This is a genomic window from Tepidanaerobacter sp. GT38 (genome assembly GCF_021991635.1).
GTDB lineage: Bacteria > Bacillota > Thermosediminibacteria > Thermosediminibacterales > Tepidanaerobacteraceae > DTU063.
This window is the reverse complement of the sequence record NZ_JAFFJA010000003.1, coordinates 1-57,671: the sequence shown is the minus strand read 5'-3', so window position 1 is coordinate 57,671 and position 57,671 is coordinate 1. Positions and strand designations below refer to the sequence as shown.

Genomic DNA, 57,671 nt, shown 5'->3' with positions numbered 1-57,671 from the left:
TCATACTTTAAATTTATTCACTAACATTGCCAGATTTTCTGCAAGTTTTGCCAGCTCCTGAGCCGATGAAGATATGCTTTCCATAGTTGCTGTTTGTTCTTCTGTAGATGCTGATACTTCTTGTGTTCCTGCAGCTGTTTCTTGAGATATGCTGGATATATCCTGGACCATGCGCACTATGTTATCTATATGGCTGTATTGTTCAGAAAGCACATTAGAAATATTTTGTGAACGCTGTGCCACCATTTCTATTTCGGCCATTAATGTATCGATTTGTGTGTTTATGTCTAGAATTAGCTCTTGGCCTTCTTCAACTTCCTTAATACTTTCTGCCATGGAATTTACTGCAACTCGGCTGTTGGCTTGTATGTCCTTGACTATTTTGGATATCTGTTTTGCAGCTTCTCCAGATTGTTCAGCAAGTTTTCTTACTTCATCGGCTACTACTGCAAATCCTCGACCATGTTCACCGGCACGGGCGGCTTCAATGGAAGCGTTGAGGGCGAGTAGATTTGTTTGATCTACGATTTCACCTATGATACCGGTGATTTTGCCAATTTCACTGAGTTTGTCGTCTAATTGTGCCAATATGCTGTTGGAGTTGTCAACAGATGTTCGTATTACATCCATTTTATCTCTGGACTGTCTGATATTCTGCTGGCTTTCCTTTGCTCGCTCATTCATGAGCTGAGCTGAATTAGCTGTGGAACTTGCATTTTCTTCTACTTTTCCATTTGCAATGACCAGCTGATCTACGACTTGAGCGATTTCCTCTAATTTTTTAGCCTGGTCATTTGCACCTTGAGCGATTTGTTCGATAGCCTGAGCTACCTGCTGAGCTGAAAGGGTGCTCTGTTCGGAACCAGATGCCAATTCCTCAGCTGAGGCCGACAGGTTTTCTGTAGCATGAACGACTTCTTGTACCAGTTGCCTCAAATTAGACGTCATAGTATTAAATGATGCTGCCAGTGCACCAACCTCTGTCTTGTCTTTTAATTCTACTACACTTGTCAAATCATTGTTTGCTACCTTTTCTGTAGCTTCAAGCAGTTTGCGTAATGGCTTTATAGTGATTTGACCTAGGAACATACTTAAAGCAAAACTTACAACAGCGACAATTAAGGCAATGCTTAAGAATGTTTTGGTAATCGCGTCAACAGAGCTAAATGCCTCTGCCACAGGTTGCTGTACAAATATTCCCCAGCCTAAAAGATTATAACGACCGAAGGCCACAAATTGTTCTTTGCCATCTGCATCCTTATATGTTGTAAAGTCCTTTTCACCGCTTAGGGCCTTCTTAACAAAATCAAAATTGGAATAGTTTTCCTGAGATTTAACTATCTTATAATCCTTATGTGCTATTACACGCCCGCTTTTGTCAGTGATAAATGCAAAACCTTCTTCACCAACTTCCAAATTCATTACCGTTCGTGTTAAACTTACGAGGGATATATCTGCGCTTATGACTCCGATAGGTTCTCCTGTATCGGATAAAATAATATTAGAAATAGAAATAATAGAGTTGCCAGACATAGGATCAACACGCACATTAGAAATATAACTTCCCTTTGCTTCTAAAGCACCTATATACCAATCTTCTTTACTAACGTCATAATCATCAGAAAAGCTAGCAAAAGGTACGGCGAAAACACCGTGTTCTTCAATATTTGCAACATATATGCGAAGAATTTGGGGGTTTTGTTGAACTACATCATATAAGAACGGAGATATATCATCTTTTTGCAAAGACCTAAGAGTTTTCGTATTCGCTACAAAAGCTATAAGGTTTTTGTTTTGCTCTATAAAAATATCAATGTTATCGTTTAAGTTATCCACAATTATGCTTGCCTTATCATGGATTTCATGAGTTACCGAATTTGCGGTAATTTGGTTGACTATAATACCCATAACTATAAGGGGTATAATTGCCATGAGCACAAAAAAAGCTGCTAAACGTGTTTTTAAGCTATTATTAATGCCTATACTTTTTTTATTTTTTGATAACTTAGGTTGCTTTTTTGGAAACTTGAGCTTTGGCAATTTAAAATTTACCTTCACATATAAAACCTCCATCCTTAAAAATTTAAAAAAACAAAAAGCCCTTCTGGGCATTAAAATGTGCAGCCTGGCAACCATAGTTTTTTAATATAAAAACTTTAGGCCCATAGCTTTGCGTCCGCCCCTTTCGAGGAGTTTGCCAAGAATACGTTATTTTATTTTAGTAAGATATTACCAGCTTTTAATATAATTATATCTAATTATCCAGTAATATACAAGAATAAAATCGACAAAAATTGGATTTTTTCTACACAAATGTTAAAATTAAAAAAGGTATTTTAACAAAAATGGGGGGGGAATCAAATGGCTCGTAAAATCAACACAGAATTAAAGACAGGTAGCATACATGAGGTAATAATAGAAAAAATGGCCCATGAAGGCCAGGGAATTAGTAAAATTAGCGGGAAGACTGTTTTTGTTGAAAATGCAATAATTGGAGAAAAATGTCTCATTGAAATAGTAAAATCAAAAAAAGATTATGCCATTGGCAAAGTTAAAAAAATCATTGAATCTTCTCCTTACAGGACAAATCCAATATGTGATAGTGCCAGCCAATGTGGTGGTTGTAGTCTTTTGCACATGTCATATGAAGGGCAGCTCATGTTTAAGACCGAGAAAGTTAAAGACAGTTTAAAAAGGATAGGGCATATAGATACATTAGTTTACGATACTTTGGGAATGGAAAGGCCATGGCATTATCGAAACAAAACACAGCACCCTGTCGGCATGCATGGAAACTATATTGTGATTGGATTTTATGAAAAAGGAACTCATAATATTGTAGAGACAAAAGATTGTTTACTACAGCACCCAATAGTTAATGAGGTGCTTTCTACTGTCAAGACTTGGATGGTGCAATATGACATACCGGCGTATGATGAAACAGCGCACAGGGGCCTTGTACGCCATGTGGTAACCAGAGTTGGTTATAGGACAGGAGAAGTTATGGTTATAGTGGTGGCTAATGGAAGGGAACTTCCTTTTGCAAGCAGTTTGATAGATAAACTTGCAAATAATATACCACCTTTAAAAAGCGTTGTACTAAACGTTAATACAAAAAAGACAAATGTAATTTTAGGCAGTGAAAACATTCCATTATACGGTAGGCCATATATATACGATTACATAGGTGATATCAAGTATAGAATATCGCCACTATCTTTTTTTCAAATAAATCCCGTACAAGTTAAAGTTTTGTACAATAAAGCCGTGGAATATGCTCAACTTACCGGAAGCGAAACGGTAATAGATTTATACTGCGGGATAGGAACAATAACACTTTTTTTGGCAAAAAAGGCCAAAAAGGTTTACGGTATAGAAGTAGTGCCTGAAGCTATTTCTGATGCTATTTACAATGCCGAGATTAACGGTATAGATAATGTAGAATTTATCCAGGGAACTGCTGAAACCATTATGCCTGAAATGGCAGCAAGGGAAATTAGGCCTGATGTAATAGTAGTAGATCCTCCGCGAAGAGGCTGCGATCAAAAGACCCTTGATGCTATGGTGAAAACTTCACCTGAAAGGATTGTGTATGTTTCATGCAATCCTGCAACTCTTGCGAGAGATTTGCGCTATCTTGAAGATAGAGGATATAAAACTGAGAAAGTTCAGCCAGTAGATATGTTTCCACAATCACATCATGTTGAGTGCGTAGTATTGATGTCAAGGGTTGAGAAATAAAAACCTGAAAAGCTTGTAAATAAAGGGTTCCAGACATTTAGTTTTTCTCGAGGCCGATCTGCTGGATGTGGCAATGTCAGGAAACCCTTATTTTTATTGTTTGCGGGAACATATCAACTACCCTGAAAATTTATAGTTGAGTTACCAGATTAGATAACACCCTTTTTTACAGGGGGTTGAGGATACAGGATGGATGTAAATCAAATAAAAACTTATCAATAACTTATATCAATGCGATATATTATAAAAGTCGGTTCATATCTTCATCAAACTCTTTACGTCTTAAATCCCTGTTAAAGAAATGGAATCCCCAAATCCTGTAATTATTGTCGTCTGCAAATTTAACTATAGGAATCGCATTTGACTCAAGTTGCAATAAAAAATCTTCTTTCCAACTATCATTTTTGACAAGGTGGGTACCTTTCGGCTCAATAAATATCTGTAGTTGCTCATACCCATTAACTTTAGGCGAATGTAAAAATAATAGATAATCTGGTTCGAAGCGTTCACCACCATCAAAAGAATATATTGCTAATTGACGTTCATTTCGTATTAGATAAACTTTATCATACTTAGCTTTTAGTTTATCGACATACTGCTTAAAATACGCAATAAATGCTTTTTCTTCCGATGTTCCATAGTTATCTTCAAACACAAACCAATCTTCTTTAGATAAATCAAGCTTCCAGGCCATAGGAACAGTATTATCGTTTTGTGAAACACCTAAGCCTCCATCGGTAGGATTAGTATAATTTACCCGCTTATCTTTAAATACCTCTCGAATATATTTTGCCATGAATGTTTTAGAACCTTCATAAGTTTCTTCAATATTAGAGATTGAAGTAGCTATTTTTTTCAAAACATTGACGCAAGCCACATAAAGGATAGCAGGTGAAGGATCCTCATATCTTGATGTAATATCTATTTTTACATTTCCAAGATACTTATCGTCAAAGATAAATTGGTTAATAGATTTTAATTGTGGGAAATAGCTTTTTAGTCTATTGAACTTAAACACATCATACTTACGAAGAGCTCGATGTACAATCGAATAATTAATCCTCGCTATTTCAGCAAAAGATGTATGTTTAGTGTATGTTGTTACCGAACTCTCTTTTGTTCCTTCTTCGCCTAACATTAATGTATCCTCAGCTGCTCGTCCAGTTGCAATAGTAACATCATATGTATGATTGCGTATAGTAGGTGAAAGACCGGTAACCTCTGATCTGCTTTTTATTAGTCTTTCATTATAGAATACATATCCTTGCTGATAAAGCGGATCTGCCTTAAACTCATCCTTTAATTTATATGTTCTAGTGACTGTGTTTTCCATATCGATACCAATCTCTTTTAGCGCCCTATATAATTCGGCAATATAACGAGATTCGTTTTGACAATGATAATATAGTTCCTCACAGATGCGAAGGGGGTGATCCAAATCTTTATCGAATTTTCGCTGATATTTATTCTGCCATTCTTCCAACTTAAACGGATAATACCTTGCTCCTCGTCCTATAAGCTGTGCTTCTGCTATTGTCGTTTTCCCGGGAATGCCATTCTTGGCATCTCGAGTTTCATAAAGACGTACAATGTCAAACAAATTTAGTACATCCCAACCTTCATCTAGTTTTCTTACTTCAAAAATTGCTCGGTAAGGATTATTAGCATCTTCAAGCGAATTGACAATTATTTGATTCTTTTCGGCCTCAGCATCTTCGTTAACTGAAAGACACTTATCCTCCCCAAAAGCTTCTTTTAGTTCTTGTGCTAATTGCTCAAAGGTTATTCCGTTTTTTTCAAAATACGAATAAACCTTTTTCATAGTATCTATTTCCGTAATATCTGCCAGTCGTTCTAGTACTGAACCATTCAGATTTTTTATGGTATCAATAAACTCTTTCATAAACGCTTTGCTTTCAGCAATAGTCTTAGCCTTAAATAGAACGACTGGTTTACATCTTATGCGAAAATCTTCGAATATTTTTAAGCGGTATTGACTTAATACTATCGCCTGTAATGCTCGTTCCATAATTGATATGTCAGAACGCATAGTACGTATTTCCTTTGAGTATCCATCGTCTCTAAATTTTTTTAGAGGATAATCGAATATTATTTTGTTCTCATACTCGCGTTTTATATTTTCGTTTGCAAGGTCACATGTTGCAGTAAATTCGAGTAATACATTTTGATTGTTCATTTCAAAAATACTCTTAACTGTACTTTCCCAGCTCCTATAATTTTCAATTTCTTCTTTGTTGCCGCGGCGAGTATCAACATTGAGATGGTGGGCTTCGTCCGATATAAGAACTATTTTATTATCACGAAAATCATCTATAGAAACAGAGTTTTCTTTGACAAACCATATATCTGAATGAAGCCCTTGTATAGTTGTAAAGCAAATATTTATCGCATTCGGATCGCTTGCTTGGAAGTTATTAACTTCACGAATTTTAACTTTTTCTCCATCAATATTAATTTCATCAGCAAAAAGATACTTCGATGAAGTACGATTTAAGAAATTTTCTTTTGTTTTTTGTACTATATTAGATAGATTTACAAAAAATAGAAAATTTCTATATCCCTGTTTAAAAAGATATAGCATAAGTCCTGCCATAATTAGCGTTTTTCCACTACCGGTTGCCATATGAAAAAGTGTCTGTGTTGGCTTTCTACAAAGTGCTTCATTTTCAAAATATGTTATAAAATTACAAAAAGCATCTTTTTGATACGGGCGTAATTCAAAAGATGGATTCAGATTATCAGGAATGTATTTTGGTAATTCTTTGTATGCTCCAAAATTCTTTGCTTGTTCGATTTGCTCGTATAGGTACACTATTATACCCCCTCGTAAAAGCTTTTTGTAAATGCCTTGTCAGCGTCTGAAATATTATAATCTTCATCATCAATATCACAGTAATTAACGTAAAGTTGATTTTTATCTAGCAACTCCACAAATAAACGCTTTTTTTCTTCAAATGAGAGAGATTTAAAATCCTCTGCTTCAGGATTAATGTCTTTAGGATTTACATAACAGCTTATAAAACCGGTCTTTTTTATTTCACGCCAAATATCAGCAAGCTCTTTATCATTTTCAGCGATTTGTATGCGATCAACATATTTTTGATTTAGTTTTGCAAGCTCGCAATACACGAAAGAGCCTCCACCTTGCCAGTTAACATCTTTGGATATTCCGCCTTGTTCTCCTTCAATGACTTTTTTTAGCCTTCCTACTGTAATAGTATCTATGTAGTCCATTTGTTCTACACCTATATAGCGTCTGCCCATTTTGTGTGCGACCGCAGCAGTCGTACCGGAGCCTAAATGAAAATCGAGCACTATATCATTTTCTTTTGTTGATACCTCAATAATAGCTTTTATTAAATTCTCAGGTTTTGCGTAACTAAATTCTTCACGTCCGAACATAGCGTCAATTTCGTTATTACCATCTTTGTTTTTTGCATCGCCAAACAATACTTTAAGAAAATCTTGTATTTGAAAATCTGAAATTACCGCGGATAGTTTTCCTGCTGCATCATCTTCGCTTTTAAATTTACGCATATATGGTTTGGTTATGTTGAGGAAATCGTAATCCCCCGGAAAAACAATTGCCCCTTTTTGATAGTAATAATCAAAGGTATCTTTCGTAATACACCAAGTCCTTTTTTCACTTGGCGGATATTCTTCTCCTGTTTTTGGATTTACAATGGTAAAATAGGAATTTGCTCTCTCGCTTGCTGTAGTTTGTTTGGTTAAATCCGCAAGTCGCCATGGTTGACCGGGGTAATCATCAGTAATATAATACTTTCGCTCGACAGTTCTACCAACAGGGGTATTTTTATCATCAACATTGGTGTAACAAAGTAACCAGTCAAAATCTTGTGAAAAGTTAAAAGGAACATCTGACTTTCCATGTCTGGTTCTTCGGGGAATAGTACCAATAAAATGTTCTTTTCCGAAAATATCGTCTGCAAGCACTTTCAAATAATGCATTCCATCTTCACCTATACTTATCCAAATAGTTCCGCCCTTGGCGAGCAGTCTTTTGGCAATTTCAAGACGATTTTTCATAAAGACTAACCATGTTGAAAAGCTGAAATTGGTATTATATTTAAATGAGTCATCTTCTTTGCGTTCATTAAAATAGTAAGGTGGGTCGATATAAATACACTGTATTTTGCCTTCATATCTTTTCAATAATGAAGCAATAGCAAGAAGATTGTTACCTTTAATTATAAGGTTATCGGTATCTTTAAACTCTGTAATCGATTCTTCTCCGTCAGCAGTATAACGTTTTGCATTTGTGAACACCTTAGGATAAAGAAGCCTGTCCACTTCATCCGGTGCAAGTGTTTCATTATAGAATATCTCATCACGCTTTTGATCTTCTTTCGTTTGTCCTCCTTCAAGAACGCAATCTTTATAAGGGAAAACGAGTACAACATCCTTTGAGGTAGATATGTACTCATCCCGGCTATTTACAAGACCAATTTTATTTTTATAACGAGTATATGAGTCAGGCAAGAATTGCCTATTATTGATAACCCAACCGAAGCCGACTTTATCAAAAACGAGAACACCTTCAACGTCGGCAAAAAAGCGCTTTTTTGTTTCTTCGTTAGATAAAAGCAATTTAATGAGTTTTGAATCCATTTGCATTGCTGCCTCGTATACGGAATTGCGAAGCAATTCCCCGTTATCAGTAAAAAAACGTTGATCCTGTTTTAGTACTTCAAGAACAGTATTAAAAAATTGATTATACATCTTTATAACCTCACTTTAAAAATTTTATTAATTTATGTTTTTTCATAATAATTCAATTAGCGTCATTGTTGCTTAACTATTAAGTAAAAGCTGTTGCTACCTATTCATCTGGCTCAATCTCCATAATATCGGAAATATCACACTTTAATGCCTTGCAAATCTTCACAAGCACATCGGTCGTAACATTTTCGTTTTTACCCAGTTTTGCCATAGAAGATGTACTAATACCAGCCGCTTCTCTTAAATCTTTCTTTTTCATATCTTTATCAATTAAGAGTTTCCATAGTTTTTTATAGCTTACGGCCATAATTGTCACCTCGCTCGTTATAAAGAATACCACAAAGTAGGCTAAAACACAATAAAAATTTAAGTTCGCATATTTTTATTGTGTTCTACGCAATTTATGTTATAATTTACATAAGGAAATATATGGTCTAAATCATGAAATGTTATTACGGAGGTACGGTATGGCAAGTGTCAGCTCGTTCAGAGATGTTATTGCAAATATGTATTACAATGAACTCTTTGACGAGTTGTCCGAGTATATTGAGGACAACCCGGATAAGCTGGAATCCAACTCATACCGTGTGCAATCACCGGATGAAGCGGCTTTATCCGATTTTGACATTATAACGATTGACATAACCGACTCGCCAGGTAACAGTATTTTATTTGACGTAATTGTTTCTGCCGAAGTTGAAATTGCAGAAACAGTACGAAGGAATCGCGAGACTGATGGTATAGAACAATGGTTCCGTATCTCCTGCAGAGCTGACCTTGATGACGGAATTCAGAATTTTCAAATCAAGTCTGTTTCAATATACAACAAGTACAGAGAGAGCAAATTAGGCAGACTGTCTGAGTATTTAGTGCTAATTATAGAAAAGGAACAGTTTGACGATGTTGCTACTGAATTTCTGAATGAGTTTTGCCCGGAGGCATTGAGTACTCCTATGCCCATTCCAGTTGATGAAGTAGTGAAAAGAATGGGGCTTAAGGTTAAGGAAATCCAGCTAACAAAGCATTTCACTATATTCGGTCAAATAGTTTTTGGAGATTGTACGATAGAATATTACGACAGAAATGAAAGAACATATAAGCCTTTGGAAGTTTCAAGAGGAACAATTCTCGTGGATCCTAATGTGTATTTCATGCGAAACGTAGGGTGCATGAACAATACCATTATCCATGAGTGTGTCCACTGGTATAAGCATAGAAAATACCATGAATTAGTTAAGACATATAACAGTGATGCTTTGCTCATAAGCTGCAGAGTAAATGAAACAACTAAATACAAAAAGCAATGGACGCCAGAAGACTGGATGGAATGGCATGCTAACGGAATTGCACCACGAATCCTTATGCCTAGCTCAATGACCATTAAAAAGATTGAGGAGCTAATTAAAAAGAATGAGCTCCTTTTTGGTACTTACGACAGGCTAAATATAATGGAAAATGTCGTGTATGAATTAGCTGACTTCTTCCAGGTGTCAAGGATAGCGGCCAAAATAAGGATGCTTGACCTTGGATATAAGGAAGTTGAAGGTGTATATACCTACGTAGATGACCATTTTATCAGCAATTATTCATTTAAGGCAGACTCATTACATAAGAATCAAACATACAGTATTAGCCTAAGTGATTCCTTTTTTGAATACTATGCAAATCCGGAATTCGCAAAGATTATAGACAGCGGTAATTTTATTTATGTTGACGGTCATTACGTTATTAACGACTCCAAATACATTAAAAGGTTAGAAAATGGAAGCATTGATCTTACAGACTATGCAAAACTGCATGTAGATGAATGCTGCCTTCTGTTTGATTTAAAATTAAATAAAGCCTCCAAAATGGACATTGTAGTATACCTCGATTCTATAATGTTCCGTAAAGCTACACCTGATTATAACAGAGTGCCGACATTTAATCCGGACAAGCATAATATGGAGGTATTTAATCGTTCAGAAGAGCTAAAGAAGTTTCACGAAGAATTCGTCGAAGAAGGTCAGCATTTGAGCCGTACAACCCAGACATTTTCCCAAGCGGTATATGGACATATCAAAAGGAAAGGCTACAATAAGGTTGTTTTTATAGAAAAGACTTTGCTTTCAGGAAAAACATATGACAGAATAAAAAATAATGAACTTAACAATCCAACTTTAGAAACCGTTGTTGCAATCTGCATCGGATTGGAGCTTAGCCCTACATACAGTGAAGAGATATTAAGGCTTGCCGGATATACTCTCAATAACACTCCACAGCAATTGGCGTATAAAAAGCTTATCCATTCGTATAGAGGGCATTCAATATATGAATGCAATGAAGTTTTGGAAGCCTTGGGACTTTCCCCTCTTTGTGCAAAGGCATATAAAGAAATGATAAGTTAAGAAGTTGTTGGACTTCTGAAGTCCAACTTTTTATATTTTAAACCGGCTATTATAATGAGTTTTTAAGCCATTATGCAAAAAAGGCGCAAAAACCTTACTGCATAATGGCTATTTTTTGCCCAAAACATGGACTTTAGATGTCCAGACATGCTTTTGCATTTTAGGTAGCATTGAGTCAGAGAGTTGGCCAACCCTCAAAATTGAAGGATGGAGGATATAAGATGCAAGACTCTATGAACAATGCAAAAACGCTGTCAATAATTTCAATGCCCATAAAGGGCAGACCATATAAGCATCAGATTCGTGCTTTCAATTTCATCTGCAGTCTATTTGGGCTTTTGAAGGGTGGTGGTGTTTCTGCCATTTCCGGATGGGGTGCAGCGCTCCTGATGGAAATGGGCTGAAAAGCACCGGGAAAACTCTTGTCTCAATCGCCATTATAGGAGCATTGCTTGCTGCAGGAAGAATAAAACGTGTGCTGATTGTTGCGCCACTTTCCATTCTGGGAGTGTGGGAAGACGAGTTTAAACGGTTCGCAGATTTCCCATATCAGCTTATAGTCCTTAATGGCATGATTCAAAAGAAAATCCAACAGCTAAGATTTTTAACTGGCGAAGGTGTCCATGTGGTGGTAGTCAACTACGAATCTGCATGGAGAATGGAAAAGGAACTGGCAAACTGGCATCCTGACATTATCATTGCTGATGAAGGACACAAAATTAAAACTCATAATACAGCGGTTTCAAAAGCAATGCACCGATTGGGCTTGCTTGCCCAGTATCGGCTCCTATTGACAGGAACGGTTATAACCAACAAAGCCATAGATGTATTCAGTCAATATAAGTTTCTCGATTCACGCATCTTTGGAAACAGCTTCTATGCCTTCAGAAACCGTTATTTCAACATGGTCGGCTATGGCAACCATACGCCAGTGCTGAAAAAATCAATGGAACAGGATTTGATAAAAAGGATTCACAGCATTGCATTCCGGGCAACCAAAGCGGAGTGCCTGGATTTGCCGGAAACCACCGATATTATTCGCCATATTGAGCTTGAGCCTGTCACTTTAAAGAAATATAAAGAGCTTGTCAAACAAAGCTATACTGAGCTGTCAGCAGGAGAAGTAACAGCTACAAACATACTGACACGCTTGCTTCGTCTTTCGCAATTAACCGGCGGCTTCATCGGAAGCGATGACGGTGGGAAAATCGAGCAAGTCAGTGATGCCAAGTTGAAAGCTCTTGAAGATATCCTTGAAAGCAGTATTCAAGAAGGACATAAGCTGGTTGTTATAGCAAGGTTTATCCCTGAGATTCATGCCATATGCAGGTTGCTGGAGAAGAAGAACATCGGTTATGCGTGTATTTATGGTGCAACTAAGGATCGCCAAGAGCAAGTCCACCGGTTTCAATATGATCCTGACTGCATGGTGTTTGTAGGCCAGATTGCAACCGCTGGACTCGGTATTACACTAACCGCTGCAAGCACAATGGTATTTTACTCCCTTGATTATTCCATGTCGAATTTCGAGCAGACAAAAGCCCGTATCCATAGAGTTGGACAAAAGAACGGTTGCACATATATCTACCTTATCGCCAAGGGTACTGTAGACTCAAAAATCCTGACTGCTCTGCGCAATAAGGCAGATCTTGCAAAAATGCTGATAGACGACTACCGCAAAGGAGCAAATCCTTTTGCCCCAGAGGGAGGTGAAAGCTGTGAGCAATAATGCGATGTTTGAACTTGCTGACCGTCTTAAGGAGCTGCGCGAGGCAAAGAAGGCTGTTGAAGAGGAACTGAAAAGCATAAATGCGGAGATTGACGAGGTCGAATACCGTCTGTCTGAGCTGATGATCAGCAGTGAGACGCAAAACTTCACAAGAGCAGGAACAATGTTCTGCCTTTCAACGACAACAAGAGCCAGTGCTGCCGCAGGCATGAAGGAGGAACTGTTTGACGCACTACGCAGTAAAGGCTTTGGAGAACTCATCTATGAAACAGTCAATGCAAATTCCCTGTCAGCATTTGTTAAAGAACAGATTGCGGAGAATGGGGACGAGCTTCCGGACTGGCTGAAAGGCTTTGTGAATGTCTTCGAAAAGACAACAGTAACTGTGCGGAAAGCAGCAAGGTAAATAGCTTCAGAAAGCAATGCTCCAATATCAATGTTCAAGGAATAACTGTTCGAAGAACAATGCTTCAAAGAACAATGATATAGATTACATTTCAAATTCATATTTACGGAGGTATAAAAGCATGAAAAACAATGAACTCGTAACTATTAACGAAAATACAGGTTTTCTTCAGCTCGCTGATTTCAATCTTGACGAGGCAATGGCATCAGAACTTGACGGTCTTGACATGACTTTTGAACGCATAAAAATCCCGTCCGCAGGCAGCACAGTATTCGAAGTACCCGGGGAAAATCCCGGAGAACCTGATACTGTCAAAGAATTCTCAGCGGTAATTCTTTATCATCATCCACTTTATGCATACTACAAGGACAAGTATACCGGAGGCAGTAACCCACCGGATTGCGGAAGCTTTGATGGTATAACCGGCGAAGGAGACCCCGGGGGAAGCTGTGCCAAATGCCCATATAATCAGTTCGGTTCGGGGGAAAACGGCAGCAAAGCTTGCAAGAACCGCCGCAGGATATATGTACTGCGTGAAGGGGAGATTTTCCCGTTGATACTCTCATTGCCAACAGGATCGTTGAAAGAGTTTTCCCGCTACATCAAAAGGCTGCTTTCTAAAGGCAAAAAATCAAACAGCGTTGTTACTCGCTTTTCTTTGAAAAAGGCGACCAATTCAAGCGGTATCACCTATTCACAGGCTCAGTTTGCTGTAGATCGGGATCTGACCGCTGACGAATATGCGTTGATATCCAAGCTTTCCGAGCAGGTCAAAGCGTTCAGTACCCGAGTCGGCCATGACACTGAACCTGCCGGTGAAGGGGTAATAAATGTAGACCCTGAATCAGGTGAAATTACTGAGCCGCTTAAGTGATCAAAGGCCCTATCGGAGGAACTTTCTATCTCCGATAGGGCGGAAAGGAGAACCGCATGGGATACAAATGTGTTTATATGCTGTCTGAAATACAAGAGTATCTGAAAAACACTGTCCTATTTGCTTTCGACTTTGAAACGTCACCCCGCGATAAATGGAGGAACGATAAAAGTGTAGCTCTGGATGCTCATAAAGCAGATATTACAGGAATCAGTTTTTCAGTATCAGAAGGGACTGCTATATATGTTCCACTTAAACATCGTAGCGGGCGAAATGCAGAGAACCAGGCGGCAATATGGGATTATCTGAAATTACTATTCGAATCAAAAGATGTAATAAAAGTTGCTCATAATCTGGCTTTTGAGTCTATGTTCCTTTACGCAAGAGGTATCGTCCTTCAAAAGCCTTGCTATGACACGATTGCAGCAGACAGCGGACTTAAAACGCTTGCGCCTGCACTCTGCAAAGCAGAAATGACAGAATTCTCAACGGTTACTGAAGGTCGGTTTTTCGATGAATTGAACCCTCAGGATGAGAAGACTGTCCGCTACGCTTGTGCTGACAGCGACTACACTCTTCGCTTGTATCATGTTTTCAATCAGTGGTTTGATAGATTTTTACCCAAACACAGAACTATTGTGGAAGAGGTAGAATCGCCTACATCAGTATATGTCGGGATAATGAAGTATAACGGCATATTGGTGGATAAGTCAGCCATGCTGAAGAAACAAGCGGAAGCCGCAGAAAAGATTGTCAGTATCAGAAAAGAGATTGCCGGAATTATCGGCAATGTAGAGATTGGGGCAAATGCTTCAACTTCAGCATTTAAAAAATATCTTTTTGTGGATCTCGGTCTTCCGGTAATGAAAACTACCGCAAAACATCAGGAAGCTGCCGATGATGAAACCATGATCCTATTAAAAGGATGGTGTGAATCCAACAGGCCTGAACTTTCTCGCTTATTTGAACTGGTGCAGGAATACCGCAAGTGGGGAAAACTCAAATCCACCTATATAGACGGGTATCTTCGATTTATTGATGGGGATACCGGCAGGATTCATCCGGACCTTATACCATTGGGGACAGAAACAGGCAGATTTGCGTCAAGAAACCCGAATATGCAGAATTGTCCGCAGAAAGACAATGACCCAATAGGCGTACGAAAATTTATCATTGCGCCAGCCGGAAAGGTTCTTTTATCCCTTGACTTCTCGCAGATAGAACTGCGCGTCGGAGCGTTTTATTGCAGGGACAAACGTATGCTGGAAACCTATCGTACTGGCGGTGATATCCATGCTCAGACCACTTCTGTTATTTACCGCATTCCTTTTGAAGAGGCAGCAGACAAAAATGCTCCACATTATAAAGAGCGCAGGACCATTGCAAAAAACTGCAATTTCGGTGTGTTCTATGGCCTGTTTCCTACTGGCTTACAGAGGACACTAAAATTTAAAGCTGGCATAAACCCAACTTTGGCTGAATGTGAGACCATCATTCAAAACTTGAAATCCGGATACCCCGGTCTTGCCAAATGGCAGGATGAGGTAAAAAAGCGGGCTGCTGTAAGCTGCTATTCAGAAACATGGCTGGGCAGGCGAAGATACTTGCTGGGAATTCGGTCATCAGATTGGGGCAAGAAGTCGTTTGCCGAGCGGTGCGCATTAAATACACCTATTCAAGGTACAGCGGCAGATATTCTAAAGCTTGCCTGTGGGCGCATCATCAGTGGACTTCCCGAAAGGCTTTGGCTGAAACCTATGCTGCAGATACATGACGAGCTGGTTTTTGAATTACCGGAAGACAAGGTGGACGAAGCAGTTGTTTTTATAAAAGAGTGTATGGAAACACAACCCTTCCCTGCATTTGATGTACCTATTGTGGCAGAGGCTTCGGTAGGAAGAAATTTTGGAGAAATGAAAGAAATGGAGGATTGATATTATGACTAATTTACAGGTTTTTAAGAATACAGAATTTGGAGAACTTAAAGTACTCGTTATTGATGGAAAGGAATACTTTCCTGCAACGGATTGTGCAAGGATGCTGGGATACAGTAACCCACACAAGGCAGTAATAGATCATTGTAAGTACCTAACAAAACGTGAGGTACCTCATCCGCAAAATCCTGAAAAAACCATCAACATAAATTATATTCCCGAAGGTGATTTGTTCCGGTTGATAGTTAAATCCCAACTTCCTGCAGCTGAACGCTTTGAGAAATGGGTCTTTGATGAAGTGCTGCCCACGATCAGAAAATATGGAGTTTATGCTACAGATAAAGTTATCGAAGAGATGATTTCTAATCCGGAGTATGGCATCAGGATTTTCTCTGAACTAAAGGCAGAACGCGACAGGCGGAAAGCTTTAGAAATAGAAAATGCAAAGAATAAACAGATTATCAGTGAGTTGAAGCCCAAAGCGAGCTATTATGATCTCATATTGCAAAATAAAAGCCTTGTGCCGATCAGCAAGATTGCCAAGGATTACGGAATGTCTGGCCGCGCTTTCAATAAGCTGCTTCATGAGCTTGGAGTACAGTACAAAATGGGAAACTGCTGGCTTTTATATCAGGAGTACGCCGATCAAGGATACACGCAGTCCAAGACTCATGCTATTGATGCAGAAAGAAGCGTAATGCACACATATTGGACACAAAAAGGAAGGCTATTTATCTATGACCTTCTTAAAAACAAGAAAGGTATATTGCCTGTAATCGAACGTGAACAAAAAAGCGCATAGGCAGGGGGTAATACCATGAGTATCAGCAAGTTTAACGCAGAAGGATATTACGACCCCACACCTTATGAAGCACTGCTTAGGATTGAGCGGGAAGCCAGGAAAGCGCCTTACAGACCGATGGTATTTATCTGCAGCCCATATGCTGGTGATATAGAACGTAATATCCGTAAGGCTCAGGGGTACTGCCGCTTTGCAGTGAGCAGGAATTGCATACCTATTGCTCCGCACCTCTTGTTTCCGCAGTTTATGGACGACGATGATGAACAAATGCGAAATCTGGGCTTGTACTTTGGCATGGTATTGATGTCAAAGTGCTCAGAAGTGTGGGTATTTGGCAGAAAAATTACTAAAGGGATGTCCATTGAGATTGAAAAGGCAAAGCAGCGCAGCATTCCGATCCGGTATTTTAATGAACGATGCGAGGAGGTGCAGTGTAAGTGAGCATCTCATTCCCTAAAGAATTAGCAAACCGGAAGCAATGGATCTGCTGGCGTCTGGAACCAAACACAAAGGACGGAAGAGACAGTAAAATCCCTTACAATCCCTTAACCGGTAGAAAAGCCTCAAGCACTAACCCAAACGACTGGTCGACCCTTGACGATGCGATTGCGGCAAAAGAACAATATCTCTATACCGGATTAGGTTTTGTATTCGCAAAAAGCGGAGGTTTAGTAGGGATAGACATAGATCACTGCCGCGACAAAAACACTGGGGAATTAAGCGATACCGCCAAGGATATCCTTGAGCGGTTTCCGTCCTATACGGAAATCAGCCCTTCAGGAACTGGGCTTCATATTTTCTATAAAGGGGAGATGCCCGCCAAGGGCAATAAAAACACTAAAACCGGCGTTGAAATGTATGCCCACAGCAGATACTTCACAATGACTGGCGAACGACTGCCAGGGACTCCTGATTACATTGCTGAAGATAACGGGGCACTGGCCTGGATACATGAGAATTATATCAAAAGTAAAAAACGGAGAGGAAAAAGCAAGAAAGACAGTAAGGTGGTTAAGCTAGAGCCGCTTACAGATGAAGAAATTCTGGAGAAAGCCCGTACAGCCGAAAACCATAAGGAATTTGATCTGCTATGGGAAGGAAAATGGCAGGAAGCAGGGTATCCGAGCCAGTCCGAAGCCGACATTGCTCTTTGCTGTATGCTGGCTTTTTGGTCAGGCAAAAACAAAGAGCAGATGGACAGGCTGTTTAGAAATTCCGGGTTATTCCGGGAAAAGTGGGATACGGTACATCATGCAAGTGGAGCAACATATGGGCAGGAGACACTGGATAAGGCCATTGAAGTTACAGAGAACGTATACAGCCGCGAAAGCGAGTCAGTTATCTTTGAACATGAGGGCAGGTATTACCGCACCAGAGGCGAAAGTGTGTATCCTATAACAAATTTTATCATTCAACCGGTGGAGATGATTGTATCGGAAGATGAAACGCAGATGACTGCTGACCTTATTACAATTCGTGATGAAATATACCGCCAGACATTTATGACTACCGACTTCAATAACATCCAAAAATTTAAAAATATCTTGAACCGCCGGACAATATCCTTGGCTATTTTGGCTCAGAAGGAGATTTGGAACTGCTGAAAGGTTATATATCTGAAATGGAGTGGGTAAGGAAAACAGGGGTCAAGGCTCTTGGGATTTATGAGCATGGCGGGCGGATGGTATATGTTTCAACGGATGGTGCCATTGAAGCAGGAGGCAACATTGTTGAAGATATCGTGCAGCTTGATAAGTATAAAAGCATAACAACCGATATCCTAACCTTTGAGCCATTGACAAAGAAACAGCTTATTATGCTTGGTGAATGGCTCCTCAGCTATAACGAGCCCATAAAAACGGTATCAGTAATGGCCTGGGTGGCCGGGTGCTTTATCAAACCGCATCTAAAAAAATCAGGTATCAAGTTTCCTCATTTATTGCTTGTCGGAGAACAAGGCAGCGGAAAAAGTAATACATTGGAGCGGGTTATTCTGCCGGTATTTTCGTGCAGCAAAATCCGCGCGGCTACGCAGGTTACTGCATTTACGCTGATGAAGGAATCTGCATCATCGAATCTGATACCACAGTTGATGGATGAGTTTAAGCCTTCAAAGATAGATAAGTTAAGGCTAAATGCCTTATACAACCATCTTCGAGATGCATATGACGGCCATGAAGGTGTCCGCGGTAGGGCGGATCAAAGTGCTGTTACTTATGAACTGTTGGCACCTATTATTGTAGCTGGTGAGGAATCGCCGGATGAAGCGGCCATCAGAGAACGGAGCATAGAATTGCTATTCAGCAAGAAGGACTTAAAACCAGCCAGCCATAGACAAGCATTTTATAAGCTGTGTGCAAAAGCGGATCTGCTTGGCAGTTTCGGTCGAAGCCTGCTGGATATAGCACTCAGAGTATCGGTTGCTGAGGCAGAGAAGTGGTATGAGGAAGCAAAGTCAGAGATATCTGATGAGTTTCCATCTCGTATCGTCAATAATCTCGCCTGTTGCTATGCCGGATTGAGCCTAGTAAACAAACTATGTGAGTTCCTTAATGTTACATGGTCTGAAGTGTTTCCCATTAGCAAAGTGACATGTATTCGATATCTTCAAAACGGTGTGCAGGAGTACTTGCTGGATGGCGGCAGCAATAACAAGACCATTGTAGAACAGACCCTGGAAATCATGGCCCGGATGAAACTGGCTCCGAATCAAGACTACACTTTTGATAAAGATGGCAAGGTTATCGGGATTCGTTTCTGTGATGTATATGACTGCTATACCAAGTACAGACGCGATTATGCAATCACAGGTGAATGTCTTCCATATAACCAGTTTCTGAAGCAATTGAGGCAAAGTGACTTTTTTATAGAGAGCAATAAAACGATGCGTTTCGGGAACGAAACTAAGAAAGCGTGGGCTCTTGATTTTTCGATATTGAAAGAGCGATGCGATGTTAGCGGCTTTGAGATCACAGATATTGAGCCTCTTTAACCTCAAAAAAGGTAACATGGTAACAAAAAGGTAACACCCGAAACGCTGATGAATAGCCACTTGTTACCGATGTTACCTTTGTTACCTCAACTTTATATATACGCGCGAAAGTACCATTGCTTTTTTAAGACTAAAAAATATAAAAATAAAAATATTTGTGTATACACCTACCCCAAAAAGAGGTAACAAGGTAACAAAATCCTGAAAAGCGCTTGGGAAGCTGATTTATGAGATGCCTTATTTGGATGTTACGAGGTTATAAGAGGGAAAAAGGTAACATTTTTGGAGGATGAGCGGTTATGTCTGAAAGAAGTATTGTGACTAAAGTACTGCGGTACTTAAAGACAGTACCGGGGTGTTTCTGTTGGAAGGAACATGGTGGTATGTACGGGACAGCGGGGATACCAGACATTATTGCCTGTGTAAATGGGCGGTTTATAGCTTTTGAAGTAAAAACCCCATCGGGAAAGACAACAAAACTGCAGGAAGCAACTATAAGGAAAATCCTCAGTGCCGGAGGTGTGGCAGCGATTGTCCATTCGGTAGATGAGGTGAAGGCTATTTTGGAAAAGCATGGCCTTCTATAAAGAACGAAGACATAACGAACAAGGGAACAAGCACTGCAAAGCAACGAAAAAAAGCATACTGCTTCAAAGATCAAGGTTTTTTATCTTGATTTTTTGGAGGTGCGATATGCTGATTGCATGGCAGTATTTAGATAAAAAAGCGGCTGCTGTTGAAGCTTTGAAAGATTACAGCAGCATGCAGTACATTATTGAACACAGTGATGAGGATATATATGAAATTGAAACCCGTATGACAAGCCCTCATAGTGCAAAGATTACCGGAGTTCCGGGCAAACACAATCCCAAAAGCGGCGAAGAACGCCTTGCTGCTTGCCTTGACGAGATTGATGTGTTGAAAGAACGTTACAGACGGGCATTAGAATATATGGAGTGGTTCAAGCCTGCTTGGGAAGCCCTGTCGGAGGAAGAACAGTTTATACTGACAGAATTTTTTGTTAATGATGTGAGCAAGACAGAAGCTGTAGCAAACATCGGAGAGAAGCTGTTTCTTGAAAGAGCACAGGTGTACCGCAGGAAGGACAAGGCACTTAATCATCTGGCACTGCTTTTATACGGGAAGTAGTTTAAGATAACATTAGCAGCATGTTAAATAGGAAACCCACTTAGATAGAACGAACTACCTAAGTGGGTATTTTAATGGCCTACTGTATTGCGCTTAATATAAGCTCGTAGGATCTGTTATCTTTAGTATACTTATTTTAATATAAAAATCAATAAAATAAAAATGCACTAATTGATGCATAAATCTTGACAAAAGGCATATAATATAGTATCATTGTATCACCAAAGAGGTGATGCAATGAATCAGCACTATAATCAGAATTATACCTGGGAACAGATTGATGAGATTTTGGCAATGATACATGACTGTATTAGAGAGGGCAGATTCATTATATCAAAAAATGAGAATAGACAAGAAAACATAGATTTTATAAATGAATATAATCTAAACAGCAGAAGGCAAAAGGAGATTTTACTGAAAATAAAAACAGAAGATTTTTGCCATTCATTGCAAAATACGAAAGTAGGATTTGAACATGAGGTTTTATATGTATTTTGTCCCCAGGTTACGTTATTTAACTTTGATGGCATCGAGGAGTTAGTTGATATATATACGAAATTTAATCTAATTGATAGTGAAAGTGGAAAACGAGTGGTTGTTATATCGTTTCATAAGCGAAACAAGCCGATTGATTATCTTTTCAGATGATCAATCAGAAAATTAGAGAGTTTGAAAGGAGGCCGCCTTATGAATAGGAATAAGACATTTTGCGAGGAATGCAGAAGAGATGTCGAATACATGGTAGAAACAGCAACAATTAAGGGTAAACTTAAAGGCGAAGAATATGAGTATACTGGAAAGAAGGCTGTTTGTACGGAATGTGGGAGCGAAGTCTATGTAGCGGATATAGAGGACGAAAATCTAAAGGCTTTGTATGACACGTACCGTCAAAAAAACGGCATTATTTCGCTGGAGAAGATATTAGAAATACCTCAGAAATACAATATTGGCAAACGTCCGCTATCATTGCTTTTAGGTTGGGGAGAAATGACTTTTTCGAGATATTGTGAAGGTGATATGCCTACAAAACAGTATTCAGATATTCTTCAAAAGATTTATGATGATCCAGCGTATTATAAAGAATTACTGGAGAAAAATAAGGACAATTTAAAATCTCTGCAGGCATATGAAAAAAGTAAGCGGAAGGTACAGGAACTGCTTGGGGAAGAAAACAAAACGGGTTCAAAGCTGGACTCAATTATCCAATATCTGCTTTATAAATGCGAGGACATAACTCCTTTAGCTTTACAAAAGGCGCTATATTATGTCCAGGGTTTTTATTATGCTTTTGAAGGACGGTTTCTTTTTGAAGAAGACTGTGAGGCATGGGTTCATGGACCGGTTTACAGAGATATATATAACAGGTATTCATCTTATCGGTTTGACCCCATTGAGAGTGTTGAAGCTTTCGATGAATCAGTTTTTACAACTGCTGAAAAAGCGATATTGGATAGCGTTATTAAGAACTTCTGCTGTTATAGCGGAAAAACGCTAGAGAAGTTTACGCATCTGGAGAAACCATGGCGGCATACTAGAGACGGTTTGCCGGTGGATGCGCATTCTAATCGTGTAATACCCAAAGAGTTGATCGGGAAATATTTTGTAGCTGTAAAAGAAAAATTCAACATGCTTACTCCTGGAGATATAGAAGTATATTCGAAAGCTATCTTTGAACAAATAAACTGATATTTTTAGCTTCCTTTAAGGTGAGATTTTCATGAGATGAAAAACACAGGTATCCCATATATAATGATATCGTGAAAAAATAACATTAAAACGCATAAGCCCTTCGGGGCTTTTTTTATGCCATAAAACAGGAGTGAGGAAAGATGTACGATAATTGTTTTGGTAGTAACGGAAGGAATGGCTGCAATATCCTGACTGTACACAAGTGCTTGCAAGATAAATGTTCCTTCTATAAAAGCACCCAGGAGTTAGAGGAAGATAGAAAAAAGGCTTATCTTTTGCTTGCAGCTTTACCACCCGATATGCAGAGATATATTTCAGATAAGTATTATAACGGCAAGAAGCCATGGTCAAATAGCAAATGTGTTGTTCAATATTCCAGATGAGATTTTTATGAGATGAAATTCATTATAAATCCAAATATAATGGTATTGTGAAAAATTATAGATAAGCCTTCATGGGATGAACCTGTGAGGGCTTTTTTATACGCGTAAAGGAGGTGGCCAGATGCCAAGAAAACCAAAAAGGCCTTGCTCCTTTCCTGGCTGTCCTGAACTGACGGACGGAAGGTACTGTGACATGCATCAAAGGCAAATGGATGCTTATTACAACAAATACGAACGAGATCCCCAAACAAGAAAACGCTATGGCCGGAGATGGAAACGCATCAGGGACAGATATATCTCAGAGCATCCGCTTTGCGAGGAGTGCCAAAAGTACGGAAGGCTTACACCAGCCGAAGAGGTACATCATATTATCCCTTTATCCAAAGGCGGAACCAATGCAGACAATAACCTTATGAGCCTGTGCAAACAATGTCACTCATCGCTCACTGCTCGCGAAGGAGAACGATGGGCAAGACGGTAGGGGGGTCAAAATCTCTGGTGAAGTAGTTTTGTGCAACGGGCGGGGGGTCACGCGCGAAAAATCGCAGTTTCAAACGGGGTATATCCCCCGTTTATTTTTACATGAATCGAGGTGATGTGTATGGCAAAGGACGGTACCAACCGCGGCGGGGCACGTATCGGTGCAGGACAGAAGAAAAAACCTCTGGCGGATAAGATTTTGGAAGGAAACCCCGGCAGACGAAAGCTCATGGTAATGGAGTTTACGGATGCTGCGGAACTGGAAGGAGAGAGCATGCCGCCACCAAGGGATTATCTTGCTGCAAAGCAGAAGAACGGAAAAACAACACTGGCGGTGGAAATATACGAAAAAACATGGCAGTGGCTTAAGGAACGCAGGTGTGTTCACCTTATCCCTGCGCAGCTTATAGAGCAATATGCCCAGAGTGTGGCGCGGTGGATCCAGTGCGAGGAATGTATCACTGAATTTGGCTTTCTTGCTAAGCATCCGACAACTGGCAATGCCATCCCGTCACCTTATGTGGCTATGAGTCAAAGCTTTATGAAACAGGCCAATAACCTGTGGTATCAAATTTATCAAGTCGTGCGGGAAAACTGTGCTACCGAATACAAGGGGGCTACTCCTCACGATGATGTTATGGAAAAACTACTGACAGCCAGGAGGGGTGGCTGATGCATAAAACAAATTCAATCTTTCTTAGGGAACTAAGAAAATATAAAGACCATTTAACGAAGCAGCAGTTTAAGACTCTGCGGGGACAAGTAATAAACGGAGATTGTGAGGGCGCAAAAAAGGGTCTTAAGAAAATATTGAACAGGAGAATGCAGCATGAACATACAAAAAATATCTGTTGAAAAACTTAATCCAGCAGCATACAACCCGCGCAAGGATTTAAAACCCGGCGATAAGGAATATGAAAAGCTAAAACGGTCAATAGAGGAATTTGGCTATGTGGAGCCTGTTATCTGGAACCAAAAAACAGGTAATGTGGTAGGCGGGCATCAACGCTTAAAGGTCTTGCTGGACTTGGGACAGACAGAGATAGATTGCGTCGTTGTAGATCTTGACCTGCAGAGAGAAAAAGCGCTTAATCTTGCTCTTAATAAGATTCAGGGAGAGTGGGACGAGAATAAACTGGCAGAACTGATGGCTGAGCTTGACGCAGGTGCATTTGATGTTTCGCTTACAGGGTTTGACGCTTCTGAAATAGACGAACTGCTCAACCGCTGGTACTCCAAGGAAGCGGTGCAGGACAGCTTTGACATAGACAAGGCGCATGATGAAATTATTCAGCGCGAGCCTGTAACGAAGCGGGGCGATATCTGGCTTCTCGGGAATCATCGCTTGATGTGCGGCGACTCTACTAAGGATGAGGATTTTGAGAAGTTGATGGAAGGGTGTCACGCACAGATGGCAGTGACTTCCCCTCCATATGGGGTAGGCAAAGAATATGAAAAGGCAGGGATTGAACCATGGTTCGAGACAGTACGCCCAGTGATTAGAAACCTGTGCAGGTATGCAGATATTGTCTGCTGGAACTTAGGTGATCTCTATGCCACCGGCTCTCAGTTTATTGAACCCACCAGTGTTTACAGTGTGAACATGTTTTTGGAAAACGGTTACCGCCCTATCTGGATCCGCATTTGGAAGAAGCAAGGGCAAAATTTCGGCGTAGGACCCTATCATCTTGTTTCAAACAAGCCGGTTCAGCAGTATGAGTATATTTCAGCCTTCAGCAATAAAGGAGAAGTTGAGGAATATAACGATCAGGAATATGTATGGCTTTCAGCCTTTGCGGGACACAGTTATAAATTTGTGAAACGGCTTACAAAGGAAGAACGCAAGAAATGGGGTTATGCTGGGATATGGGAGATGACCACTGTACGGGCAAACAAGGAGCATCCTGCAATGTTCCCTGTGGAGCTTCCATGGCGGTGCATCAAAATGCACAGCGACAAAGGCGGTATTGTGCTTGAGCCGTTCTCTGGTAGTGGAACTACTATAATTGCGGCTGAACAGACCGAGCGTAAATGCTACGCAATGGAGTTATCCCCTGTTTACTGTGATTTAGCTGTTAAGCGCTGGGAGGAATTCACCGGTGAAAAAGCCATCAAACTGGAGGGTTAAGATTTATGGATATACTGAAAATACCAACAGAAAAACTAAAACCATCTAAATATAATCCGCGGAAAGATTTAAAGCCTGGTGACCCTGAATATGAAAAATTACGTCGGTCTATTGAAGAGTTTGGATATGTAGAGCCGGTCATATGGAATAAACGCACCGGGAATATTGTCGGTGGTCATCAGCGATATAAGGTATTGACAGCTTTGGGGTATAAGGAGATCGACTGTGTTGTAGTTGATTTGGATGAACAGCGGGAAAAGGCGCTCAATGTCGCGCTGAATAAAATCAGTGGTGAGTTTGATATTCCGCTTTTGACCGATCTGCTTATGGATTTAAATGAAGATGGTTTTGACGTTTCTCTTACCGGGTTTGATGCTGCGGAAATCGACGAGTTGTTCCGTGATAAAACAACCGCTAATGTCAAAGAGGATAATTTCGATACAGAAAAGGCAATTGCAGAGATTAAAACTCCGGTTACCAAAAAGGACGACATATGGGTACTTGGCAGCCACCGTCTGATGTGCGGTGATAGCACCATGCTTTCAGATGTGCAAAAGCTGATGAACGGACAAAAGGCGAGATTTGTTTTCACCGACCCACCCTGGAATGTTGATTACGGTTCAGATACCAGGCATCCAAGCTGGAAGCCAAGGCAAATTCTAAATGACAAGATGAGCACCGAAGAATTCGGCGCTTTTTTATTGCGCGCTTTTAAATGCATGAAAGAGGTTTCTGAAGCCGGATGCATGACCTATGTGGTAATGAGTGCTCAGGAATGGGGCAGTTTGATGAACGTCATGCGTGAGGTAGGGTATCACTGGTCGAGCACAATTATATGGAAAAAAGACAGCTTGGTACTATCAAGAAAGGACTATCATACCCAGTACGAGCCGATCTGGTATGGTTGGCTTGAAGGAACACGCCTTTGCCCGCTTAAAGACCGTAAACAGTCAGATGTTTGGGAGATACCCCGTCCTAAAGTATCGGAGGAGCACCCCACCATGAAGCCGGTTTCGCTTGTAGCAAAAGCAATGCTCAACAGTTCCCATACTGGAGATTTAGCCCTTGACCTGTTCGGTGGTTCTGGTACGACAATGATTGCGGCGCAGCAGACCGGGCGGGTTTGTTTTATGATGGAGCTTGACCCGAAATACTGCGATGTGATTGTAAAGCGCTATGTTTCACAATTTGGAGCAGATTCAGTATTCTTGCTGACAGGTAGCGAAAAAATTCCTTACGCAGAAACACAGATTGCTTAAAAATGTCCTTGCTTTCCCCTCAAAACAGAGCGTAAATGTACCCCACCAAAAAGGAAAGGTGGGATTTTTTATGGGAATCAGAAATGGTTTAGCTTATTTGAGGGGAGGTGTATGGCATGAGCAATAACAGCTTTCGCTTTTCACAGAAGGTTGTCGGTCAGGAGAGAAAAGCCATTGCCACAGTCATAGCTGAAGCCCTTGAAGGCCAGGTGCGCTATACTGGGGCACCGGGGTTTATGTATGAGGTTAACGACGAGAAATCCGCTGGTAGCTGGACGGTTGACAGGGACAGTGTGGTTCACTCGCCGAAAATCAGTCTTAATGAAATCAAAAACATCCGTCCCGTTATTGATGCGCTGAATATGGCGGGCTTATCAGCAGAGGGAACCATGACAATTACTCTTTTTTTGGAGGGCTTTAGCGCGATTAGCCTTGAAAACCTAAATAATATGCTGGCCAGCAAAGAGACATTGATAAAGAAGGCGATGTCGATTGAGGAGGAACTTGTAGTCTTAGCTGAAAATGATGAGATTTCCTTCCCTTTCTGGAACGCGACTTTAAATGCTGATGAAGTGCAGACCTATATAACGCTGGCAAAGCAGATGGCAGAACAGGCAAAATTACAGAAGCGAGTACTACGAAAAGAAAAACCAACAGATAATGAAAAATATGCTTTTCGCTGTTTCATGCTTAGGTTGGGGTTTATAGGTGATAACTTCAAAACTGAACGCAAGGTGTTACTTTCAAGGCTGTCCGGTAACGGGGCGTATCGGAAAGGCAGAGCAAAGGCGGTGGATGAAAATGAATGATTTTCATAGCACCGCCTTCTTTGTCAAGCATCCGTTTAGGATTGAGGATCTAAAAGTGCCGCATCGGTATGAGACGAGGAAACGATTTGCAGTTGTAAAAACCATCGAGCTTTCAAAGATTGACTATGACAACTTCGTTGCCGACCTATGCGTTGACCGCACATTTATTGAGGAAAACAAAGGGTTTTGTCACGTTAATGAGGATGGAGTGTGGCTTTGCTTGCTGGTTAAGCAGCGGGGACGGTCTGATGGAGTGTTGGTAATGCCGGATGGTAGAGATTATCCAAAGTATGCCGCATATTATCCTGGAGAGGAGGACGAGCTATGAGTGTAAGAGGCTTTCCTTCAAAAGAAACAGTCCTTCGCCTTAAAGAGCAGTATCCGCCGGGAACACGCGTTGAGCTTATCTGCATGGATGATCCGTACTCTAAGCTGAAACCAGGAGACCAAGGTACAGTCTCTTTTGTAGATGATATCGGAACCATTCACATCAACTGGGACAGCGGTTCTTCTCTGGGTGCAGCTTATGGTGTAGATATGATCAGAAAGCTGTAAATGTACACAAATTAAGATGCGAAAAATCTTCCAAAATCCAGCGGAAACTCATGCAGAATTGCCTTGCTATCCTGTGTTTTCAATGGCCTAATGTACACTGCCAAAGGGCAAAAAACACAGAGAAAGCGAGGAGAAAGCGCAATGCTTACAACGAGATTTGGAATCGAGGTAGAATTGACGGGGATTACAAGAAAACAGGCGGCAAAAACTGCAGCAGCTTTTCTTGGAGGAAGGATTGAATCCAGTGGAGATTATTACGATACCCAAAAGGTTATAGCACCGGATGGACGGATATGGAAATTCATGAGCGACGGGCATCCGGACTCAGAAAAAGGAAAGCGGCCGGATTGTAGCGGCAGGCCGGGAATATAGTGTCGAGTTGGTAAGTCCGATACTGACATACCGCGAAGATATTGAAACCCTGCAGGAGTTGATAAGGGGGCTTCGCAAGACTGGAGGTTTTGCAAACACAAGCTGTGGAATTCATATCCATATAGACGGGGCAAACCACACGCCGCGAAGCATTCGTAATTTTATCAACATTATCGCCAGTAAGAATGACCTTTTCTATAAGGCATTGCAGATTGCACCGGACAGGATGCGGTTTTGCAAAAAGATGGATGCAGCACTGGTTGAGAAGATGAACCGGCGCAAGCCCAAAACCATGGCGGCGATTGAAAGTATATGGTACGAAGGTTACAGCGAAAGCCGAAGCACCCATTACCACAATAGCAGGTACCATTTTTTGAACCTGCACAGCTTTTTTAATGGCAATGGGACAATTGAGCTTCGAGGCTTTAACAGCGAACTTCATGCGGGAAAAATTAGAAGCTACATAGTGCTTGCCCTTGCGTTAAACCATCAGGCGTTAACGCAAAAATGCGCTTCCAGCAAGAAACCACAGGTTGAAAATGAGAAGTTTGCCATGCGGACATATCTCAACCGCATAGGACTTATTGGTGATGAGTTCAAAAACTGCCGGGAGCATCTTTGCAAACACCTTGATGTAACGCAGCATGGCGGTTTCGGGCAGCATAGATAGACAAGCGCAGGGGTAGATCTCCGCCTCTGCCTTGGTAAATACAAGGGGGCTGTTGATTATATGAGTGTATTTTCCCGTTTGTTCAAAGCAAGGGACAAGCCGAAAAACAGCCTGTTCGGTAATGCATATAGCTTTTTCTTCGGCGGCACATCCAGCGGAAAGGCTGTCAATGAGCGGACTGCTATGCAGACAACTGCAGTGTATGCCTGTGTAAGGATACTTGCAGAAGCCATCGCCGGGCTTCCGCTTCATGTGTACCGCTATAAAGAAGACGGTGGCAAAGAAAAAGCGTTGACCCACCCGCTCTATTATTTACTCCATGACGAACCAAACCCTGAGATGACTTCATTCGTGTTCCGAGAAACACTGATGAGTCATCTTCTTTTATGGGGAAATGCTTACGCTCAAATTATTAGGGATGGTTCCGGACGAGTGCTGGCGCTTTATCCACTTTTGCCAAACAAAATGACGGTAGACAGGGCTCCAAACGGAGAACTGTTTTACACTTATCGGCGCGACAGTGATGAAAGCAGGGTAAATCCGAAGGCAGGCCTTATATACCTGCAAAGTGACGAGGTGCTTCACATCCCAGGACTCGGTTTTGACGGTCTTGTAGGATACTCCCCTATTGCTATGGCCAAGAACGCCATAGGCATGGCTATTGCCTGTGAGGAGTATGGTGCATCCTTTTTTGCCAACGGAGCAAATCCGGGTGGCGTTCTGGAACATCCCGGCGTATTAAAGGATCCGGCAAAGGTGCGGGAAAGCTGGAACGCTGTTTATCAAGGAAGTGCCAATGCTCATCGCATTGCAGTTCTGGAAGAGGGAATGAAGTTTCAACCAATCGGCATTCCACCCGAACAGGCACAGTTTTTAGAGACAAGAAAGTTTCAGATAAATGAAATTGCCCGGATATTCCGAGTACCTCCCCATATGGTTGGAGATCTTGAAAAGTCAAGCTTTTCAAACATCGAACAGCAATCTCTGGAATTCGTTAAATACACGCTTGACCCGTGGGTGGTGCGTTGGGAACAGGCTCTCCAAAAAGCGCTGCTTTTACCATCAGAGAAGCGGGCATACTTTGTCAAATTCAATGTAGATGGCCTTCTGCGCGGTGATTATGCAAGCCGCATGAATGGTTATGCTGTAGCTCGCCAGAACGGCTGGATGAGCGCAAATGATATCCGCGAGCTTGAGGACATGAACCGGATCCCGGCGGAGTTGGGCGGAGATCTGTATCTTGTTAACGGTAACATGAACAGGCTTGCCGATGCAGGTGCATTTGCAGGCAAAAACAATGCTGAAACGGAGGGATCAAAAGTTGAACAAATCACAAAAACAAAAACCGGTTCGCCGCTTCTGGAACTGGATACAAAACGATGATGGCAGCCGGACATTATATATTGACGGCCCAATAGCTGAAGAAAGCTGGCTGGGAGACGAAGTAACTCCCAAGCAGTTCAAATCAGAGCTGTTGTCCGGAGAGGGTGATATAACGATCTGGATCAACAGCCCTGGCGGAGATATATTTGCAGCTAATCAAATTTACAACATGCTTATGGATTACAAAGGCAAAGTGACGGTAAAGATTGACGGTATTGCAGCCAGCGCCGCTTCGGTCATAGCTATGGCCGGAGGTGACGTCTTTATGTCACCAGTCAGCATGATGATGATTCACAACCCTATGACAATAGCCATCGGTGATACAGAAGAAATGGAGAAAGCTATCGCAATGCTGGAAGAAATAAAGGAATCCATAATCAATGCTTATGAGCTTAAAACTGGACTTTCTCGAGCAAAAATATCGCACCTTATGGATGCCGAAAGCTGGTTTAATGCAAGAAAAGCGGTGGAACTTGGCTTTGCCGATGGCATCTTGTTTATGGAAAATGAATCATTTCCATCTGAATTTGAAGTATCAGGAGGAATGATCTTCAGTAGGCAGGCAGTAACAAATTCCATCCTGCAAAAGCTTAAACCCAAAGAAAAACCAAAAGAAAAACCAAAAGGAACACCAATTGAGTCGCTTGAAAAGCGGCTTTTTTTATTAAAACCGTAAGGAGGATTTGATTATGAGCAAAATACTGGAACTGCGTGAAAAACGCGCGAAAGTATGGGAAGCTGCTAAAGCTTTCCTCGACAGCAAACGCGGGAACGACGGACTGCTTTCACCGGAGGATACCGCGACTTATGAAAAAATGGAAGCCGAAGTTATTGCGCTGGGCAAAGCAATAGAGCGTCTTGAGCGTCAGGCTGCCATAGATTTGGAACTGTCAAAACCGTTGAATATTCCTATTACAGACAAACCCACTTCCATATCTGGCAACAATGAAAAAACCGGACGTGCCAGCGATGAGTACAGGCAGTCTTTCTGGAATATGATGCGCGGCAGGCGCAAATATGACGTACACAACGCGCTGCAGATTGGAGAAGACACCGAAGGTGGATATCTTGTTCCCGACGACTTTGAGCGTACTCTTGTGGAAGCACTGGAGGAGGAGAATATCTTTAGGCAGATTGCCAATGTTATTACCACGTCCAGCGGTGACAAGAAAATTCCTGTGGTGGCAAGCAAGGGTACTGCATCCTGGGTGGATGAGGAAGGCCAGATTCCCGAAAGCGATGACTCCTTTGCACAGGTATCCATCGGCGCATATAAGCTGGCTACTATGATCAAGGTGTCAGAGGAATTGTTAAACGACAGTATATTTAACCTTGAACAGTATATAGCCAAAGAATTCGCCCGCCGAATCGGAGCAAAAGAGGAGGAAGCATTTTTTATCGGTGACGGATCTGGCAAGCCAACCGGTATCTTGGCAGATAACGGCGGTGGCGAGATAGGAGTAACTGCGGCGAGCGCAACAGCCATTACCCTTGACGAGATCATGGACTTGTTCTACAGCCTAAAGTCTCCGTACCGCAGGAACGCTGTATTCATTATGAATGATTCGACAATTAAAGCTATAAGGAAGCTCAAAGACAACAACGGTCAGTATCTCTGGCAGCCTTCTGTAACTGCTGGAACACCGGATACTATCATCAATCGTCCAGTTAAAACTTCTGCATTTATGCCTGCCATTGCCGCTGGAGCAAAAACGATTGTATTCGGCGATTTTTCTTATTACTGGGTGGCAGACCGTCAGGGCAGGGTTTTTAAGCGGCTTAATGAGTTGTATGCTGCGACCGGACAAGTTGGATTCATGGCAACCCAGCGTGTAGATGGCAAGCTGGTACTGTCTGAAGCAGTCAAGATACTGCAGCAGAAATCAGCTTAATGAAAACGGAGGTGCTGCGGCATGGAACTTTTGGAGAAGGTTAAAGCAAACCTCATATTGCAGCACAGCGAAGATGACGCACTTTTACAAGAGTATATCAAAGCCGCAGTGGCCTATGCGGAAAGTTACCAGAAAAAGCCGGAAGGATATTATGCCGAAAACCCCATGCCGCCTACTACTGAGCAGGCTGTCATTATGCTGTCGAGCCATTTTTATGAAAGCAGGGATGGCTCGACTGCTGGCTTTTTTGGGGATAGTGTGCAGGCAGGACAGCAGGTATGGAATACAGTTAATCTATTGCTGCGGCTTGACCGGGATTGGAAGGTGTAAATATGGGCCTTGGGAAAATGAAAACTTTCGTGGACATTATCTCAGTCAAGCCGGTTAAGGATAGTGAGGGTTTTACTGAAAAAGGTGATGTCATTCTTGCTTCGGTAAGGGCATACAAGGAAGACAGGCATGGCAGTGAAAAATGGGCAAACAGGGCGGCGTTTTCGCAGGCGTCTGCCCTGTTCCGCTTCCGTAAGATACCTAACCTGGAAGTTACCACAGATCTTGTACTCGTTTGCAGCGATGGCAGGTACAACATTATCAGTGTAGAGGATGTGAAGGGACGCGGAATGTATGTTGAGGTGCTTGCGGAAAAGGTGAAATCAAGCAAAGCATAAAAGGAGGGGCTGCAACGTGGCTAAGGTGGAAGTTAAAATGCCGGAAGAGTTCTTGCTCAAGTTATCCAGACTTGGAGAAAGAACAGACGAAATCATACCTAAGGTGCTGGAAGCAGGCGGGGAAGTGGTTCTTTCAAAAGTGAAGTCCAATCTTCAGTCAGTTATCGGGAGCGGCACTAAATATCCGTCCAGAGCAACCGGTGAATTGGTAAATGCTTTGGGATTATCTCCTGCCAAACAGGACAGGGATGGAAACCACAACATAAAAATCGGCTTTACTGAACCAAGGAAGGATGGGGAAAGTAATGCGAAGATTGCTAATATTATTGAGTACGGCAAGTCCGGGCAGCCTCCAAGGCCCTTTTTGAAACCGGCAAAATCAGCTACAAGGAAGTCCTGCATCGAAGCAATGAAGTCAAGACTGGAACAGGAGCTGGGTCGTATATGAGCATATTGTCAGAATTAAACTCGTTATTGGATGGTTTGGGTATCCCCATTGAAACCGGGGTATTTAGCGGTGTACCGCCAGATGAGTACCTTGTCATTACTCCGATGACAGATACATTTGAAGTTTTTGCAGACAACCGGCCTCAGGTAGAAACCCAGGAGGTAAGGTTGTCTTTATTTATAAAGGGAAACTACACTGCCCGTAAAAACGAAATAGTGAACACATTGCTTCAAGCAGGCTTTACCATTACCGACAGGCGGTATATAGGCCATGAGGACGATACCGGCTATCACCACTATGCCATTGATGTGGCAAAAGAGTATGAAGTAAAGGAGGAATGAAAAACATGGCCACAATCGGACTGGACAGGTTATATTATGCCAAAATAACTGAGAATGAAAACGGAGAAGAGACATACGCCACGCCTGTTCCGCTGGCTAAGGCTATTACGGCAGAGCTTTCTGTGGAGCTGGCAGAGGCGACACTTTATGCCGATGACGGGGCGGCAGAAGTGGTCAAGGAATTTCAAAGCGGCACCCTGACTCTTGGTGTTGCAGATATCGGAGTAGACGCTGCTGAGGTTTTGACGGGAGCCACTCTTGATGACAATAAGGTGCTGATTTCTGCCAGTGAGGATGGAGGCGCACCTGTGGCAATCGGCTTTAGAGCCAAGAAAGCTAACGGCAAGTACAGGTATTTTTGGCTTTACAGGGTTAAATTCGGAATCCCGGCTACAAATCTCCAAACGAAAGGTGATAGCATTACCTTTTCGACACCCACCATTGAAGGGACAGTCATGAGACGTAACAAACCAGATGGCCAGGGAAAGCACCCTTGGAAGGCAGAGGTCAGCGAAGACGATCCCGGTGTATCGCCTGAAACTATTACCGGCTGGTATACGGAAGTTTATGAGCCGGTATTTGCTGTGGGAGGAGGCAGTGAATGATGCAGGATAATGACAGAAGCGCGATTATCAAAATCGGCGATGAAGAATATCAGCTTATTCTAACCACTAAAGCGACAAAGGAGATTGCAAAAAGGTACGGCGGTCTTGAAAACCTCGGCACGAAACTGATGAAAACCGAGAACTTCGAGATGGCTCTTGACGAAGTGGTATGGCTGATTACACTGCTGGCTAACCAGAGCATTTTGATACACAACCTCAAAAATCAGGATAAGCGTGAACTCCTGACTGAAGAGACAGTGGAACTTCTCACATCTCCCTTGGAACTGGCAGCATATAAAGACGCTATCATGGAAGCAATGTTCAAGGGTACCAAAAGAAACGTTGAAAGTGAGGATGACTTAAAAAACACACCGGCCGAGTGAGCGATGAGGAATTGTTCACTCGGCTTTTATATTACGGCACTGTTCAGCTTAATCGTTCAGAGGAAGAAGTATGGCTCATGCCTGTTGGATACCTGCTTGATTTATGGGAGTGCCATAAGCAATTTTTAGGTATTTCCAAACCGAAGCGAGAGCTGACAATTGATGATGTGATACCTTATGGAATATAAGCAGCAAAAAAGCAGGGTGGCTGTAATCCCTGCTTTAAAAAGCTGCTTTTATTCCATTTGCAAAAACTCTGCCGCTGTTACGATCTTTGGGTTTGTTATGCCGGATTCAAGGAAATCTCTGTCTCCGGTTACAAGCACGTCAGCTTTTGCCGCAATGGCCGCCCTGAGTATTGGCCTGTCGGATGCGTCCCGGACAAGCACCTCATCCGACACGTCTACTGCGGGAGTTGGAACAACTTCAAGAACAGTAAGCGCAATCGCCAAAAAGCGTTCAAGCGCCTGGATCTTATGGGGGAATTTCCGGTTGTATACCCGGCGAAGCTCATCGATGTTTTGATCGCAAACCATACCGTGGTTAGGGTGTGTTACAGCTTTAATGTACGCCTGATAAGGCGTTCCTTCGCTGCTCAAAGAAGCGGAGATCAGGATATTGGTGTCAATTAACACTCTCATAGCCCTTCAATCTCCGCGCGGACGTCCTTCACCAGATCCATAACATCGTCATCATTGCGGATCCCGGCTTTTTCCGCTTCGCCCTCCATTTCCTTTTGCAGCATTTTCATGGCGTAGACAGCGGAATTCATAAGGATAACCCGGTCTTCCTCGCAAATGAGGGTGACGCGGTCTCCAGTGGAAAGGCGAAGTTTGGAGCGGATATCTTTTGGCAGCGTGATCTGGCCTTTTGCCATTACCTTTGCATTATCAACTATGGGAACGTTCATGCTGAATCCTCCTTTTTTGGATTTGAAAAGCAGGAAATTCCCTACTTTCCCTACTATTAGTATATGCCAAACCGCATTGAAATACAATAGACTTTTATAATTTTTACTCGAAGGGAGGCGGTCATGTGGCAGACAATTTTGGCTTGAAGATCGGGATTGAAGGCGAAAAGGAATTTAAAAACGCCATTCGTGAGATCAATCAAAGTTTTAAGGTACTGGGTAGCGAAATGAACCTGGTCGTATCTCAGTTCGACAAGCAGGATAAGTCAGTTGAAGCTGTTACTGCAAGAAACAAGGTGCTTAACAAAGAGATCGAATTGCAGAAAGAAAAAATAGCTACTTTGGAGAAAGCCCTTGCCAATGCCGCCTCATCTTTCGGAGAAACCGACAGACGTACTCAGTCGTGGCAAATACAGCTTAATAATGCAAAAGCCGAACTGAACAAAATGGAGCGCGAGCTCGAACAGTCTGCTGAAAGTGCAGACGAGCTTGGGGACGAATTGAAGGAAAGTGGAGACAATGCCGAAAAATCCAGCTCGAAATTTGAGAAGCTGGGCAGCGTTCTTAAAGGTGTTGGCGCGGCTATGGGTGCTGCAGCGGCCGCAGCGGGCGCGGCTGCCATCAAGCTGGAAAAAGAGGTCGTGGAGCAGTTTGGTGAGCTTGAGCAGAACCTTGGCGGTTCTGAAGCTGTGTTTGGAGAATATGCTGCACGTATCCAAAAAACGGGAGAAGAAGCCTACAAGAATCTGGGCTTGTCCCAATCCGAGTACCTTGCCACCGCCAACAAAATGGGCGCACTGTTTCAGGGTGCTGGTGTCGATCAGCAAAAAAGTCTGGAACTTACTGAGAAGGCCATGCAACGGGCGGCAGATATGGCTTCGGTTATGGGCATTGACATGCAGACTGCCATGGAATCCATCGCTGGCGCAGCCAAGGGTAACTTCACCATGATGGATAATCTGGGTGTCGCCATGAACGCCACTACCATCGAAGCTTATGCTCTTGCAAAAGGACTGGACTTTGCATGGAATAGCGCAACCAATGCCGAAAAGGCCGAGATTGCCATGCAGATGTTTTTAGAAAAAACCGAACAGTATGCTGGCAACTTCGCAAGAGAGTCTACCCAGACCATCAGCGGTTCCATTGGTCTTTTACAAGCCTCTCTAAGTTCGTTTATAGCAGGACTTGGCAATGCGAACGCTGATATGACGAACCTAACACAAAATCTTGTGGATGCCTTTCAGGCTGTAGTTAAAAATATCGTACCGGTTTTGGAAAATATAGTGGCCGCTCTGCCGGAGGCAACCGGTGCGATTATCTCAGCAGTCAAAGATCTGCTTCCCGTGCTGTTGCAAACTGTAACTGAATTGTTCTCTCAGGTGCTTCAAACTCTCTTGAGCCTGCTGCCGGAGCTGATTCCAGCAGCAGTAGATGCGGTCATGACCATTGTCGGAGCACTCATTGATAACCTGCCTTTACTCATTGATGCAGCGGTGCAGCTAATCACAGCGTTGGTAATGGGGCTTGGAGAAGCATTACCGGAGCTAATTCCAGCAGCGGTTCAAGCAGTGATTACCATTGTGCAAGGGCTGCTGGATAATATGGACAAAATCCTTGAAGCTGTTTTACATTGATTCAGGGACTGGCGCAGGGACTTTTAAATGCATTGCCAGAACTAATTGAAGCACTGCCGAGGATAATTACAACAATCATTGACTTTGTGACGAACAATATGCCGAAGATCATAGAATTGGGAATTACGCTTATCGTACAGCTTGCTGCCGGGCTTGTGAAAGCCATTCCAGAACTAGTAAAGTCTTTACCTCAGATTGTTGCGGCTATTATAGAAGGTTTGGGCAAGGCGGTTGTTTCAGTGGTTGAGATTGGTAAGAACATTGTAAAAGGCATCTGGGAAGGTATTAAAAGCCTTGGTAGCTGGATTAAGGATAAGGTTTCCGGTTTCTTTTCCGGTATTGTTGATGGAGTAAAGAATTTTCTTGGAATCAGATCTCCGTCCACTGTTTTTGAAGGTATTGGCGGCAATATGGCACTGGGTATTGGTGAGGGATTTGACAAGGCTATGGCCAGAGTGGCAGACGATATGCAAAATGCAGTGCCGACAGATTTTAATATATCTCCTGATATTAGTGTAAGTGGAAGAGGTGGATTTAGCGATTTAGCTTCTGGGCCGCTTGTTGTGGTGCAGCAGATGATTGTTCGTGGTGAAGAAGACATACGTAGGATTTCACAGGAGTTATATAACCTGATGCAGACAGGTTCAAGGGCGCAGGGACGTTTTATAACAGCGTAATGGAGGGAAACATATGGGATTTATCTACAATGGAATATCGTCGCAAAGTATGAAAATACGAGCAAGACTTACCAAATGGCAGGTCTCCCCTGCCCTGCGCAATTCCTTTGAAACTGTGCCGGGCAAAGCAGGTATTGCAGATTTTGGCTGCGACATATCAGAACGAAACATAATAATTAGCTGTAGTGTGCTTCCCCAGCGCAGTTTTGCCGATCTTGTATCGGTTCTTGATAATGTTGCAGAATGGTTAAATCCGGAAAACGGGCTTAAGCAACTTGTTATAGATGATTTGCCCGACCGATATTTCATGGCTCGCTTATCAGAAGCGGTTGACTGTGAGCGGATATTGCGGACAGCGGGCAGCTTTGAACTTCGGTTTGTTTGTCCCGACCCGTATGTTTACGCGTTGGAAGATGAGATATTTGTTCTTTCTGAAACAGGTCTGCATGAGTTGGAGAGGGTTAAAGGAAATGCGGATTCCAATCCGGTTTATCTCTTGAAGGGTTTGATATCAACGTCCTCATCAAGCTATATTTCGCTTATTACAAACGGCGAGGAATTGCTAATTGTTGGCTCATTATCTGAAGGTGAAACTCTGATTGTCGACTCCGGCATGGTAACAGCTAAGGTTATTGATGAAACAGGCCGAACCTTGAGAAATGGTCTTCCCAGCCTGCAGGATCTGAATTTTCCAATTCTCAGGAAAGGTGTTAATCATATTGAGATTGCCGCAGAAAACGCGACCTTTACTGAGTTAAAAATACAGGCAAAAAGCAGATGGAGGTGATAACATGGCGATAAAATCAATCCTGACAAACCAAGAGGATTTTACCGGTGAGTTTCCTGTAACATCAAGGACGTCTGCTTTATGGCGATTTAATGAAAAAACACCAGACGAAAATCTTCAGCTTATAGACTCATCGGGACATGGCAGACATTTTACCATCTCCGGCTGGTCAGGGACATCGGCAAACCTTATTGCTGGAAGATTCGGAAGATACTTCAGGCAAAATATTGTTAATCCGACTTCTGAAAAGACCCATCTTATAGCAGAAAATGATGGGAGTTTCTTTAGCAATCTGGGCGAAAAGATTGTTGTAGGCGGTTGGATTAATCCTACCACCTATTCGGTCGGCCAGACATATATACCCATATTCAATACACGCCAAGGACCTGGTCAGCCAATTCTTTATGTTTCACTTTATCAAGGAAGACTTAGGCTGATGTTGTATAACTCCTCCGGCACACTAATCTACGACCAGAGTGAAACAGCTACCATTACCTTGAAAAACGGCGGCTGGTACTTTATTGCCTCCATCATTGAAGTAAACAACAAAAAGGTACAGAACATCATATGCGATCGCAGCGACGGGGCAACCTGGGTGTCGCCTGTGCGTTCCTTTTCGGGAGAGCTGAATCGGGAATGTATAGCAGACATTATTATGGGGATGCATGCAAATACCTACTACTATGCCGGAGGCTTCGACGACTGGTTTCTGGAAACGGACTCACAGCTTACAGCTGATGATTTGCTGTTATATTTTAAGTCGTCTTTACATGCAAACGGTGGGGATGCGTCTTCGGATGTAGATGCTTTGGCAGAGCCTGGCGCAGTCACCCTTAAAGCAACAGATGGCGAGTATCCTGCAAGTGGCGTACTTTATACAAGGGCGGTTCCATGTGCATTATCGGGCAGCGGTCGTGTAGCTGTCGTAAGCGAATATACTGCAGGTGTTACTTCAGTGTCTTTAGTAGAGACCAGCACAAGCGATGATCTTGAAGAATGGTCTGCATGGCAGGCTGTGGGAACCAGCGGTGAACTTCAATCGCCAAATCGGCAATATATAAGGTTCCGTGTTACCCTTACCAGCAGCGATCCGTTGAGGACGCCAAAACTTCTGGAAATACAGCTTCATGATATACCGAAAGCGCCCTATGAGAAATTAGGCTTTGCCCGTCCTGTGATTTTGGACAAAAACGGAGCATGGGAAGCTGTTCTTGAAAATGCCTTTGATATCATTGTCACTGGTGAGGTGAACGGCGCGGATACGCTGGAATTCAAGCTTCCGTTCCATGATCCAAAAAGAAGCACACTGGAAAATGAAAAACAAGTGCAAATCGTAAATGACATTTACCGGATCCGAACCTTAACGGACAATAAAAGCGAAGATGGGCGTGTTATTACGCAAGTATATGCTGAAGCGGTATTTTACGATCTGTCTTTCAGTGCGGAAAAAGAACCTAGAGAATTCAATGCAGATACTGCAGATGTTCCGATGCAATATGCACTTTTGGGTACAGGCTGGACAGTAGGAAATGTTACAGTCACTACGAAACGGACATGGCAGTGTACAGAAAAAAATGCCTTATCCATCCTTCGCGCCGTACAGAATATTTATGGCGGCGATCTGGTGTTTGACAGCGCCAACCGTCAGGTACACCTTTTGACTTTTAGTGGTACTGATAGCGGAGCGCTTTTTTCATATAGAAAGAATTTGAAAAGTATTCAGCGGGTAGTCGATACACGCGAATTAGTGACAAGGCTCTATGCTTATGGAAAGGACGGATTGACCTTCGCTTCAATTAATGGAGGTAAGGCATACGTGGAAGATTACACTTTTTCCAGTGAAGTGAGGGTGTCGACGCTTGATTGTTCGTCGTTTACGAATCCGTATCAGATGTTGGAATATGCAAAAATGCGGCTTGCAGAATATTCGAAGCCTCGCGTCTCTTATGTACTGTCTGCAATGGATTTATCTGCGCTAACCGGTTATGAGCACGAAGCATGGAAACTGGGTGATATTGTTACAGTGGACGATAAAGAACTAGGCCTTTTGGTAAAGACTCGTGTTGTGAGAAGGCAGTATAACTTGCAGGAGCCATGGAAAACAGTGATTGAGCTTTCAACTAAACTGCGGGAACTCGGCGATTCTTCAGCACAGTGGGACAAGGCAGCGGATGCGCTGTCCTCAGCAGAGTTGATAAACCGTCAGGAAATTAAAGATATGGTACCATTCAACCATCTGCGCAATTCCAGAGCGGATGATGGTTTTGCCTACTGGGTCAATTCCGGCTTTGAAGTGGATACTGAGAATGGTGTTTCGGGAACTGCTTCCTTCAAGGCTGTTGGTGTACCTGGTATGACAAAGAGTCTGTCACAGACGGTATACCCAGCAACACGCAAAAGTTATACATTTTCAGCGCAGATTGCTTCCGAAAACCTTGAAAAGGGCGAAAACGGCCAAGTTGGTGTTGAGATAGTCATTGAATACGAGGACGGTACAACAGAAACAAGATTTATAGACCTGATTTGAGGGTGATGATATGGCATATTTCAATCAGATTGCACACAGTATTTCTCCCAAAAGTATCAGCAGAGTCAAATCTATCACCATCAGGCTGTGCGTCACTGACTGCACCGGCACAGTGTACTTTACAGACTTATTGCTTCAGGGCGGTTCGGTTTCCACCGGATGGATCGGGCATGTATGCGAAATACAGTGGACATTAGACGGATAAATAGGAGCAGGAGGTATTAATATGGTATAATTTGTTTGATTTATATCTTTGAAAGGATGTGCCGAAGTTGGATAATAATAAAATTAAACAGTTTCCAATAACATATTCACAACGCCGAAAAAACTCCCTTGGACCATTGCATGTAGAATGTCAAATCTCTGGGAGGTATTTAAAGTTTTACAAAAACTCATCGATGTTACAAGGTGGCGAATTCATTACTCTGGATGTAATGGCGACGCCTACTGAAGATGGGAAAGCATCAAAAAAGATATGTCAAATGATTGTAACGAGAGAAGATTTAATAGAAGCTTTAAATAATATAACTCCTAAAGAATAAGGCATTGTAAAAAATTAATCCAGTTTTGTTATAAGAGATCGCATCAGCGGTCTTTTTTATTTTATCTGGAGTGTTGACGATGGCAAAAAACAGCTTTATCAGGTTCGCAGAAACGTTAATGATTAAGAAAGAAATGCGCGTGGTCAGTATCACAGTTCGTCTGATGATCACAGATTGTACCGGAACTATATATTTCACCGACCTGCAGCTTCAGGATGGAGATCAGTTGACGGGCTATACCGTCCACACGAGCAAAATGTTAACGAAAATGCAGGAAAACGGGCAGCCAGTTCCGCCCCGGCATTATAACGGTGTGGTGCGAACAGCGGAGACTGTAATTTTATTCAACCTGGGTAAAACTTCTGCTGGTCTTGACTGCTATATCTATCCTATACAGTATATGGCCGCAGGAAGTATTGAAATATCCCAAGGTATGGGCGCGCATAAGGTAAAGTTTCTTGACCCGGTTAATGCAGGCGATGAGCTGACACTCAAGGCTTCCACCCGCCAATGCCTAAAAAACGGAGTCAGACTCCTAAGGATGGGTTTTATCAATATTCTGCGGCATGGGACAGCAAACATACAGTGAAACTGGAAGAGAGAAAATCGGCGCGGGTGCTCTTTGAATTTCAGGAGATGCAGGAAGGCGGTGACCGGTTGTGAGGGATTTCTTAAAAGGCAAACGTTGCATGGTGTGGAGTTTTATGGGTAATGCCCGAATGTATGAAGCACTTAGAGACTACGGCGACCGCTTTGATACGGTAGGCATTTTTACTTTTGAGGTTGACGCAACAGGCACAATCACTGAAACCGGTACCAGCATCAGCAGCATGCTTCCGTATATTCAGAAATGGCCGCACATTAAGTGGCTGCTCACTATTATGAATCATGGAATAGCCAATATTTTTACTGCACTTCGCAACAACGAAAACGGTGCAAAGGATAAGTTTCTCACTGAAATCATCCGAATAATGAACAAGTATCCATGGTGCGCTGGGGTAGATATTGACCTGGAGCGCGGCGGCGGTTATGAAAACAAGGATGCGGCGAATGCACTATTTAGGGATATATACAATACAGTTAAGTCTTATGATGCAACAAAGCTTGTCAACATCTGCCTGCCTGGTATGACCGGCGTTCAAGGCTCGGTGGGCGGTGAAAACTGGTGTGTTTATGCCGATCTTAACGACTATTGCGATACCGCCGCCATCATGAGCTATGGCATGGCATGGGCGGGCTCTGCTCCCGGCCCAGTATCTCCTCGTGACTGGCTTGAGGGCATATATGATTATGCTGTTTCCGTTATGTCACCCGATAAGATATTCATGGGTTTGCCTGCTTATGGCTGGAACTGGAGGATTCATGATACACCTGAAAACCTTGGAATAACCTATCGAGGGGTGTCTAATACCTACTATGCGGCAAAATACTGGATGACTGGGGTTTACAATTTCACAGGCGATGCACCGCCCCAGCCGTTTATTCCAATTGTGGCTTACTGGGATGACTATAACAAAGTACCTTGGGCTCTTCCTCATGTATATGACTATATGGAAGGGTGGGATGCTATATCCTGGGAATATCCGCTGCTAAAAGGGGTTTATAACAGGCGAAGATATTTGACAAGCTATGGCAAGGAGCAGAAAGCGGAGTTCGGAACCATTTATATTGACAGGAACGGAGTTCCGGATGAATACGAAGGAAATGTCATTATTACTGATGAGATGGCCTCACTTGGAGATGACCAGGCGTCAGCAGAGTACCGTTTTGAGATAAGAGAAGCGGGATATTACGATATTGCAGTACAGCTTTGCTTTCCTTACTGGGACAAAAATGCGATTATCGTTTCCCTTGATGGTGAATCAAAGACTTTCAGCGAGAACCGTTTATGGTGGCCATACTGGAGAAGGCTTTGCTGGTTGACACTTGCAAAAGGTGTATTTCTCCAAGAGGGAACGCATGCTGTCAGCATAAGCGGTGGTGTGCCGGGAGTCCAGTTTTACGGTTTTAGGGTTTGCAGTGGATTTTCGGAGTATCCCTTTGCCGGTGAAGCCAGCTTTATGCTCTCTCCTCGTCGGTTCAAGGATGTAAATGGTGTGATGGTTGAGCCGGATCGAGGTTTTAAACTGACCTTTGAAATGTTGCGAAGAAAACCCGACTCGGCGCTTATTTGGTATGAGGATTTTCGGGACAGGAACATCCTGCCTGAAAATTACTTGACTGTGTTGGACGGCGAATGGGATGTTTGGCAAGAGCCAGACAGCACAGAAAGTCGCCCATATTCCCAGCTCGAGGGATATGGCAAACTTGCATGGAAATACGACGGGTTTTCCGATGTTCATATCCGGGCAAGGCTGGCTTTCCCTCAAAATAGCAGTGGACGGGCTGGGGTGTTCCTTGGAGATATTTTCTGCTGCTTAAATTATGACACGCAAAGAGTCGAGATTTATCAAGGTAATTCCTTGCTTGGTAGCTACTCCACCAGTTTCTCAAAAACTGCAGATGCCGATCTTCGTGCTAATCCGAATATGTATACTATAGAGATGCGAAAACGCGGCAATAAGGTAAGAGTATATTCAGGTGCAGCTTCAACCCTGCGTTTCACAGTGAATGTAAACGGTGGTAGTGGTTATGCAGGGTACAGCTCGGACAACCGGACGGTATCCGAGCTACTGAGACTGGGCGATGCATGGGTATATGAACCATACGAGCGTTTTGATGTGGAACTCCCGGATGGAACTATAACCAGCTTTGGCAGGCTTGCTCGCACTGGTGTCACGTGGGATGATGAATTTCAGGTGTTTTCAGTAAATAACGATGTGGAAGAATCGATAACTCGCAGTGAGGACATTTCGATGGACTATGACTTCTTCCACTCACAACTTTTGGCTCTTTCTTGCGGTAATGACTATAAAGTAAAGATTATACCGAAAGACATCAATATCTGGATATCCCGTCTCTTCCTCGGAGATGCAGATGGTTTTTCTATTCTGTATTATCAGGATGTGGACAGCCTAGTTTACTGGGCAAATGAAGAGGCTTATCGGTGGAAACTGCGAGGTATAGCCATCTGGTCTCTTGGGCAGGAGGATATGCGGTTGTGGGAGGCGCTTCCGAAGCAAATATAGGTTAAAAGTTTTATATATTCAGCGCTTTGCTTTAAGGCAGGGCGCTTTTCTATATGCAAAATTCAAGTTGAACGGAGGTTTAAGACAATGAAAACGGTATGGAACTGGGCGCAGGCGGTTTTTACTGCTATTGGCGGATTTCTTGGCTGGTTTCTTGGAGGGCTGGAGGATTTTTATATGCGCTCATCGCTTTTGTGGTCATTGACTATGTGACCGGCGTGATGTGTGCCATTGTAGACAAAAAGCTTTCGAGTGAAGTCGGTGCCAAGGGCATCTTTAAGAAGGTGCTTATTTTTGTACTTGTGGGTGTGGGACACATCATCGACAGCCAGGTGCTCGGCAACGGCGGGGCAATCCGGACAGGGGTGATTTTCTTTTACCTGAGTAACGAGGGCATTTCAATTCTTGAAAATGCAGCACATATAGGACTGCCCATTCCTGAAAAGCTGAAGAACGCGCTGGAACAACTGCATGGCCGCTCAAATGAGGAGGATGAAAAGAAATGAAGCTTTTTACAAAATACATGACGCGAAACGATTGCTATACAGCAGGCCGCAAAATCACGCCTAAAGGAATCATGGTACATTCGACAGCTGTGCCGGGTGTAATGGCGGCTGAGTGGTTTTCCCGTTGGAACAAATCTTACAAAGCCGGTGAAATAAACAGGCAGGTATGTGTACATGCTTTTGTAGACGATAAAGAGGTTTGGCAATACCTGCCTTGGAATCATCGCGGCTGGCATGCAGGAGGATCCGCCAACAATACCCATATTGGCTTTGAAATCTGTGAGCCTGCCGGGTTTTCGTATAAATCCGGGTCGGTGATGGTGGGTTATGATGCAGCAAAGCAGGAAGATTATTTCTTTAAAGCGTGGCAGAATGCGGTTGAACTCTGCGTTATGCTCTGCAGGGAGTACGGACTTGACGAGAATGACATCATCTGCCACTCCGAAGGATACAAGCTCGGTATTGCCAGCAACCATGCTGATGTGATGCACTGGTTCCCCAAGCATGGGGAGAATATGGACACTTTCCGAAAAGCAGTAAAAAAAGCGCTGGAGAACAGTACAGATACCAATACTGATATTGGAATTGGAGATATGGTGGAGTTTAAGGACAGTGTAAAGAATTACTACCCCGGCAGTGTGGAAGTTCCAACGTGGGTTAAAAATGACTATTACCACAGGGTCACGCAGACTTTATACAAAGGCAAGCCGGTCATAAAAGGCGGCAAAGAATGTATTTTGCTTGGCAAAAAGGTTAAGAAATCCGGCAGTCAAGAGATTGCAGGTATAAACACTTGGGTAGCAAAAGAAAACCTTGTAATTGTAAACAGCCTTCCTGATAACAAGGGCAATAGAACTTATACAGTGCAAAAAGGCGACACCTTATGGAGAATAGCGGAAAAAGAACTCGGTAGAGGAACAAGATATCCGGAGATTAAGAAACTCAATGGCCTGACTTCAGATACTATTTACCCCGGACAAGTTCTCAAATTGCCGGAATAATGATAAAGGACAGCCAGTCGAGGCTGTCCTAAGTTTTTATAGGAGGTGCTTTCTTGAATGATAGAGACGGCTAATCATATACCATATAACCCGCAGGAAACGAACTATACAAAGATAACGCAGGAGGAACTTCAAAGAGAGGTTGATTACTGGCGGGCATACAAAATTCTGCAGAGGATGCTTAAGGCGGGACTGATTTCAGAAGAAGAATTCAACAAAATCGACAAATTGAACCGCAAAACTTTCTCGCCGATGTATGCACAGCTTATGGCCTAATTGGCTTGCTATTAGCGGCACACAGAGGTAACATGTCACATGCCCAAAGGAGGTGAAAACAGTGAGAAAGGTAACAAGGATTGATGGAAACAATGCTCTCCAAGCTTTCAAACCAAAGGTAAGAGTGGCAGCTTATTGCAGGGTTTCAACCGATAGTGATGAGCAAATGGCAAGCCTGGAAGCGCAAAAAGACCATTATGAATCCTATATAAGAGCAAATCCTGATTGGGAATTTGCAGGGATTTACTATGATGAAGGCATTTCAGGTACAAAAAAGGAAAACCGAACTGGACTATTAAGGCTGCTTGCAGATTGTGAAAACAAGAAAATTGACTTTATTATAACCAAGTCAGTCAGCAGATTTACCAGAAACACAACCGACTGTATTGAGATGGTGAGAAAACTTACCGATCTCAGTGTTTTCATCTATTTCGAGAAAGAGAATATAAACACACAGCGCATGGAAGGCGAATTGGTGCTGACAATTCTGAGCAGTCTTGCAGAAAACGAATCCTTATCCATTGCAGAAAATAGTAAGTGGTCTATCAGACGTAGGTTCCAAAACGGAACATACAAAATTTCGTATCCTCCCTATGGTTACGATTATGTGGATAGAAAGCTATTTATCAATAAAGAACAGGCTGAAATCGTAAAGCGGATTTTTTCCGAAGTCTTGGCCGGTAAAGGCACACAGAAAATTGCAGATGGGCAAAATTCCGATAAAATCCCAACAAAGAGAGGTTCGCATTGGACAGCGGCAACTATCCGCGGCATTTTAAGCAATGAAAAATATACTGGGGATGTCCTTCTGCAAAAAACCTATACAGATGAGAATTTTAAGCGGCATTATAATCATGGGGAAAAAGATCAATACATGATAAAAGATCATCATGAAGCCATTATATCCCATAAGGAATTTGAAGCCGCCCAAGAGATATTAAAGCAAAGAGGAAAAGAAAAAGGTGTAATTAAGGGAAGCAGTAAGTATCAAAAACGCTACCCTTTCTCTGGGAAAATCAGATGCGCAGAATGTGGCAGCAGTTTTAAGCGTCGAATTCATGGCAGCGGTAACCGTAAATATATTGCATGGTGCTGCACAAAGCATATAAAGGACGCATCAAGCTGTTCCATGAAGTTTGTCAGAGAGGATGCAATCCATCAGGCCTTCGTTGTAATGATCAATAAGCTTATTTTCGGTCATAAATTCATTCTAAGACCATTGCTACAAAGCTTAAAGAAGACAAATTACTCAGATAACATAACTAAGATTCAGGAACTGGAAACTAAAATCAAAGAAAATACAGAGCGAGTTCAGGTGATTATGGGACTTATGGCCAAAGGATACCTGGAACCCGCTCTTTTTAATACACAAAAAAATGAGCTGCTTAAAGAAGCAGCCATATTAAAAGAACAAAAAGAAGCCATAAAACGCGCAATCGATGGGAGTCAGACTATCCTTGTTGAGGTTGAGAAGCTTCTTAAATTTGCAACGAAAGCTGAAAAGCAGATTGATGCATTTGATAGCGATATATTTGAGAACTTTATTGAAGAAATCATTGTGTTTTCACAGGAGGAAATAGGTTTCAAAATGAAATGCGGGTTGAACTTAAGAGAAAGGCTGGTGAAATGATGAGCCATATACCTTTTGGATATAACATTCAAAACGGCAGGGCTGTAATTAATGAAGAGGAAGCAGTTAAAATTAAGAAACTATTTGAGGCTTATCTTTCAGGGCTTTCTTTAAGCGAAGCGGCACAAAAAGCAGGTATTAAGCGTTACCACACATCTGTTGCAAGAATGCTTTCAGATAAACGGTATGTTGAGGATAAATTTTATCCGCCAATTATCAGCAAGGACACATTTGAAAAAGCACAACTGGAAAGACGCAGGCGAGCTGAGGCGCTTGGCAGGATTTATGAACATAAAGGAAATGAAAAGAAATGCCTGAATTTTAAGTTTCATGCTTCAATGCCGGATAATCTATACGATGATCCATTTCAGCAGGCAGAGTATGCTTATAGTCTTATTAAGAGCGAGGTGATTTTAGATGACAACCAGGAATGTTACGGTAATTCCTGCCCGTAAGCGAATCGGGAATAGTGCAAAGGCCGAGGAATTGCCAAAGCTTCGGGTAGCAGCTTACTGTCGTGTTTCTACGGACAGCGAGGAGCAGGCAACCAGTTATGAAGCGCAAATTGAGCACTACACAAACTATATCAAAAGCAATCCCGAATGGGAGTTAGCAGGCATATTTGCAGATGAAGGTATTACCGGAACTAACACAAAAAAGCGTGAAGAATTTAACCGGATGATAGAAGAATGCATGCAGGGCAAAATCGATATGATAATTACGAAATCTATCAGCCGGTTTGCAAGAAATACGCTGGACTGCCTGAAGTACATAAGGCAGCTTAAAGATAAGAATATCCCAGTTTATTTTGAAAAGGAAAATATAAACACATTGGATTCCAAAGGGGAAATCCTGCTGACCATCATGGCATCTTTGGCACAGCAAGAAAGCCAATCGTTAAGCCAGAATGTAAAACTGGGTATTCAGTACCGATATCAGCAAGGAAAAATCCATATCAATCACAACCGGTTTCTTGGCTATACAAAGGATAAGGATGGCAATTTAGTTATCGTACCTGAAGAAGCTGAGATCGTCAAACGCATTTACAGAGAATATCTTGAAGGTTCCAGTATGCTACAGATAGCTAGGGGTTTGGAGGCTGACGGAATTCTGACGGGTGCAGGCAATCCCAGATGGCATACCAGTACCATCAATAAGATTTTGAGGAATGAAAAATATATCGGTGATGCGCTATTACAGAAAACCTATACGGTAGATTTTTTATCAAAGAAGAGGGTACCCAATAATGGTATTGTTCCACAATACTATGTAGAAAACAGCCATGAGCCTATAATCCCGCGTGAAATTTTTATGCAGGTTCAGGAACAGCTTGTCAAAAGAAGATGTGTGCATATAAGTAAGAATGGAAAGAAAAGAAACTATAGCAACAAGCATCCTTTATCACAGATGGTTTTCTGCGGCAACTGTCATGAAATATTTCGAAGGGTTCATTGGAATAACCGAGGAAAGAAATCAATCGTATGGAGATGCGTCAGCAGATTGGAAAACACCGGTTTATTTTGTACCGCTTCCACTATACTTGAAGATACGCTTAAAGAGAAAATTGTAGAGGCCATCAATGTAGCGGTCAGCGGAAAAAACTCTTTTCTGGCCATACTGAAGAAGAATATTGAAACCGTATTAAGCGAGGATTTGGATGAGAGTACATCAGATATTGATAAAAGGCTGGAAGAACTCCAAACCGAGTTGATCCAAAAGGCAAATTTAAAGGAAGAATACAATAATATTGTAAATGAAATTTATAGGTTGCGAGATTTAAGGCAAGAAACACTTTCAAGAAACGCTCTCCGCCAAGATAAGCGGGATCGGATTGCTGAAATGACGGACTTCCTTAAAACGCAAACGGGTGATATTACGGAGTTCGATGATAAACTGGTTAGAAAACTAGTTGAAAAAGCAATTGTATATGATGACAGGTTAATGGTAGAGTTTAAGTCGGGATTAGAAATAGAAGTGAATCTAGAGAAATTGTAAAAAGAATGCCGTCAGTTGAGGAGGAAATCTTCTTAATTGGCGGCTTTTTAATCTGAGAAAAGGGTGTTACGTGAGATTTTACATAGATTTAACCTTAACCTGCCTTTAGATTTTACTATTCTGCTGTAGTATTTGAATTGTAAAAAAACTGGAGGGAAAGGAGAAAAAACGTTATGAAAAAGATGAAAAGAATTGTATTGACCGTAACCATACTGGCACTCTTCATTACAGGCTGTGCAACTGAAAACAATAATGAAATTGTTGTTGTTTCCCGGGAAGAAGGTTCGGGCACCAGGGGAGCGTTTATTGAACTGTTTGGAATTGAAGAGAAGGATTCAAACGGAAATAAGGTAGATAAAACAACGGACGAAGCAACCGTTGTAAACAGTACCTCTGTTGTAATGACCACAGTCGCTGGTAATAAGAATTCCATAGGATATATATCTCTGGGTTCTTTGAATGATACCGTCAAAGCGGTTAAAGTTGACGGAGTTGAACCTACTGTTGAGAATATCAAGAACAATACTTACAAGGTTTTCAGGCCTTTTATTATCGCAACCAAGGGAAATCCCGGCGAACTGACTCAGGATTTTATCAGCTTTATCCTTAGCAGTGACGGACAAAAGGTCGTGGAAGAAAATGGTTATATTGCTTCTTCAGAGGAAGGCCCTTACAGCAGTACGAAGCCATCCGGTAAAATAGTAATAGCTGGGTCTTCCTCGGTAACACCGCTCATGGAGAAGTTAAAAGAGGCTTATTTGAAAGTGAATACCAATGCAGAAATTGAAATACAGGCGAGTGATTCCACAACGGGAATGAAATTAGCTATGGAAGGAACATGCGATATTGGTATGGCATCCAGAGAATTGAAGGAGAGCGAATTGAAGAAGTTAAAGCCAACAGTTATAGCCATGGATGGTCTTGTTGTTATTGTAAATAAGGAAAACCCGGTAAGTAATCTGACAAGTGACCAAATTAAAGGTATTTTCAAAGGAGAAATTACCTCTTGGAATGAGGTTGCTAAGTAAGATAAAACAAGCCAGCGGAGCATTTGCTGGATGAGACGCACATTCTGGCTTTTAAGGGGTTAAGTATCTATGAAAAAATACAAAGAAAGCATAATGAAAGCAATATTTTTTGCAGCAGCCTGCACATCCATTCTGGCTGTCACGCTTATTTGTTTATTTCTATTTATAAACGGTGTCCCCGCTATTGCTAAAATCGGGATATTTGATTTTCTGATGGGCACAACATGGAAACCGAATAATACGCCTCCTTCATTCGGCATTTTACCCATGATCCTGGGAAGTATCTATGTAACAGCCGGCGCTGCGGTTGTCGGAGTTCCCGTAGGGGTTTTAACAGCCGTATTCATGGCCAAATATTGCCCCAAAAAGCTTTACCGCATCTTAAAACCCGCCATAAACCTGCTCGCAGGGATTCCCTCCATCGTATACGGATTTTTCGGACTTGTAGTGATAGTACCCTTTATCCGTGATACCTTTGGGGGCACCGGCAACAGCATGCTGACGGCATCCATTCTCTTAGGCATCATGATTCTGCCTACGATTGTAGGTATAAGCGAATCAGCAATCAGAGCCATACCCCAAAGTTATTATGAGGGTGCGCTGGCACTCGGAGCAAGTCATGAGAGAAGCACTTTTTTTGTAGTTCTGCCGGCAGCAAAATCCGGTATCATGGCTGCTATAGTCTTAGGGATAGGCAGAGCCATAGGAGAAACCATGGCAGTCATCATGGTTGCAGGGAACCAGGCAAGAATGCCTGCCGGGTTGTTGAAAGGCGTTAGAACACTTACAGCCAACATAATAATCGAAATGGGCTATGCTGCGGAATTGCATAGAGAGGCTCTAATTGCGACAGGTGTCGTGCTGTTTGTTTTCATTCTTATTATAAATTTATTACTATCATTGCTTAAAAGGAGGACTGGCTGATGGAATCCATCAACAAACTATCATATATTCAAAAACTCAGGACTTATAAACGAGACCCCAGATCGCTAGTTTTATTCCTTTTAGTAATTGTATCAACAATTCTTACGATTGGGCTTTTGCTTTTTTTGATTGGGTATATCATGATCAAGGGAATCCCCCATATCAAGCCTGAATTGTTTCAGTGGGAATACAACACCTTAAACGTGTCACTGATGCCGGCTTTAATTAATACGGTTATCATGACGCTCATTTCGCTGCTGATTGCAGCACCTATAGGAGTTTTTTCTGCTATCTATCTGGTTGAATACGCAAAAAAAGGCAACAAGTTGGTTAGCATAATCAGAATTACTGCAGAAACACTGTCAGGGATTCCGTCAATTGTTTACGGCCTGTTTGGTTTGCTGTTCTTTGTAACTGCTCTTGGCTGGGGGATGTCTCTCCTGGCAGGGGCATTCACACTGTCAATTATGATACTGCCACTAATTATGCGTACCACTGAGGAAGCATTAAAAGCAGTTCCCAACTCGTATCGGGAAGGCAGTTATGGGCTGGGTGCAGGTAAGCTAAGGACTGTATTTAAAATCGTTTTACCCTCTGCAATGCCTGGCATTTTGGCCGGTGTTATCCTGGGCATTGGAAGGATTGTAGGAGAAAGCGCCGCGTTAATTTATACGGCTGGAACTGTAGCTGAAATACCAAAGGGCAGCGATTTTCTGTTCGATTCTACCCGTACATTATCGGTTCATATGTATGCTCTTGCCAGTGAAGGGCTATATGTAAACCAGTCTTACGCAACTGCTGTTATACTATTAATTATTGTTGTATTGATTAACTACCTATCAGGGTTTATATCAAAGAAACTTTCAAAAGTCTAAAAAGCCATTTGAAAGGCATTTGGTAATAATTGATGCCAAGGGCCAGACATTAGATGCAAGGCACTAAATATTAGACTTTTGTTACCGGAAGACATGGAGGTAGAAAAAAATGGATAAGATTTGTATAAAAAATCTGGACTTATATTACGGCGATTTTCAGGCGCTGAAGAAAATCAACCTGAATATAAAAGCAAATGAGATTACAGCCTTTATCGGGCCATCAGGCTGCGGAAAATCTACGCTTTTAAAATGCCTGAACCGAATGAATGACATTGTTGAAGGTTGCAGGATAACTGGTAAGGTCCTCCTGGATGGTGAAGACATTTACGGTGATATAGATATCAACCTGCTTCGAAAACGGGTGGGAATGGTTTTCCAAAAGCCCAATCCTTTTCCTATGAGTGTGTATGATAATGTGGCATTCGGGCCACGTACACATGGCATAAAATCAAAAATCAAACTGGACGATATAGTGGAACGGTCGCTCAGGCAGGCCGCAATATGGGATGAATTAAAGAGCCGCTTAAAAAAGAGTGCTTTGGAACTCTCTGGCGGCCAGCAGCAAAGGCTCTGTATTGCGAGGGCATTGGCGGTACAGCCGGAAGTTTTATTGATGGATGAACCTACGTCAGCTTTGGATCCTATCTCAACATCCAAAATTGAAGACCTTGTTGTTGAGTTAAAAAAAGATTATACTATTATTATAGTTACCCATAATATGCAACAGGCGGTACGCATTGCAGATAGTGTAGCTTTTTTGTTAAATGGAGAAGTGATAGAATATGCAAGAGCGGAGAAACTGTTCTATATGCCACAGGATAAACGCACAGAGGACTATATAACCGGGAGGTTTGGGTAATGAGTAATAAATTTGATGAACAACTGGACCTTTTAAAGACTCAGATGATACAAATGGGTGCATTGTGCGAAGAAGCCATAGCAAGTGCAACAAAAGCGCTTATCAACGGAGATATGGAACTTGCCAAAAAAGTAATAACTAAAGATGAGGACATAGATAACAAGGAAAAGGAGATTGAAAGCATTTGTCTCAAATTGCTTCTACAGTTTCAGCCGGTTGCCAGAGATTTACGGCAGATTTCTTCTGCTCTAAAGATAATAACAGATATGGAACGAATTGGTGACCAAGCTGCAGATATTTCAGAAATTATCAGGCTTGCAAATATAAAGTCTGCAAATAACATAAGTCATATAGCAAACATGGCAAAGGCTACGATAAAAATGGTTACCGACAGTATTGATGCGTATGTACAACAGGATTTAAAACTTGCAAAAGCGGTAATAGATTACGATGATGTAGTAGACAATCTGTTTAATGATGTAAAAGCGGATATAATCAGGCTGATTAATGAAGATACTGAAAATGGTGAATTTGCTATTGACCTGATGATGATTGCCAAATATTTTGAACGGATAGGCGATCATGCTACAAATATTGCAGAATGGGTCATATTTTCCATTACCGGCAAGCATGTGGAGGAAGAACAATGATCTATTGTGTAGAGGACGATAGAAGCATTCGGGAGCTTATCATATATGCACTGAAATCCAATGGTTATGAGGCTGTAGGCTTTGACAAAGCTGAGCCATTTTATAAAGAATTGGAAAATAAGCTACCCGATTTAGTATTGCTTGATATCATGTTGCCCGGCGAAGATGGTATTGAAATATTGAAAAAACTAAAGGCATCACCGAAACTACGAAATATTCCGGTAATCATGCTTACTGCAAAAAGCGCAGAATATGACAAGGTTTTAGGGCTGGACAGTGGAGCAGATGATTATATTACCAAGCCTTTTGGTATTATGGAGTTCCTTTCCCGTGTCAAAGCAGTTCTCAGAAGATCAGGAAATGTAAGTAATTCATCTGAAATATCTGTTGGACAGCTAACGATGTATATTGACAAGCATGTTGTTATAGCAGATGGGAAAGAGGTTGCTCTTACGTTCAAAGAATTTGAGCTTCTAAAATACTTAATGGAAAATGCTGGCATTGTGCTGACAAGGGATAAGCTCCTGGAGGAAGTATGGGGATATGAATATGAAGGCGAAACTCGTACTTTGGATGTGCATATCCGTACCCTGCGGCAGAAGCTTGGAGAAGCGGGAGCGATTATTGAGACGGTGAGAGGGGTTGGCTATAAGATCGGAGGAAAGGCATGAAAAAGAGTATTTATAAAAGCATGCTGGTATTGGCCCTTACAACTATTTTACTTACCTCGTTTCTTATAACCGGAGTGATGTACCGGGCATTCTATCTCAGGATGCAGCAAGAAATCAGGAATGAAGCCATTTTTATATCATCCGCTTACAATCTAATCGGACAAGAGTTTTTTTCTAGCTTTGCAGATCAAGAAAGCTCTAGCAGGATTACATGGGTAGCTAGTGACGGTACTGTTTTGTTTGATAATATGACTGATGCAGAACAGATGGAAAATCACCTCAATAGGCCGGAAATTGCCGATGCGTTGAAAAACGGATTTGGTGAAGCAGTTCACCTTTCTAAAACTCTAGGAACTCAGACCTTTTATTGGGCTGTCCGACTTAATGACGGCACAGTCCTAAGAGTATCAGCCACGACTAATAGTGTTTTTAAATCTGTTTTAGGTTTTTTTCCGTATGTCGCTTTAATCACATTGATGGTTATCTTGCTGACCATGATCATTGCCAACCTGTTGACGAAAAAAATCTTTCTTCCTTTGAACAATTTAAATTTGGAGGATCCGTTGTCCAATGATGTCTATGACGAATTATCTCCATTGCTAACTCGCATGGCTAAGCAGAATGATCAGATTAAAAGTCAGTTCAAAAAACTGAAAGAGCAGAAGGAAGAGTTTAATGCAATTACGGAGAATATTAGAGAGGGAATCATAGTTTTAAACAACAAAGGCTTGATATTATTCATAAACAAAAGTGCCGCAGACATATTCAATGTCAGTACTCAGGATATAATTAACAAGCATATATTAACACTTGATCGAAGCATAACTCTTCAAAAGGCAATAGAGACAGCTATGGGAGGGCATTTATTTGAGGATATATTTGCCATAGGTGAAAATTCTTTTAATTTACTGGCTAGCCCTGTTAAGGATGAAGTGGTTGTCAAAGGAGTTATTCTGTTTATATTGGATGTAACAGAAAAACAATCCGCCGAAAAAATGCGCCGTGAGTTTGCCGCTAATGTGTCGCATGAACTTAAAACGCCTCTCACCTCCATTTTAGGTTACGCAGAGCTTATGAAAAGCGGCATGGTAAAACCTGAAGACATTTCCGAGTTTTCCGACCGCATATACAACGAAGCAAGGCATCTCATAGACTTGATAGAAGATGTGATACGGATCTCCAGACTGGATGAAAAAAATGTTCAGCTCCCCTTTGAAGAGATTGATTTATTGGAATTGGCAAAAGAAACAGTCGGCAGATTATCTTCCCTTGCACAGCAGAAACGGATAAAGCTATCAGTCGGCGGTGATAACGCGATCATTTTTGGTGTTAGACAAATTCTGGAGGAGATGATCTATAATCTTTGTGATAACGCAATCAAATACAATTATGAAAACGGCAAGGTTGATGTAAATGTAAAAACTTTCTCCGACCAGGTTGTACTAACCGTAGCCGATAATGGCTTTGGCATTCCGAGGGAGCACCAAAGCCGCGTGTTTGAACGCTTTTATAGAATTGACAAGTCCCATTCAAGGGAAACCGGTGGAACTGGTCTGGGCCTTTCTATTGTAAAGCACAGTGCCGAATTCCATAATGCAAAGATTCGATTGATGAGCAAGCCTGGAAAGGGTACAACGATTACAGTTATATTTAGTCGTGAACAATAGAACCGAATAGCACGGTGTTTTGTTGATATGTTTCCGCATACCTAGAATTTTAAAAACAACCAAAAACCATTGACATGTTCCCGTAAACGTAAGGTTCAAAAAATAAGGCCAAGACATCAATCCAAGCGGCTCGGGCCATGTTGAGTGTGTAGCTTGAATACAAAGAGCAGATTTGTAGAAGCCCTTAATTTTAGGCACTTTTATCAGCATTACACTTTTGACCCAGTCGATGATTTAGCTCGTAATAAGCAGATAAAAGACTATGTAATGGTGTCTGTGGTATTCAGGGTTGACACGGTAGACACGTCAGCAAGCTAATATAAGACCTTACAGGCGGTTTTATCCGACCTGTAAAGTTTTTTGTTGCAATTTTAGGAAAATAAACCACCAGCTTTGCCAGTGAGAATAAAGATTTTTAGATAGGAAAAATACAATAAATGCTATGGATGCAGTGTTCAACATATAACTGTACTACTAATCGATAAACGTTTTTATAGGATTAAACGATATATAACTTATAATCAATCTTAAATTGCAATATTAA

The 57,671-nt window shown here is 42.0% G+C and carries 58 protein-coding genes, 4 pseudogenes and 1 riboswitch; of the genes and pseudogenes, 56 read left to right on the top strand and 6 right to left on the bottom strand.

Going from position 1 to position 57,671, the window contains the following annotated elements; translation table 11 throughout:
• Positions 1-2,058 (bottom strand): methyl-accepting chemotaxis protein, encoded by a 2,058-nt coding sequence (locus JT739_RS01055; RefSeq protein ID WP_237659227.1) that lies wholly within the window; start codon positions 2,056-2,058, stop codon positions 1-3.
• 58 nt (positions 2,059-2,116) lie between these two features.
• Positions 2,117-2,209: riboswitch (cyclic di-GMP riboswitch) on the bottom strand.
• Between the two features lie 152 nt (positions 2,210-2,361).
• On the opposite strand from JT739_RS01055, the gene rlmD reads away from it, so the two are divergent.
• Entirely contained in the window at positions 2,362-3,741 is a 1,380-nt protein-coding gene (rlmD, locus tag JT739_RS01050) for a 23S rRNA (uracil(1939)-C(5))-methyltransferase RlmD (protein WP_237659226.1), read from the top strand.
• A 241-nt stretch (positions 3,742-3,982) separates the two neighbouring features.
• Here rlmD and JT739_RS01045 read toward each other — a convergent pair whose 3' ends face one another.
• From JT739_RS01045 to JT739_RS01035, 3 genes are all read right to left on the bottom strand, one after another.
• Positions 3,983-6,574, bottom strand: coding sequence for a DEAD/DEAH box helicase family protein (locus JT739_RS01045; protein ID WP_237659225.1), 2,592 nt, complete (start codon positions 6,572-6,574; stop codon positions 3,983-3,985).
• A 2-nt stretch (positions 6,575-6,576) separates the two neighbouring features.
• Positions 6,577-8,502: a site-specific DNA-methyltransferase gene (locus tag JT739_RS01040; protein ID WP_004400043.1), complete on the bottom strand. Its 1,926-nt coding sequence runs from the start codon at positions 8,500-8,502 to the stop codon at positions 6,577-6,579.
• Between the two features lie 100 nt (positions 8,503-8,602).
• Positions 8,603-8,809 carry a helix-turn-helix transcriptional regulator gene (locus JT739_RS01035; protein WP_004400044.1) on the bottom strand — a complete coding sequence of 69 codons (207 nt, stop codon included), beginning with the start codon at positions 8,807-8,809 and terminating at the stop codon, positions 8,603-8,605.
• A 160-nt stretch (positions 8,810-8,969) separates the two neighbouring features.
• On the opposite strand from JT739_RS01035, the gene JT739_RS01030 reads away from it, so the two are divergent.
• From JT739_RS01030 to JT739_RS00865, 34 genes and pseudogenes are all read left to right on the top strand, one after another.
• Complete coding sequence (locus JT739_RS01030) at positions 8,970-10,889, top strand: ImmA/IrrE family metallo-endopeptidase (protein WP_237659224.1); 1,920 nt, start codon at positions 8,970-8,972, stop codon at positions 10,887-10,889.
• Between the two features lie 221 nt (positions 10,890-11,110).
• Entirely contained in the window at positions 11,111-11,293 is a 183-nt protein-coding gene (locus JT739_RS01025) for a hypothetical protein (protein ID WP_237659223.1), read from the top strand.
• Positions 11,260-12,618, top strand: a complete 1,359-nt coding sequence (locus tag JT739_RS01020; protein ID WP_237659222.1) for a DEAD/DEAH box helicase — start codon at positions 11,260-11,262, stop codon at positions 12,616-12,618. Before JT739_RS01025 ends, JT739_RS01020 begins: the two co-directional genes overlap by 34 nt.
• Complete coding sequence (locus JT739_RS01015) at positions 12,584-13,024, top strand: hypothetical protein (RefSeq protein WP_370642543.1); 441 nt, start codon at positions 12,584-12,586, stop codon at positions 13,022-13,024. The genes JT739_RS01020 and JT739_RS01015 overlap by 35 nt, the downstream gene beginning before the upstream one ends.
• Positions 13,025-13,145: 121 nt before the next feature.
• Complete coding sequence (locus JT739_RS01010) at positions 13,146-13,898, top strand: hypothetical protein (RefSeq protein WP_237659220.1); 753 nt, start codon at positions 13,146-13,148, stop codon at positions 13,896-13,898.
• A 56-nt stretch (positions 13,899-13,954) separates the two neighbouring features.
• Positions 13,955-15,832 carry a bifunctional 3'-5' exonuclease/DNA polymerase gene (locus JT739_RS01005; RefSeq protein WP_237659219.1) on the top strand — a complete coding sequence of 626 codons (1,878 nt, stop codon included), beginning with the start codon at positions 13,955-13,957 and terminating at the stop codon, positions 15,830-15,832.
• 4 nt (positions 15,833-15,836) lie between these two features.
• Entirely contained in the window at positions 15,837-16,634 is a 798-nt protein-coding gene (locus JT739_RS01000) for a phage antirepressor KilAC domain-containing protein (RefSeq protein WP_011838168.1), read from the top strand.
• A gap of 15 nt (positions 16,635-16,649) precedes the next feature.
• Positions 16,650-17,075, top strand: a complete 426-nt coding sequence (locus tag JT739_RS00995) for a DUF4406 domain-containing protein (RefSeq protein ID WP_011838167.1) — start codon at positions 16,650-16,652, stop codon at positions 17,073-17,075.
• Positions 17,072-18,238 carry a hypothetical protein gene (locus tag JT739_RS00990; RefSeq protein ID WP_237659218.1) on the top strand — a complete coding sequence of 389 codons (1,167 nt, stop codon included), beginning with the start codon at positions 17,072-17,074 and terminating at the stop codon, positions 18,236-18,238. Before JT739_RS00995 ends, JT739_RS00990 begins: the two co-directional genes overlap by 4 nt.
• Complete coding sequence (locus JT739_RS00985) at positions 18,226-19,626, top strand: hypothetical protein (RefSeq protein WP_237659217.1); 1,401 nt, start codon at positions 18,226-18,228, stop codon at positions 19,624-19,626. Before JT739_RS00990 ends, JT739_RS00985 begins: the two co-directional genes overlap by 13 nt.
• Positions 19,627-19,925: 299 nt before the next feature.
• The gene (locus JT739_RS00980; RefSeq protein ID WP_237659216.1) at positions 19,926-20,213 is read left to right on the top strand and encodes a VRR-NUC domain-containing protein; all 288 of its coding nucleotides are present in this window, start codon (positions 19,926-19,928) and stop codon (positions 20,211-20,213) included.
• A 106-nt stretch (positions 20,214-20,319) separates the two neighbouring features.
• Complete coding sequence (locus tag JT739_RS00975) at positions 20,320-20,775, top strand: hypothetical protein (RefSeq protein WP_011838164.1); 456 nt, start codon at positions 20,320-20,322, stop codon at positions 20,773-20,775.
• 237 nt (positions 20,776-21,012) lie between these two features.
• Positions 21,013-21,423, top strand: coding sequence for a hypothetical protein (locus JT739_RS00970; protein WP_034844757.1), 411 nt, complete (start codon positions 21,013-21,015; stop codon positions 21,421-21,423).
• Positions 21,424-21,462: 39 nt separating this feature from the next.
• Complete coding sequence (locus tag JT739_RS00965) at positions 21,463-22,461, top strand: type II TA system antitoxin MqsA family protein (RefSeq protein ID WP_158740443.1); 999 nt, start codon at positions 21,463-21,465, stop codon at positions 22,459-22,461.
• A gap of 143 nt (positions 22,462-22,604) precedes the next feature.
• Positions 22,605-22,847 (top strand): hypothetical protein, encoded by a 243-nt coding sequence (locus JT739_RS00960; RefSeq protein ID WP_046499186.1) that lies wholly within the window; start codon positions 22,605-22,607, stop codon positions 22,845-22,847.
• Positions 22,848-22,968: 121 nt separating this feature from the next.
• A complete protein-coding gene (locus tag JT739_RS00955) occupies positions 22,969-23,328 on the top strand; it encodes an HNH endonuclease (protein ID WP_028992633.1) in 360 nt (119 codons plus the stop codon).
• A gap of 120 nt (positions 23,329-23,448) precedes the next feature.
• Positions 23,449-24,000, top strand: coding sequence for a P27 family phage terminase small subunit (locus tag JT739_RS00950; RefSeq protein ID WP_003515999.1), 552 nt, complete (start codon positions 23,449-23,451; stop codon positions 23,998-24,000).
• Positions 24,000-24,182 (top strand): hypothetical protein, encoded by a 183-nt coding sequence (locus JT739_RS00945; RefSeq protein ID WP_004400063.1) that lies wholly within the window; start codon positions 24,000-24,002, stop codon positions 24,180-24,182. Before JT739_RS00950 ends, JT739_RS00945 begins: the two co-directional genes overlap by 1 nt.
• Entirely contained in the window at positions 24,157-25,455 is a 1,299-nt protein-coding gene (locus JT739_RS00940) for a site-specific DNA-methyltransferase (RefSeq protein ID WP_237659215.1), read from the top strand. Before JT739_RS00945 ends, JT739_RS00940 begins: the two co-directional genes overlap by 26 nt.
• Before the next feature lie 5 nt (positions 25,456-25,460).
• The gene (locus tag JT739_RS00935; protein WP_237659214.1) at positions 25,461-26,714 is read left to right on the top strand and encodes a site-specific DNA-methyltransferase; all 1,254 of its coding nucleotides are present in this window, start codon (positions 25,461-25,463) and stop codon (positions 26,712-26,714) included.
• A 116-nt stretch (positions 26,715-26,830) separates the two neighbouring features.
• Entirely contained in the window at positions 26,831-27,523 is a 693-nt protein-coding gene (locus JT739_RS00930) for an amidoligase family protein (RefSeq protein ID WP_237659213.1), read from the top strand.
• On the top strand, positions 27,516-27,851 hold the full coding sequence (locus tag JT739_RS00925; protein WP_255688214.1) for a hypothetical protein: 336 nt from the start codon (positions 27,516-27,518) through the stop codon (positions 27,849-27,851). Before JT739_RS00930 ends, JT739_RS00925 begins: the two co-directional genes overlap by 8 nt.
• Positions 27,848-28,078, top strand: a complete 231-nt coding sequence (locus JT739_RS00920; RefSeq protein ID WP_093751265.1) for a DUF4314 domain-containing protein — start codon at positions 27,848-27,850, stop codon at positions 28,076-28,078. Before JT739_RS00925 ends, JT739_RS00920 begins: the two co-directional genes overlap by 4 nt.
• 90 nt (positions 28,079-28,168) lie before the next feature.
• A pseudogene (locus JT739_RS00915) lies at positions 28,169-29,120 on the top strand (amidoligase family protein).
• Positions 29,121-29,180: 60 nt separating this feature from the next.
• Positions 29,181-30,503, top strand: a complete 1,323-nt coding sequence (locus tag JT739_RS00910; RefSeq protein ID WP_237659211.1) for a phage portal protein — start codon at positions 29,181-29,183, stop codon at positions 30,501-30,503.
• Entirely contained in the window at positions 30,442-31,179 is a 738-nt protein-coding gene (locus JT739_RS00905) for a head maturation protease, ClpP-related (protein ID WP_237659210.1), read from the top strand. The genes JT739_RS00910 and JT739_RS00905 overlap by 62 nt, the downstream gene beginning before the upstream one ends.
• 13 nt (positions 31,180-31,192) lie before the next feature.
• Positions 31,193-32,395, top strand: coding sequence for a phage major capsid protein (locus tag JT739_RS00900; RefSeq protein ID WP_237659209.1), 1,203 nt, complete (start codon positions 31,193-31,195; stop codon positions 32,393-32,395).
• A gap of 21 nt (positions 32,396-32,416) precedes the next feature.
• A complete protein-coding gene (locus JT739_RS00895; protein ID WP_004400079.1) occupies positions 32,417-32,725 on the top strand; it encodes a head-tail connector protein in 309 nt (102 codons plus the stop codon).
• Between the two features lie 2 nt (positions 32,726-32,727).
• Complete coding sequence (locus tag JT739_RS00890) at positions 32,728-33,063, top strand: head-tail adaptor protein (RefSeq protein WP_237659208.1); 336 nt, start codon at positions 32,728-32,730, stop codon at positions 33,061-33,063.
• A gap of 16 nt (positions 33,064-33,079) precedes the next feature.
• Positions 33,080-33,511: an HK97 gp10 family phage protein gene (locus tag JT739_RS00885; RefSeq protein ID WP_014256681.1), complete on the top strand. Its 432-nt coding sequence runs from the start codon at positions 33,080-33,082 to the stop codon at positions 33,509-33,511.
• Complete coding sequence (locus tag JT739_RS00880; RefSeq protein WP_003516028.1) at positions 33,508-33,852, top strand: hypothetical protein; 345 nt, start codon at positions 33,508-33,510, stop codon at positions 33,850-33,852. The genes JT739_RS00885 and JT739_RS00880 overlap by 4 nt, the downstream gene beginning before the upstream one ends.
• A gap of 5 nt (positions 33,853-33,857) precedes the next feature.
• The gene (locus JT739_RS00875) at positions 33,858-34,457 is read left to right on the top strand and encodes a major tail protein (protein ID WP_014256680.1); all 600 of its coding nucleotides are present in this window, start codon (positions 33,858-33,860) and stop codon (positions 34,455-34,457) included.
• Positions 34,457-34,840, top strand: coding sequence for a hypothetical protein (locus JT739_RS00870; protein WP_003516030.1), 384 nt, complete (start codon positions 34,457-34,459; stop codon positions 34,838-34,840). The genes JT739_RS00875 and JT739_RS00870 overlap by 1 nt, the downstream gene beginning before the upstream one ends.
• Positions 34,837-35,028: a hypothetical protein gene (locus JT739_RS00865; protein WP_370642541.1), complete on the top strand. Its 192-nt coding sequence runs from the start codon at positions 34,837-34,839 to the stop codon at positions 35,026-35,028. Before JT739_RS00870 ends, JT739_RS00865 begins: the two co-directional genes overlap by 4 nt.
• Before the next feature lie 48 nt (positions 35,029-35,076).
• Here JT739_RS00865 and JT739_RS00860 read toward each other — a convergent pair whose 3' ends face one another.
• A complete protein-coding gene (locus tag JT739_RS00860) occupies positions 35,077-35,481 on the bottom strand; it encodes a putative toxin-antitoxin system toxin component, PIN family (RefSeq protein WP_237659206.1) in 405 nt (134 codons plus the stop codon).
• Positions 35,478-35,750: an AbrB/MazE/SpoVT family DNA-binding domain-containing protein gene (locus JT739_RS00855; protein ID WP_004463997.1), complete on the bottom strand. Its 273-nt coding sequence runs from the start codon at positions 35,748-35,750 to the stop codon at positions 35,478-35,480. The genes JT739_RS00860 and JT739_RS00855 overlap by 4 nt, the downstream gene beginning before the upstream one ends.
• A gap of 125 nt (positions 35,751-35,875) precedes the next feature.
• Here JT739_RS00855 and JT739_RS00850 point away from each other — a divergent pair.
• From JT739_RS00850 to JT739_RS00745, 21 genes and pseudogenes are all read left to right on the top strand, one after another.
• Positions 35,876-38,061, top strand: a pseudogene (locus JT739_RS00850) (phage tail protein).
• A 13-nt stretch (positions 38,062-38,074) separates the two neighbouring features.
• Complete coding sequence (locus JT739_RS00840) at positions 38,075-38,848, top strand: distal tail protein Dit (RefSeq protein ID WP_237659203.1); 774 nt, start codon at positions 38,075-38,077, stop codon at positions 38,846-38,848.
• A gap of 4 nt (positions 38,849-38,852) precedes the next feature.
• Complete coding sequence (locus JT739_RS00835) at positions 38,853-41,375, top strand: phage tail spike protein (RefSeq protein ID WP_237659202.1); 2,523 nt, start codon at positions 38,853-38,855, stop codon at positions 41,373-41,375.
• 10 nt (positions 41,376-41,385) lie between these two features.
• Entirely contained in the window at positions 41,386-41,580 is a 195-nt protein-coding gene (locus JT739_RS00830; protein WP_003520677.1) for a hypothetical protein, read from the top strand.
• A 67-nt stretch (positions 41,581-41,647) separates the two neighbouring features.
• Positions 41,648-41,917, top strand: a complete 270-nt coding sequence (locus tag JT739_RS00825; protein WP_023062528.1) for a hypothetical protein — start codon at positions 41,648-41,650, stop codon at positions 41,915-41,917.
• Positions 41,918-41,996: 79 nt separating this feature from the next.
• Positions 41,997-42,580 (top strand): annotated as a pseudogene (locus tag JT739_RS00820) (hypothetical protein).
• Complete coding sequence (locus JT739_RS00815; protein ID WP_370642538.1) at positions 42,577-45,045, top strand: glycosyl hydrolase family 18 protein; 2,469 nt, start codon at positions 42,577-42,579, stop codon at positions 45,043-45,045. Before JT739_RS00820 ends, JT739_RS00815 begins: the two are co-directional and overlap by 4 nt.
• An 87-nt stretch (positions 45,046-45,132) precedes the next feature.
• Positions 45,133-45,551, top strand: a pseudogene (locus tag JT739_RS00810) (holin family protein).
• Positions 45,548-46,552 carry an N-acetylmuramoyl-L-alanine amidase gene (locus JT739_RS00805; RefSeq protein WP_237659200.1) on the top strand — a complete coding sequence of 335 codons (1,005 nt, stop codon included), beginning with the start codon at positions 45,548-45,550 and terminating at the stop codon, positions 46,550-46,552. The pseudogene JT739_RS00810 and the gene JT739_RS00805 overlap by 4 nt, the downstream one beginning before the upstream one ends.
• 57 nt (positions 46,553-46,609) lie before the next feature.
• The gene (locus JT739_RS00800; RefSeq protein ID WP_028306865.1) at positions 46,610-46,828 is read left to right on the top strand and encodes an SHOCT domain-containing protein; all 219 of its coding nucleotides are present in this window, start codon (positions 46,610-46,612) and stop codon (positions 46,826-46,828) included.
• A gap of 61 nt (positions 46,829-46,889) precedes the next feature.
• A complete protein-coding gene (locus JT739_RS00795; RefSeq protein WP_237659199.1) occupies positions 46,890-48,458 on the top strand; it encodes a recombinase family protein in 1,569 nt (522 codons plus the stop codon).
• Complete coding sequence (locus JT739_RS00790; RefSeq protein WP_237659198.1) at positions 48,422-48,913, top strand: recombinase family protein; 492 nt, start codon at positions 48,422-48,424, stop codon at positions 48,911-48,913. Before JT739_RS00795 ends, JT739_RS00790 begins: the two co-directional genes overlap by 37 nt.
• Complete coding sequence (locus JT739_RS00785) at positions 48,876-50,453, top strand: recombinase family protein (protein WP_237659197.1); 1,578 nt, start codon at positions 48,876-48,878, stop codon at positions 50,451-50,453. The genes JT739_RS00790 and JT739_RS00785 overlap by 38 nt, the downstream gene beginning before the upstream one ends.
• A 173-nt stretch (positions 50,454-50,626) precedes the next feature.
• On the top strand, positions 50,627-51,481 hold the full coding sequence (locus JT739_RS00780; RefSeq protein WP_237659196.1) for a substrate-binding domain-containing protein: 855 nt from the start codon (positions 50,627-50,629) through the stop codon (positions 51,479-51,481).
• Between the two features lie 69 nt (positions 51,482-51,550).
• Positions 51,551-52,405, top strand: coding sequence for a phosphate ABC transporter permease subunit PstC (gene pstC, locus JT739_RS00775; RefSeq protein WP_237659195.1), 855 nt, complete (start codon positions 51,551-51,553; stop codon positions 52,403-52,405).
• The gene (gene pstA, locus JT739_RS00770; RefSeq protein ID WP_237659194.1) at positions 52,405-53,280 is read left to right on the top strand and encodes a phosphate ABC transporter permease PstA; all 876 of its coding nucleotides are present in this window, start codon (positions 52,405-52,407) and stop codon (positions 53,278-53,280) included. The genes pstC and pstA overlap by 1 nt, the downstream gene beginning before the upstream one ends.
• A 109-nt stretch (positions 53,281-53,389) precedes the next feature.
• Positions 53,390-54,139, top strand: a complete 750-nt coding sequence (gene pstB, locus JT739_RS00765; protein ID WP_237659193.1) for a phosphate ABC transporter ATP-binding protein PstB — start codon at positions 53,390-53,392, stop codon at positions 54,137-54,139.
• The gene (gene phoU / locus JT739_RS00760) at positions 54,139-54,789 is read left to right on the top strand and encodes a phosphate signaling complex protein PhoU (RefSeq protein ID WP_237659192.1); all 651 of its coding nucleotides are present in this window, start codon (positions 54,139-54,141) and stop codon (positions 54,787-54,789) included. Before pstB ends, phoU begins: the two co-directional genes overlap by 1 nt.
• A complete protein-coding gene (locus JT739_RS00755) occupies positions 54,786-55,460 on the top strand; it encodes a response regulator transcription factor (protein ID WP_011838134.1) in 675 nt (224 codons plus the stop codon). Before phoU ends, JT739_RS00755 begins: the two co-directional genes overlap by 4 nt.
• Positions 55,457-57,127, top strand: a complete 1,671-nt coding sequence (locus tag JT739_RS00750; RefSeq protein ID WP_237659191.1) for an ATP-binding protein — start codon at positions 55,457-55,459, stop codon at positions 57,125-57,127. Before JT739_RS00755 ends, JT739_RS00750 begins: the two co-directional genes overlap by 4 nt.
• Before the next feature lie 153 nt (positions 57,128-57,280).
• Positions 57,281-57,445: a hypothetical protein gene (locus JT739_RS00745; protein ID WP_237659190.1), complete on the top strand. Its 165-nt coding sequence runs from the start codon at positions 57,281-57,283 to the stop codon at positions 57,443-57,445.
• Positions 57,446-57,671 lie beyond the last annotated feature (226 nt).

Excerpts from the sequence above, each read along its gene's own strand:
- JT739_RS00855 (WP_004463997.1), bottom strand. The coding sequence starts at position 35,750 with ATGAACGTTCCCATAGTTGATAATGCAAAGGTAATGGCAAAAGGCCAG.
- JT739_RS01030 (WP_237659224.1), top strand. The coding sequence starts at position 8,970 with ATGGCAAGTGTCAGCTCGTTCAGAGATGTTATTGCAAATATGTATTAC.
- JT739_RS00970 (WP_034844757.1), top strand. The coding sequence starts at position 21,013 with ATGAATCAGCACTATAATCAGAATTATACCTGGGAACAGATTGATGAG.
- JT739_RS00860 (WP_237659206.1), bottom strand. The coding sequence starts at position 35,481 with ATGAGAGTGTTAATTGACACCAATATCCTGATCTCCGCTTCTTTGAGC.
- JT739_RS00805 (WP_237659200.1), top strand. The coding sequence starts at position 45,548 with ATGAAGCTTTTTACAAAATACATGACGCGAAACGATTGCTATACAGCA.
- JT739_RS00790 (WP_237659198.1), top strand. The coding sequence starts at position 48,422 with ATGCGGGTTGAACTTAAGAGAAAGGCTGGTGAAATGATGAGCCATATA.
- JT739_RS00995 (WP_011838167.1), top strand. The coding sequence starts at position 16,650 with ATGAGTATCAGCAAGTTTAACGCAGAAGGATATTACGACCCCACACCT.
- JT739_RS00785 (WP_237659197.1), top strand. The coding sequence starts at position 48,876 with ATGACAACCAGGAATGTTACGGTAATTCCTGCCCGTAAGCGAATCGGG.
- JT739_RS00975 (WP_011838164.1), top strand. The coding sequence starts at position 20,320 with ATGCTGATTGCATGGCAGTATTTAGATAAAAAAGCGGCTGCTGTTGAA.
- JT739_RS00890 (WP_237659208.1), top strand. The coding sequence starts at position 32,728 with ATGGGCCTTGGGAAAATGAAAACTTTCGTGGACATTATCTCAGTCAAG.
- JT739_RS01000 (WP_011838168.1), top strand. The coding sequence starts at position 15,837 with ATGACTAATTTACAGGTTTTTAAGAATACAGAATTTGGAGAACTTAAA.
- JT739_RS00980 (WP_237659216.1), top strand. The coding sequence starts at position 19,926 with ATGTCTGAAAGAAGTATTGTGACTAAAGTACTGCGGTACTTAAAGACA.
- JT739_RS01035 (WP_004400044.1), bottom strand. The coding sequence starts at position 8,809 with ATGGCCGTAAGCTATAAAAAACTATGGAAACTCTTAATTGATAAAGAT.
- rlmD (WP_237659226.1), top strand. The coding sequence starts at position 2,362 with ATGGCTCGTAAAATCAACACAGAATTAAAGACAGGTAGCATACATGAG.
- JT739_RS00955 (WP_028992633.1), top strand. The coding sequence starts at position 22,969 with ATGCCAAGAAAACCAAAAAGGCCTTGCTCCTTTCCTGGCTGTCCTGAA.
- JT739_RS01005 (WP_237659219.1), top strand. The coding sequence starts at position 13,955 with ATGGGATACAAATGTGTTTATATGCTGTCTGAAATACAAGAGTATCTG.
- JT739_RS00930 (WP_237659213.1), top strand. The coding sequence starts at position 26,831 with ATGAGCAATAACAGCTTTCGCTTTTCACAGAAGGTTGTCGGTCAGGAG.
- JT739_RS00800 (WP_028306865.1), top strand. The coding sequence starts at position 46,610 with ATGATAGAGACGGCTAATCATATACCATATAACCCGCAGGAAACGAAC.
- JT739_RS00910 (WP_237659211.1), top strand. The coding sequence starts at position 29,181 with ATGAGTGTATTTTCCCGTTTGTTCAAAGCAAGGGACAAGCCGAAAAAC.
- JT739_RS01040 (WP_004400043.1), bottom strand. The coding sequence starts at position 8,502 with ATGTATAATCAATTTTTTAATACTGTTCTTGAAGTACTAAAACAGGAT.
- pstA (WP_237659194.1), top strand. The coding sequence starts at position 52,405 with ATGGAATCCATCAACAAACTATCATATATTCAAAAACTCAGGACTTAT.
- JT739_RS00935 (WP_237659214.1), top strand. The coding sequence starts at position 25,461 with ATGGATATACTGAAAATACCAACAGAAAAACTAAAACCATCTAAATAT.
- JT739_RS00965 (WP_158740443.1), top strand. The coding sequence starts at position 21,463 with ATGAATAGGAATAAGACATTTTGCGAGGAATGCAGAAGAGATGTCGAA.
- JT739_RS01010 (WP_237659220.1), top strand. The coding sequence starts at position 13,146 with ATGAAAAACAATGAACTCGTAACTATTAACGAAAATACAGGTTTTCTT.
- pstC (WP_237659195.1), top strand. The coding sequence starts at position 51,551 with ATGAAAAAATACAAAGAAAGCATAATGAAAGCAATATTTTTTGCAGCA.
- JT739_RS00925 (WP_255688214.1), top strand. The coding sequence starts at position 27,516 with ATGAATGATTTTCATAGCACCGCCTTCTTTGTCAAGCATCCGTTTAGG.
- JT739_RS00960 (WP_046499186.1), top strand. The coding sequence starts at position 22,605 with ATGTACGATAATTGTTTTGGTAGTAACGGAAGGAATGGCTGCAATATC.
- JT739_RS00880 (WP_003516028.1), top strand. The coding sequence starts at position 33,508 with ATGAGCATATTGTCAGAATTAAACTCGTTATTGGATGGTTTGGGTATC.
- JT739_RS00755 (WP_011838134.1), top strand. The coding sequence starts at position 54,786 with ATGATCTATTGTGTAGAGGACGATAGAAGCATTCGGGAGCTTATCATA.
- JT739_RS00900 (WP_237659209.1), top strand. The coding sequence starts at position 31,193 with ATGAGCAAAATACTGGAACTGCGTGAAAAACGCGCGAAAGTATGGGAA.
- JT739_RS00950 (WP_003515999.1), top strand. The coding sequence starts at position 23,449 with ATGGCAAAGGACGGTACCAACCGCGGCGGGGCACGTATCGGTGCAGGA.
- JT739_RS00840 (WP_237659203.1), top strand. The coding sequence starts at position 38,075 with ATGGGATTTATCTACAATGGAATATCGTCGCAAAGTATGAAAATACGA.
- JT739_RS00830 (WP_003520677.1), top strand. The coding sequence starts at position 41,386 with ATGGCATATTTCAATCAGATTGCACACAGTATTTCTCCCAAAAGTATC.
- JT739_RS00870 (WP_003516030.1), top strand. The coding sequence starts at position 34,457 with ATGCAGGATAATGACAGAAGCGCGATTATCAAAATCGGCGATGAAGAA.
- JT739_RS00780 (WP_237659196.1), top strand. The coding sequence starts at position 50,627 with ATGAAAAAGATGAAAAGAATTGTATTGACCGTAACCATACTGGCACTC.
- JT739_RS00875 (WP_014256680.1), top strand. The coding sequence starts at position 33,858 with ATGGCCACAATCGGACTGGACAGGTTATATTATGCCAAAATAACTGAG.
- JT739_RS00945 (WP_004400063.1), top strand. The coding sequence starts at position 24,000 with ATGCATAAAACAAATTCAATCTTTCTTAGGGAACTAAGAAAATATAAA.
- JT739_RS01020 (WP_237659222.1), top strand. The coding sequence starts at position 11,260 with ATGGGGTGCAGCGCTCCTGATGGAAATGGGCTGAAAAGCACCGGGAAA.
- JT739_RS00940 (WP_237659215.1), top strand. The coding sequence starts at position 24,157 with ATGAACATACAAAAAATATCTGTTGAAAAACTTAATCCAGCAGCATAC.
- JT739_RS00750 (WP_237659191.1), top strand. The coding sequence starts at position 55,457 with ATGAAAAAGAGTATTTATAAAAGCATGCTGGTATTGGCCCTTACAACT.
- pstB (WP_237659193.1), top strand. The coding sequence starts at position 53,390 with ATGGATAAGATTTGTATAAAAAATCTGGACTTATATTACGGCGATTTT.
- JT739_RS00920 (WP_093751265.1), top strand. The coding sequence starts at position 27,848 with ATGAGTGTAAGAGGCTTTCCTTCAAAAGAAACAGTCCTTCGCCTTAAA.
- JT739_RS01025 (WP_237659223.1), top strand. The coding sequence starts at position 11,111 with ATGCAAGACTCTATGAACAATGCAAAAACGCTGTCAATAATTTCAATG.
- phoU (WP_237659192.1), top strand. The coding sequence starts at position 54,139 with ATGAGTAATAAATTTGATGAACAACTGGACCTTTTAAAGACTCAGATG.
- JT739_RS00895 (WP_004400079.1), top strand. The coding sequence starts at position 32,417 with ATGGAACTTTTGGAGAAGGTTAAAGCAAACCTCATATTGCAGCACAGC.
- JT739_RS00835 (WP_237659202.1), top strand. The coding sequence starts at position 38,853 with ATGGCGATAAAATCAATCCTGACAAACCAAGAGGATTTTACCGGTGAG.